This window comes from Sphingobium terrigena (assembly GCF_003591655.1).
Taxonomy (GTDB): domain Bacteria; phylum Pseudomonadota; class Alphaproteobacteria; order Sphingomonadales; family Sphingomonadaceae; genus Sphingobium; species Sphingobium terrigena.
Genome location: NZ_QVRA01000003.1, coordinates 277,950 through 322,988, shown reverse-complemented (window position 1 = coordinate 322,988; position 45,039 = coordinate 277,950). Strand labels below are relative to the sequence as shown.

Genomic DNA, 45,039 nt, shown 5'->3' with positions numbered 1-45,039 from the left:
GGCGACAACCAGGCTCCACCCAAATCCCCCTGACCACTTGAACGATGCATCGACCATCCCTCCCACAATCAAAACAGAATCACATCTGATCGGTTTTGCAAAGGTCTCCTCAAAGGGGGAGGATTTTAAGGTATGAAACGCGCTCTTTTGAGCGGCCATCATTCCCTTGCTTGGCAAAGGCGCGCGGGGTCCGCTATGCGTGGGGGATGCTGCTACAACCCCATAGTCTCGCGCTGATCGGCAATACGCCGATGGTGCGCCTCGCCGGTCCCTCCGATGCGACCGGCTGCGATATTTTCGCCAAGTGCGAATTTGCCAATCCCGGTGCGTCGGTGAAGGACCGCGCCGCTTTGTTCATCGTCAATGATGCCGAGGAAAAAGGGCTGCTCCAGCCCGGCGGCACGATTGTCGAGGGGACGGCGGGCAATACCGGCATTGGCCTGGCGCTGGTCGCCAATGCCAAGGGCTACAAGACGATCATCGTCATGCCCGAAACCCAGAGCCGCGAGAAGATGGACACGCTGCGCGCGCTGGGGGCCGAGCTGGTGACGGTGCCGGCCGCAGCCTATTCCAACCCCGGCCATTTCGTCCATACGTCGCGCCGTCTGGCGGAGGAGACGGAAGGGGCGATCTGGGCCAATCAGTTCGACAATATCGCCAATCGCAAGGCGCATATCGTCGGCACGGCGGAGGAAATCTGGACCCAGATGGAGGGCCGGATCGACGGCTTCACCTGCGCGGCGGGGACTGGTGGGACGATTGCGGGCGTGGGGCTGGGCCTCAAGGCCAAGGATGAGGCGATCACCATTGCGCTGAGTGATCCGCACGGCGCGGCGCTGTACGAATATTATGCCTGTGGCGAGTTGAAGGCAGAGGGCAGTTCGGTCGCCGAAGGGATAGGGCAGGGGCGGATCACCGCCAATCTGGAAGGCGCGCCGATCGACACGCAGTTCCGCATTTCCGACGAGGAAGGGCTGGAGTGGGTCCGCCGGTTGCTGAGCGAAGAAGGGCTGTGCCTGGGTCTCTCATCGGGGATCAATGTCGCGGGCGCGGTCGCACTGGCGCGGCAATTGGGACCGGGCAAGCGGATCGTGACGATATTGTGCGACACGGGGTTCCGCTATCTGTCGACCCTCTACAACCGGCAATGGCTGGAATCTAAGGGCTTGACGGTCTTTCCCTGGCTGGCGCAGACTGCATGATCGCCGACACGGGTCGCGGCGAAGAGCATAAGAGCGCAGGCATGGCTGAAACACCCCGCCGACTGGAAGGGTTGCAGCGCGTCCAGATCGGGCTGACCGGTCTGGCGGGTGTCATATTGCTGGTGGGCCTCGCCAATATCGTCATCGACAAGGCGCGGCAGGATGATGCCGCGCTGCCGCCGCCGGTGGTGCCGACGCTGTCGTCCACCAATGCCGTGTCGCCCAAGGATCCGCTCGCCGAACTGGGCGTGCAGCCCGCGCCGGAACAGGCACCGGTCGTGCCTGATCTCCAGCCCGATCCCAATCTGCGCAAGCCGATGGACCGCGATCCGCAGCAGCGCTGAGTGATGGGCGGATGAGGGTGCCGCGCCGCCTGACGATTTTTCTGGTGTTGCTGCTGCCCGTCCTCGCCGCGCTGATGGCGGGGCTGGCGCGTGCCTGGCGATCGGGCGGGCAGGCCGATCCGTGGAGCTGGGCCTTGCCCGCTGCGCTGATGGTGGCGCTGATGGCGCAATTGCTGGCCAAGGATTTGGGACGGTGGCTGGTGTGGATCGCGATGGGCGCGGCGGGGGCGGCGCTGATATTGTGCGCGATCGCGGCTGCGCGTGCGCCTGACCCTCTCGCGGCTGTTGGGCTGCTACTTGTGACGCTGCTGGCGGGGTTTGGCAGTCGGGGGCTGCGCGTGCCGGGCAAGCGGCTGATCGGGGTCGGGCTGCTGGCGTTGGCGGGGCTGATCTTATGGCGTGGCCCGGCGCAACCGATCGCGCCGGTGGCTGAGCGGCCAGCATTGGCTGTCATCACCGCTTTGCCCTTGTTTTGGGACAAGGCGGGACTGGCTGACGCGCCGATCGTCTCCCTGCTGCGGACACGCTTCACCGTTCAGCCGCTGGACGATCCCCGCGCACTGGCGGCTTCTGGTGCGCGCGCCCTGCTGCTGGCGCAGCCGCGCGTGATGACGCCCGACCAGTTGGTGGCGATCGACGCCTGGGTGCGGGGTGGCGGCACGGCGCTGGTGCTGGCCGATCCGTTGCTGCGCTGGCCGTCCGACTTGCCGCTGAGCGATCGTCGGCGTCCGCCATCGGCCAGCCTGATCGGTCCGCTGTTGACCCATTGGGGCGCGGTGCCGGACGCGCTGGTGGAGGCGGAGACGCGGCAGTTTCTGGACGATGGGCGGCTTGTCACTCTGTCCGGGACGCAATCGTTCAAGGCAGGCAGAGCATGTGCGGCGGAGCAGGGTGGCGCGATCGTCCGCTGCCGGGTGGGGCAGGGGCGCGTCGTGCTGGTGGGCGATGCCGACCTGATCGATGACCGGCTCTGGCTGGCCGATCCGGCGCGTCCGCTCGATCCGCGGGTATGGGCGGCGGATACGCCTGCGCTGGTGGCGCAATGGCTGGGCGGAACGATGGATGATGGGCGGCGCTGGTTGCGAGATGGGCGCGACGTGGTTCTGGGGCTGCGTTGGGCGCTGATTTTTGGGACAATATGGGCACTGGTGGGAACAGGGCTGTTGCGGCGAGTCAGACAGCGAGTTGAACAATGAGATTGATGAGAACAAAGCATGAAAATATGCTGGAAATGCCGATGAAAATCAGTTAGACCCATTTTCTAACGCTCTATCCCAGTTTCTCCCGACTTTTCCCTTTTCACTCGGCCCCATGCTTGATAGGTAATCAGGCAATTGGGGTTAATCAGGTGTTGGCGATTCCTGCGTGCCGGATGTCCATCCAGTGATTCCGGCGACGGGTGGCCTGTGCCCCGCATGAAAGGGGCGAATTTCCAGCGTGTCGGACGTCATTCTCTATTCGGGCAACGCGTTCAGCGTCGCGGACGGCAAGGGCCGTTTCGTGCTGCCCCTGGAGATGCGCAAGCTGGTTCGTCAGGCCAGCGGCGATGAAAATCGCCTGTGCCTGTCCGTCCATATGGCTAATGGCTGCGCCACCGGCTTTGGCCTGTCGCACAAGCGCTTCCTGTTCGATGAAGTCGCTGAACTGGAACGGCTGGCGCGCGAGGCGAACCGGCCCTTCAACGGCGATCTGGAACGCGAAAATCGCCTCGGCACGATCGAGGACGTCAATTTCGATGATGGCGGCCGCTTCTTCCTGCACCCCGATATCAAGGATGAAGCCGGCATCACCGACGTGGCGTTCTTCTATGGCGTGGGCCGCTATTTCCAGATCTGGAAGCCTGAAGCGCTGGTCGAAAGCCCTGATCGCCCGGCGCTGATCCGCAACAAGGTGAAGCGCTGGCTCGACGCGCGCGCAGCGGAGGGCGGCAAGTGAGCCTGCCCGACACTGATGCTGCGCCGCATATTCCGGTTCTGCTCGACGAAGTTCTCCGCGCCCTTGCCATAACCCCTGGCGAGATTCATGTGGATGGCACGTTCGGCGCGGGTGGCTATTCGCGGGCGATGGCGCTGGCGGGCGCGAGCGTCTTTGCGCTGGATCGCGATCCCGATGCGATCCGCGAAGGGCAGGCGTTGGCGCACGCGCATGGCATCACCCTGATCGCGGGCGAATTTTCGCGCATGGCGGAATTGCTGGCGGAGCGCGGCATCAAGAAAGTGTCGGGCATCACGCTCGATATCGGCGTATCCTCGATGCAGCTCGACCGGGCCGACCGGGGCTTTTCCTTCCAGTCCGATGGTCCCCTGCTCATGACCATGAGCCAGGACGGGATGAGCGCGGCCGATTTCCTGAACAATGCGTCGGAAGAGGAGATCGCCAATGTCCTCTACCGTTATGGTGAGGAGCCGCGGTCGCGCCGGGTTGCCCATGCCATTGTCGATGCGCGCCCGCTGGAGCGGACGGGGCAGCTGGCCCATGTCATCCGTCGTGCGCTGGGCCACAAGCCGCACGACAAGAAAGACCCCGCGACCCGCGCCTTCCAGGCGATCCGCATCCATGTGAATCGCGAGCTGGAGGAACTGGAGCGCGCGCTGGAGGCAGCCGAGGCGCTGCTGGAGGAAGGCGGGCGTCTGGCCATCGTCAGCTTCCACAGTCTGGAAGATCGCATCGTCAAGCAATTCCTGCGCAACCGCAGCGGGGGCGAGGGCGGCTGGTCGCGGCACATGCCCGAAAAGCGCGCCGCCGACGCGCCGACCTTTGCCAAGCCCACCAAGGCGGTGCGCGCGGGCGAGGCGGAGCTGGCGCGCAACCCCCGCGCCCGATCCGCCACACTGCGCAGCGCCGTGCGCACATCTGCCCCTGTTTCGTCCTCCGGGAGTCCCCGCGCATGATCGCCGTCAAAAGGTTGCAGAGCCTGATCTGGGTCTTGCTGGTCGCGCTGGGCGCGCTGGGCGCCTATCTGGTGTCCCTGAAGGTCGCGACCGAGCGCAATGAAATGATGCAGGTGCGGATGCAGATTGCGCGGGCGAAGGGCGATATTCGCTATCTGGAGACCGAGTTCAGCGCGCGCGCGTCGATGCGGCAGCTGGAAAGCTGGAACCAGCATGACTTCATGTATGGCACGCCGACCGCTGGCCAATATCTGGCCGGAGAGCGGGCGCTGGCGCAGCTCGATGGGGTGCAGCCCAACGGGCCGGACTATGTCGCGCCGCCGGTGATGGTGGCGATGGTCGAGACCCCCGCCGACCTGCCGTCCGCCCCGCAGGCAGCGCCCGCCAGCCCCGCCGCGACCCAGATCCGCAGCGACATTGCCGTGATCCGCGAGGCGCACGCGGCCGACAATGTCGAGAAGCTGGCCAAGCCCGCGCCGCGCACGCCGGCGGTGCAGGCCAAGGCCGATGCCGACGTGTCGAAGCCCAATCCGGTCGCGCGCAAGGCGGAACGGATGGCGATGCTGGACGCCAAGCTGCTGGACGACAGCACGCTGGGCGAGTTGAGCGCCACGGCGGCGCGCGAGCGCAAGAAGGGAGCACGCTGATATGGCCACGATCATCGTCCAGCCCGGCGGGGCGCGGGCGGGACGGCAACGGGTCAGCCTGACCGCCATCGCCCATAACCGGCTGATGTTGCTGCTGATCCTGTTCATGGCGGTGACGACGGTGCTGATCGGCCGGCTCCTGTGGGTCGGCGTTTTTGCGCATGGCGCGACCGGGGATGATGCCCTGTCGGCCTTCCTGCCTGCGCGCGCCGATATTGTGGATCGCAACGGCGTGCCGCTGGCGCGGACGATGGACGCCTATTCGGTGGCGGTGCGCCCGTCCAAGCTGATCGGCGAACCGGCCGAACTGGCGCGCAAGCTGCACGAGATTTTCCCCGATGAGGCCGAGGCTGTTTTTTACAAGAAGCTGACCGGTCGGGGCTGGGCCTATCTGCGCCGCCGCGCCATGCCGGAGCAGGTTGCGGCGGTGAATGCGCTGGGCGAAATCGGCATCGAATTTCCGCGCGAGAAGGAGCGGCTCTATCCGCAGCGCACGCTTGCCGCCCATGTGCTGGGTTTTGCGCCCAATGCCGATGGCGTTGGCGGCATGGGCGTGGAATCCGCGTTCAACGACCGGCTGACCGATGCGGCGTTGCGCGGCCAGCCCTTTGCCATCTCGATCGACAGCCGGGTGCAGGGCGCGCTGGAAAGCGAGCTTTATGCGCAGATGGTCGCGCAACATGCCAAGGGCGCGGGCGGCATCATATTGGATGCCAATACGGGCGAAGTGATTGCGATGGCCTCCATCCCGGTGTTCGATCCCAACAAGCTGCAAAATTATGCGGGCAAATCGTGCAGCCAGTCGCCCTTGTGCAACCAGATGGTGCAGGCGCGCTACGAACTGGGGTCGACCTTCAAGCCGATTTCGATCGCTGCGGCCATGGACCATGGCGTCGTCACGTCGATGAGCAAGCGTTATGATGCGACCGCGCCGATCCCGATCGGCGGCTTTCGCATCAAGGACGATCATGCGATGGGCCGCTGGATCAACGTGCCGGAAACTTTGGTCCACAGTTCCAACATCGCGACCGCGCGGATCGCCGATGAAATGGGCGCGGCACCGATGCAGCAGATTTTCCGCGCCCTGCATTTCGACGGGCGCGCGCCCATTGAGTTGAAGGAGCAGGCCGGGACGATCTGGCCCAGCAATTGGGGGCGGATCACCACCATGACCGTATCCTATGGCCATGGCATCGCGGTGACGCCGCTGCATCTGGCCAGCGCCTATGCCGCGCTGGTCAATGGCGGCATCTATCGCCCCGCGACGCTGCGTAAGCTGGAGCCGGGTGAGGCACCGCAGGGACAGCGCGTCTATTCCGCCGCCACCAGCGCGCGGATGCGCCAGCTGTTGCGATTGATCGTCGCGGCGGGTACAGGGCGTAGCGCCGACGCCAAGGGTTTCCGGGTGGGCGGCAAGACAGGTTCCGCCGAGAAACCTGAGGATGGTCGCTATAATAAGAGTTCGCTGGTGACGACATTTGCTGCCGCTTTCCCAATGGATAATCCGCGCTATGTCGTGCTGACCATGATGGATGGCGCGACCAGCGCGATCGGCCTGCGCACCGCCGCCTGGACCGCCGCGCCGGTGGTCAAGCGGGTGATCGAGCGGACCGGGCCGATGCTGGGGGTGATGCCGGACGAGCGCCGCGACGTCGATATTTCGGACCTGACGTCCTTGCTGTGGAAGCCCAAGGGGGAAGCTGAATGACGCGCCTGGGCGGTCTGATCGACGGGCTGGATGCGGCGGTGAGCGCCGGCGCGGCGCTGGACGTCAATGTCACCGGCTTTGCCATCGACAATCGCAAGGTTGCGCCCGGCACCATATTCGGCGCGTTTCAGGGGCTGCGCGTCAATGGTGAGGATTATATTGCCGATGCGGTGAAATCGGGGGCGATTGCTGTCGTCGCCCGGCCTGAGGCGAAGGTCGAGGGCGCGATCCATATCGCCCACGCCAATCCGCGCCGCCTGTTCGCGCAACTGGCTGCGCGCTATTTTGCGCCCTTTCCCGATGTGACGGTCGCTGTGACCGGCACCAATGGCAAGACCAGCACGGTCGAACTGACCCGGCAATTGTGGCGGATGATGGGGCATCATGCCGCGTCGATCGGCACGCTGGGCGTCACCACGTCGGTCGATCAGGTGTCGACGGGGCTGACCACGCCGGACATTGTGACGTTTCTATCGAACATGTCGGGCCTGCGCCGCGAAGGCATCACCCATGCCGCGTTCGAGGCGTCGAGCCATGGGCTGGCGCAATATCGCACCGAAGGCCTGCCGGTGCTGGCGGGCGGCTTCACCAACCTGTCGCGCGATCATCTCGACTATCATGGCGACATGGACAGCTATTTCGACGCCAAGATGCGGCTGTTCGATGAAGTCGTGGCACCGGATGGCGCGGCGGTGGTGTGGGCGGATGATGCCTGGTCGGACAAGGTGATGGCGCGGGTTGCCGCGCGGGGTTTGCGCCTGCTGAGCGTCGGCGAGAAGGGTGAGGCGCTGCGGCTCGTCACGCGCACGCCCACGCAATTGGGGCAGACGCTGGGCATCGAAGCGGATGGCAAGCTCTTCAAGGTCAATCTGCCGCTGATCGGTGCCTATCAGGCGGCCAATGCGCTGACGGCGGCGGGGCTGGTGATCGCGACCGGCGGGGACGTGGCCAAGGTGCTGGAACTGCTGGGCCGGGTGCAGCCGGTGCGCGGGCGGCTGGAGCGGGCGGTCATCAGCAAGGCGGGCGCGCCGGTCTATGTCGATTATGCCCATACGCCCGACGGACTGCGCGCCGCGATCGAGGCGTTGCGGCCGCATACCAAGGGCAAGCTGATCGCGCTGTTCGGCGCGGGCGGGGATCGCGATGCGGGCAAGCGGCCGCTGATGGGCAAGGTTGCGGCGGAACTGGCCGATCATGTCATCGTGACCGACGATAATCCGCGGTCGGAGGAGCCGTCTGCGATCCGCGCTGCCGTGATGGCGGGGGCGGCGGGTGCTGAAGAAATTGGCGGGCGTCGTGCGGCGATTGCCGCTGCCATTGCGCTGGCGGGCGCTGACGACATCGTGCTGCTGGCGGGCAAGGGGCATGAACAGGGCCAGATCATCGGCGACCGGGTGCTGCCCTTTGATGACGTGACCGTGGCGCGGGAGTGCGCGGGTTGATGCGGTTCTCAATTCCGTTCGCCCTGAGCGAAGTCGAAGGGCTCGGCCGACCGATAGGGAGGCCACTTCGCTCCGCTCAGTGGAGGGCTTCGACTTCCCCCGGATCAAGTCCGGGGCCGAACGGATGGGGCGAGTGATGGCGGACCTGTGGACCTCCGCCGAGATAGCCAAGGCAACGGGCGGCGCCGCGTCGGCGCCGTTTGCCGTTTCGGGCGTGGCGTTTGACAGCCGCGAAGTGACCGGCGGCGACCTGTTCGTCGCGATGCAGGGCGAGGCGACCGACGGGCATAAGTTTATCGGCAAGGCCTTTGCGCAGGGCGCGGCGGGCGCGCTCGTCAGCGAGCCGGTGGATCATCCGCATATATTGGTGAAGGACAGTGCCGCCGCGCTCGACGCCTTGGGCCGGGCGTCGCGGGCGCGGATGGCTGGCAAGGTGATTGGGGTCACCGGATCGGTCGGCAAGACCGGGACCAAGGAAGCGCTGTTTCAGGCGCTGGACCGCGCCCATCCGGGGCAGGTCCATCGGTCGGTCAAAAGCTATAATAATCATGTCGGCGTACCGCTGAGCCTGGCGCGGATGCCGCGCGATACGGTCTTTGGCGTGTTCGAGATGGGGATGAACCATGCGGGCGAACTGGCCGCGCTGACCCGGCAGGTGCGCCCGCATGTCGCGATCGTCACCGCCATCGCGCCCGCCCATATCGAATATTTCGGCACGGAGGCGAAGATCGCCGAGGCCAAGGCGGAGATTTTCGAGGGGTTGGAGCCGGGCGGCACCGCGATCATCCCCTATGACAGCCCGCATGTGGCGCTGCTCTATAACAAGGCGGAGCGCCATGCTGCCAATATCCTGACCTTTGGCATGAGTGCCGAGGCGGACGTTCATGCGTGCGAGGCCGTGCCTGCGCCCGGTGGCGGGACGCTCGTGACGGCGAAGCTGCCGGACGCGGAACTCTGCTTTACCGTGGCTGCGCCGGGCGATCATTGGGTGTCCAATGCGCTGGCGGTGCTGGCGGCGGTGTCGGCGGTCGGGGGCGATCTGGCGGCGGCGGGGCTGGCGCTGGCGGAAATGCCGGGGCTGCCGGGCCGGGGCGAGCGGCGCGTTCTACCTGTTACGGGTGGCGAGGCGCTGCTGATTGATGAAAGTTACAACGCCAACCCGCTGTCCATGGCCGCGACGCTCAAGCAATTGGGGCGTGAAACGGCCGACCGGCGGGTCGCCGTGCTGGGCGGGATGCGTGAACTGGGTGCGCGCAGCGCGGAGCTTCACGCCGGTCTGGCCGGGCCGCTGGAGGCGGGGCAGGTGGATTATGCCATATTGGTCGGTGCGGAAATGGCGCCGCTGGCCGATGCGCTGGACGGCAGCATTGCCTATGCCCATGTGCCTGATACGGCGAGCGCCATTACCCTTTTGACCACTGACATGCGCGCGGGCGATGCTATTCTCGTCAAAGGCTCCAACGGCATCGGGCTGTCCCGGCTTGTCGCGGCGCTTGGCGAACGCGCCCGCGACGGAGAGACCAACTGATGCTCTACTGGCTGGCCCAGAATATGGACTTTGCGGGCGGGTTGAACCTGATCCGTTATCTGAGTTTCCGCGCGGGCGCGGCGATCTTCACCGCTTTGTTCATCGGCCTGTTGATCGGTCCCAAATTCATTGGCTGGTTGCGGGTGCGGCAGGGCAAGGGGCAGCCGATCCGCAGCGACGGGCCGCAGACCCATCTGGCCAAGCGCGGCACGCCGACCATGGGGGGGCTGATGATCCTCACTTCCATGGTGGCGTCGGTGCTGTTGTGGATGGACCTCAACTCCACCTATGTCTGGGCCTGCCTGTTCGTGACTTTGGGGTTCGGCGCGATCGGTTTTCTGGATGATTATGACAAGGTGACCAAGGCCAGCCACAAGGGGCTGTCGGGCAAGGCGCGGCTGTTGTTTGAATTTCTGATCGCGGGTTTTGCCGCCTGGCTGATCGTGTCGCAGCATGGCAATACCGCGCTCTATGTGCCTTTTTACAATGGCCCGGCGATCGAGCTGGGGCCGTTCTATTTCCTGTTTGCCGCCTTCGTGATCGTGGCGTTCGGCAATGCGGTGAACCTGACCGATGGGCTGGATGGTCTCGCGACGATGCCGGTCATCATCGCCTGTTTGGCGTTCATGCTGATCGTCTATCTGGTGGGGCGCGCGGATTTTGCCGAATATCTGGGGATTCCGCATGTGCCGGGCGCGGGCAACCTGACGATCCTTTGCGGGGCGATCATCGGTGCGGGGCTGGCTTTCCTGTGGTTCAACGCGCCGCCTGCGGCGGTTTTCATGGGCGACACCGGGTCGCTGGCGCTGGGCGGGACGATCGGCGTGATCGCGGTGACCGCGCATCATGAAATCGTGCTGGGCATTATCGGCGGGCTGTTCGTGGTGGAGGCGATGAGCGTCATCATCCAGGTGTTTTTCTACAAGCGCACCGGCAAGCGCGTGTTCAAGATGGCGCCGATCCACCATCATTTCGAGCAATTGGGCTGGGCCGAGCCGACCGTGGTGATCCGTTTCTGGATCATCGCCTTCATCCTGGCGCTGGCCGGCCTTGCGACGTTGAAGCTGCGATGATCGTTTCGGACGCCTTTAAGGGCAAGACCTATGCGGTGCTGGGGCTGGCGCGGTCCGGCCTGGCCACCGTCGATTGCCTGTCGGCCAGCGGCGCGCGGGTTGTGGCGTGGGACGGGCGTGAGGAAGCACGGGCGGCGGTCGCGGGCAAGGCGGAACTGGGCGATCCGATGGAGATCGACCTGACAGGCTTTGACGGCATCGTCGTGTCGCCGGGCGTGCCGCTGAACCGTCACCCGATCACCATGCGCGCCAAGCTGGCGGGCGTGCCGATCATCGGTGACATCGAACTGTTCGCGCTGGCCCGCCCGACGCTGCCGCCGCACAAGGTGGTCGGCATTACCGGCACCAACGGCAAGTCGACCACGACAGCGCTGATCCACCACATCATCGAGCAGGCTGGCTATCCCACGGTCATGGGCGGCAATATCGGCCTGCCGGTGCTGGGCCAGCCGCCGCTGGAGCCGAATCTGCATGGCGTGGGCGTCTATGTGCTGGAACTGTCGAGCTATCAGATCGACCTGACGCATAGTCTGGACTGCGATGTGGCGGTGCTGCTTAATATCACGCCCGATCATCTGGACCGCTATGACGGGTTTGAGGGCTATGTTGCGAGCAAGGCGCGACTGTTTACGATGCAGTCGGCGGGCCATGTCGCGGTGATTGCGGCGGAGGATGAATCGAGCCGGGCAATTGCCGAAACTTTGTGCTCCCGCGCAGGCGGGAGCCCAGAGGCGACGGTTGGGACTGGGCTCCCGCCTGCGCGGGAGCACGGCGTGGTGAGGGTGGCGTCCACTGACATCGATCCCGTCGCCCAGCTGACCTGGCCAGCTTTGCAAGGCCCGCACAATGCGCAAAATGCTGCGGTGGCGATTGCTGTCGCGCAAGCGTTGGGCATTGATGAAGCCACCATCGCCAATGCGCTGACCAGCTACGCCAGCTTGCCCCACCGGATGCAGGCGGTCGGCACACGTAACGGCGTGCTCTACGTCAATGACAGCAAGGCGACCAATGCGGCCTCGACCGCGCCGGCGCTGGCCGCATGGCCTGCGATCGACGGACGCCCACGCATCCACTGGATATTGGGGGGCGTCGCCAAGTCGGACAATCTGGACGAGTGCGTTCCGCATTTCGGCAATGTCGCCCATGCCTATACGATCGGTGAGGCGGGGCATATGTTCGCTGACCTGCTGCGCGGGTCTATGGCGGTGGATGATAGCGAGATGCTAAGCGCCGCCGTGCGCCGCGCCGCGCGGATCGCGCAGCCGGGCGATGTGGTGCTGCTGTCGCCCGCCTGCGCCAGTTTCGACCAGTTTCGCGATTTCGAGGCGCGCGGCGATGCCTTTGTCGCCGCCGTCGCGGCGCTGGAATAGGGTGATGGCGCGGGACCAGCAGGGAAGGGACGGGGCACATGTCTAGGGCAGGCGAACTGGTGAAGGGGTTTCGCACCCGCACCGTGCCGCGCGAACGCACCGCGCTCGCCATCTGGTTCTGGGAGATTGACCGCGTCCTCCTGTCGCTGATCGTCGCGCTGATGGCGATCGGGCTGGTCGCAGTCGCCGCCGCCTCGCCGGTGGCGGCGATCGACCGGTCGACGGCGCAGATCACCGTCAATCCGCTCAACTATTTCTACCGCCAGCTCGTCTTTGTCGGCCTGGGCCTGCCGATCATGCTGGTCATATCGATGCTGCCCCGCCCGCAGGCGCGGCGACTGGCGACATTTCTGTGCGTCTTTTTCTTCGTCATGCTGCTGTTCGTGCCATTGCTGGGCAGCACGGTGAACGGGGCCAAGCGCTGGATCGACCTGCCCGGTTTCCGTTTCCAGCCATCGGAGTTTTTGAAGCCCGTCTATGTGGTGACTTTGGCCTGGCTGCTGTCGCTGCGCGGCAAGGATGCGAGCCTGCCGGTGATCCCGCTGACCGGCGTATTGACGCTGTTGATCGCGGCGATTTTGATGCGGCAGCCCGATTTCGGCCAGACCGTCATTTTCCTCGCCTGCTGGGGGTGCCTGTTGCTGTTGTCGGGCCTGCCGATGCGCTGGATCGCGGCGCTGGGGGGCGTGGGGCTGGCGGGGCTGGTCGCGGTCTATATGTTTTACGAAAATGGTCGTCAGCGGATCAATGATTTTCTGGGGATTGGCGTCAGTCAGGACGCCGGGCCGGACCAGACCGATCTGGCCTTCCGCACCATCACCCATGGCGGCTTTACCGGTGTGGGGCCGGGGGGCGGGCAGCATAAATTCCGCCTGCCCGAAGCGCATACCGACTATATCTTCTCGGTCATCGGCGAAGAGTTCGGGCTGCTGGCCTGCATCGCCATCGCGCTTGTCTATCTGGCCATTGTCGTGCGGGTGCTGCTGCGGCTGCTGGACGAGGAGGATAGTTTCACGATTTTGGCAGCGGCGGGGCTGACGACGCAGTTCGGATTGCAGGCGATCATCAATATGGGCGTCAATGCGCAGATATTTCCGTCCAAGGGGATGACGCTGCCCTTTATCAGCTATGGCGGCTCCTCTATGCTGGCGCTTTGCATCGGCGTCGGCCTGTTGCTCGCCTTCACGCGACGCAACCCCTTCATGGGTCGGCATACGGTCGTCAAATGGAGTGGTCGATGAGCATTTCCCGTCACTTCGTCCTCGCCGCCGGCGGGACGGGTGGTCATATGATTCCGGCTCATGCCGTGGCTGAGGAGCTGATGGCGCGCGGCCATCATGTCGCGCTCGTCACCGATGAGCGGGGGGCGAAGATCCCCGGCATTTTTGACAAGGCGCAGGTCCATGTGCTGCCAGCGGGCCGCATGACCAAGAATCCGAAAAGCTGGCCGGGGGCGCTCAAAGCCATATTGGCGGGACGGGCAATGGCGCGGCGATTGAATGAGACGTTTCGTCCGACCGCCGTGGTCGGCTTTGGCGGTTATCCGGCGATGCCCGCTTTGCTGGCGGCGCTGGCCGATGGCGTGCCGACGGCGGTGCATGAGCAAAATGCGGTGCTGGGCCGGGTCAACCGGCTGCTGGCCGGAAGGGTCGATGCGATCGCGACCGCCTATCCGGGGGTTGAACGGCTGAAGGATAAATATGCTGCCAAGGTCCACCTGATCGGCAATCCGGTGCGGGAGGAAGTGAAGCAATTGCGCGAGGAGGATTTCCCCGCGCTGACCGACGAAAGCGTGTTCCGGGTGCTGGTGATCGGCGGCAGCCAGGGCGCGTCGATCCTGTCGAGCGTGGTGCCTGAAGGCCTGTCGATGCTGCCGGTCGCGCTGCGCCGCCGTTTGCAGGTGACGCAGCAATGCCGGGCCGAGGATATTGAGCGGGTGCGCAAGACCTATGCGGAGATGGAAATTCCCGCGGACCTCGCCACTTACTTCAACGATGTGCCGGAGAAATTGGGCTGGTCGCATCTGGTGATCGCGCGTGCGGGGGCGTCTACGCTGGCGGAACTGACCTGCGCCGGGCGGCCTGCGATATTGGTGCCGCTGCCGAGCGCGATGGACGATCATCAGACCGCCAATGCCCGCGAAATGACCGAGGCGGGCGGTGCGCGGACGATCCCGCAGGCGCGCTTTACCGCGGTGGAACTGGCCAAGCAGATGCAGAAAATGGCGATGGAGCCGGGCGCTCTGCAGAATGCAGCGAAGCGCGCGCGCGGCTGCGGCCGTCCCAATGCGGCGCGGGATATGGCGGATTTGCTGGAAAGCATCGGCCATGCGCCGATCGTCAATGATCCGGTGCGGGTCGGGCCGACGCCCACGACGCTCAATCTGGCGGGGGTTCCGGCTTGATGGCTTCCCTCTTCCGTCATGCCAGCGAACGCTGGCATCCCACTTCTTCTTTCTCCGTCGCTCTTGAAGAAAAGAGAGATCCCAGCCTTCGCTGGGATGACGGTGTTGTTTCGGAGATTATCGCATGAAGGGTGTCGGCACGGACATCGGCACGATCCATTTCATCGGCATTGGCGGCATCGGCATGTCGGGTATTGCCGAGGTGATGCATAATCTGGGCTATGATGTGCAGGGGTCGGACGTCGCCGAAGGCTATGTGGTCGAGGGGCTGCGGGCCAAGGGCATTCGCGTGATGATCGGCCACAGGTCAGAAAATCTGGGCGATGCGGCGGTGGTGGTGACATCCACCGCGATCAAGCGTGGCAACCCGGAGGTTGAGCTGGCGCTGGAAACGCGCGTGCCGGTGATCCGCCGGGCGGAAATGCTGGCCGAGTTGATGCGCCTCAAATCCACCGTCGCGGTGGCGGGAACGCATGGCAAGACGACGACGACGTCGATGGTCGCGGCGTTACTGGACGCGGGCGGGGTGGACCCGACCGTCATCAATGGCGGCATCATCAACAGCTATGGCTCCAACGCGCGGCTGGGCAATAGCGACTGGATGGTGGTGGAGGCCGACGAGAGCGACGGCAGTTTCTTGCGGCTCGACGGCACGATCGCGGTCGTCACCAATATCGATCCCGAACATCTGGACCATTATGGCAGTTTCGACCGGGTGAAGGATGCGTTTGTCGAATTTGTCGGCAATGTGCCTTTCTATGGCGCGGCCCTGCTGTGCCTCGATCATCCCGAAGTGCAGGCGATTTTGCCGCGCGTGCAGGACCGGCGGATCGTGACCTATGGCTTTTCCGCGCAGGCGGACATTCGCGGCGACAATGTGGTGAGCTTCCCCGGCGGCAATCGCTTCGACGTGCAGATCCGTGAGCGGGACGGATCGACCCGCAAGATCGAGGGCATCGAAATGCCGATGCCGGGCCGCCACAATGTGCTGAACGCGATGGCGGCGATCGGCGTGGCGCTGCACATGGGGATTGACGACGCGACGATCCAGACGGGTTTTGCCAAGTTCGGTGGGGTCAAGCGGCGCTTTACCAAGGTTGGCGAGATTGCGGTCGGTGCTGGTTCCGCCACGGTCATCGACGATTATGGCCACCATCCGGTGGAGATCAAAGCCGTGCTGGCGGCGGCGCGTGAGGGCGCGCAGGGGCGGGTGATCGCCGTGGTCCAGCCGCATCGCTTTACCCGGCTGCGCGACCTGATGGACGATTTCCAGCAGGCGTTCAACGACGCCGACATCGTCTATGCAGCGCCCGTTTACACCGCGGGCGAACAGCCGATCGAGGATGTGGACAGTGCGGCGCTGGTCGCGGGATTGAAGCGGCGCGGGCATCGCCATGCCTCAACCATAGCCGATGCCGATGCACTGGCGAGCGCGCTGGCGGCGGATATTCAGGCGGACGATATGGTGATCTGCCTGGGGGCAGGCGACATCACCAAATGGGCGGCGGGGCTGGCGGCTGCTGTCTCCACCAAGGTCAAGGAATCGGTCTGATGTTCGAGCTGTTCGCCGTAGGGCTGGAAATGCAGAAGCGCATGATCGACGTCCAGATGCAGGGCGTGGAGGCTGCACGCGACATGGTGCAGGCGGCGCAGGAAAATGCCAAGGCCGGGATGGCCGCCAATCAGGCGGGCGAGGCGGGGCTGAAGGCGATGAAAAGCTGGATGAGCCTGTGGGGCGTGCGCGGTTGAGCGACAGGATCGCCCTTCCGCCGGTGCGCGGCAGTGTGAAGGCGGATGCGCCGCTGGCCCCGCTCGTCTGGTTCAAGGCGGGCGGGGCGGCGCAATGGCTGTTCGAGCCGAAGGATGCCGACGACCTGTCTGATTTTCTCGCCATGCTCGATCCGCAAGTGCCGGTCATGGCGCTGGGGCTGGGGTCCAACCTGATCGTGCGCGATGGCGGGGTGCCGGGCGTGGTGGTGCGGCTGGGCAAGCCATTCGCCAAGGTTGAGGCCCAGGACGAGGTGACGCTGACCTGCGGCGGCGGGGCGTCGGGGATATTGGTGTCATCGACCGCGCGCGACGCCGGGATTGCAGGACTTGAGTTTCTGCGCTCGATCCCCGGCACGGTCGGGGGTTTCGTGCGGATGAATGGCGGCGCCTATGGCCGCGAGACGCGCGACATATTGGTCGAGTGCGAAGTCGTCTTGCGATCGGGCGAGCAGGTGACGTTGCTCAACCGCGACCTGCATTATACCTATCGCCATTCGAACCTGACCGATGGCGCGATCGTGGTCAGCGCGACATTCCGGGGCTTGCCCGGCGAGCCGGCAGCGATCCAGGCGGAAATGGACCGCATCGCCGCCGCGCGCGAGGAAAGCCAGCCGCTGCGCAGCAAGACCGGCGGATCGACCTTCAAGAACCCGGATGGGCACAAGGCGTGGCAGTTGGTGGATGAGGCGGGCTGTCGCGGGCTGCAACTGGGCGGCGCGCAGGTGAGTGAGAAGCATACCAATTTCCTGCTGAACACCGGGAACGCGACCAGCAGCGACATCGAAGCGCTGGGCGAGGAAGTGCGGCGGCGGGTGAAGGACAGGAGCGGCGTGGAACTGGAATGGGAAATTCAGCGGGTGGGCATGTTTGCCGACGACGCCAAAACGGGAATTGTGGGGTTGGTGAAGTGAACCAGTCCCACTTCCCGTCATGCCAGCGGAGGCTGGCATCCCTCTTTTCTTCTCTCGCTGCGTCAAAAGGCAGTGAGATCCCAGCCTTCGCTGGGATGACGGTGCGTAATATTTCGGAGTGTTATCCATGACCCGTGGTCCCTGGCATGTCGCTGTCCTGATGGGCGGCTGGTCGGCGGAACGTCCGGTTTCGCTTATGAGCGGGGAGGGCGTGGCCAAGGCGCTGGAATCGCGCGGGCATCGGGTTACGCGGATCGATATGGATCGTGATGTCGCGGCGCGGCTGGCGGAAACAAAAGCGGACGTGGTGTTCAACGCGCTGCATGGCGTGCCGGGCGAGGATGGCACGGTGCAGGGGATGATGGACCTGATGGGGCTGACCTACACCCATTCGGGTCTGGCCACTTCTGTCATCGCGATCGACAAGCAACTGACCAAGCAGGCGCTGGTGCCGCACGGCATTCCCATGCCCGGCGGGCATATCGTGCAGAGCGAGAGCCTGTTTGCGGGTGATCCGCTGCCGCGTCCCTATGTGTTGAAACCGGTCAACGAAGGCAGTTCGGTCGGCGTGGCGATCGTCACCGCCGAGGGCAATTATGGCAACCCGATCGCCCGCGACAGTGTGGGGCCATGGCAGGATTTCCCCGAATTGCTGGCCGAACCCTATATTCGCGGGCGTGAACTGACGACCGCTGTGCTGGGCGATGAGGCGCTGCTGGTCACGGAGTTGCGGCCCAAGAGCGGCTTTTATGATTTCGACGCCAAATATACTGACGGCATGACCGAACATGTCTGCCCTGCCGAGATTCCCGACGAGATCACTGCCGCGTGCAAGGCGCTGGCGCTGCGGTCGCACCAGTTGCTGGGATGCAAGGGGGCGTCGCGGTCCGATTTCCGCTGGGATGATGAACAGGGGATCGAGGGGCTGTTCCTGCTGGAGGTCAATACCCAGCCGGGGATGACGCCTTTGAGCCTGGTTCCCGAACAGGCGGCGAAGCTGGGCATTGACTATGCCGAGTTGGTGGAGACTATTGTCGAGGAGGCGCTGCACCGCGCCGGGGGTGAGAAACATGGCTGAGGCACGGATCCGGCGCGGCGGTGCCGCGCGACTGAGCAGCGCGAAGGGTAGGGCGACGAAGGGCGCGCGGGGGCGCACGCTCAAGCGCCAGTCGACGCTCGACCGGCTGATCGAGGCACTGCCGGTCAGCGAAGCGACGCTGCAACGGCTGGCCAGCTGGACGATCGTGGGGATTTTCGGCGCGATCCTGGTCGGCTTTGCGATTTTCTTTGGCCTGCCTGCCATGGCGCAGCAGCAGGCGGCGCTGATCGCCGCGCGCGCGGGTTTCGAGGTCGACAAGGTCGAGGTGCGCGGCGTCGAGCGGATGGACGAGCTGCCGGTCTATAATATCGCGCTGGGGCAGGTGGATCGCTCCATGCTCTCGCTCGACCTGCCCAAGGTTCGCGCCGATATGCTGAAGCTCGGCTGGGTCAAGGATGCGCGCATTTCCCGCCGCCTGCCGGATACGCTGGTGGTCGATATCGTCGAGCGTGATCCGGTCGCGGTGTGGCAGCATGGCGGGCAATTGCATCTGATCGACGTGGCGGGCGTGGTGCTGCAACCGGTGTCGGCGAGCGCCATGCCGGACCTGCCGCTGGTCGTTGGTCCCAACGCCAATCGGCAGACGGCGGGCCTTAACCGGCTGATGGAAAATGCCCCGGCGTTGAAGCCGATGCTGGCGGGCGCGACCTGGGTCGGCAATCGTCGCTGGGATTTGCGCTTCCAGTCGGGCGAGACGCTGTCGCTGCCCGAAGGGGACAAGATTTCCGCCGCCGCTCTGGTCAATTTCGCGCGGATGGACGGGGTCAACCGGCTGCTGGGCCGGGGCATCGTGAAGTTCGACATGCGCGATCCCGATCGCTTCGTGCTGCGCCTGCCGCAGGGCAGGGTCGAGGAGAAGCCGGTGGATGATGCGGCGGATTCCGCCGCCAGCGCCCTTGCGCTGGGCGAGGAAGGCTAAGCCCCATGGCGCAGCCCAAGGTCGAAAAGCTGATCACCGCGATCGATATCGGATCGTGGAAGGTATCCGCGCTGATCGCGGGGCGGACCGACACGGGTGAGCTGGCGATTTTGGGCACCGGCCAGCGCGAAAGCCGGGGCGTGCGGCGCGGCTTCATCGCCGATATGGAACGCACCGAACTCGCCGTGCGCGAAACGATCGAGCAGGCCGAGCGGGTTGCCGGCACCAATATCGAGGATGTCTGGGTCAGCTTTTCGGGCGGCAGCCTGGTCAGCGATGTCGTGACGGTCGAGCGCGACATGGGCGGATACCGCATCGAGCAAGCCGATATTGATGATTTGCTGACGACCGGCCAGCAGGGGATCGACCCCGATGGCCGGGTCGTGCTGCATGCGCAGCCGACCTGCTTCACCATCAATGGCAAGGTGCCGGTCAAAAAACCCGCCGGGATGCACGCCGACCTGCTGGGCGTGGATATTCATGTCGTGCTGGCCGATGGAGCGCCGCTCGCCAATCTGGACCTGTGCGTGCGGGGCGCTTATCTGAACGTCAACTCCATCGTCGCATCGCCGATCGCGACCGGGCTGGCCTGCCTGTCCGAAGAAGAGCGCGATCTGGGCGTGGCGCTGGTGGAACTGGGGGCGGGGGTGACCAATGTGTCGCTCTATGCGGGCGGGATGCTGGTGGGGCTGCATTCGATCCCCATCGGCGCGTCCGACATTACCGACGATATCGCGTCGGCCTTTGGTATTCGCCGTAGTCAGGCGGAGCGGATCAAATGCTTCTATGGCTCCGCGATGCAGAACCGGCGCGATTTTCGCGAGATGATCGAGATTGCAACGCCCCATGGCGATGCGGCGGTGCCGGGGCAGAGCGCCGGTCCCAATGCCGAAGGGGGCAAGATCACTCGCGCTGCGCTGGTGGGCGTCATTTGCGAGCGGCTCAACCAGCTGATGTCCGAAGTGAATGCGGCGCTGGCGGGCATGGGCTTTAATTCGCCGACCGGACGGCAGGTGGTGCTGACCGGGGGCGGCGCGGAAATGAAGGGCATTGCCGATTATGCGCAAGGCGCGCTGGGCCGGGCGGTGCGGATCGGGCGGCCACGGGGCTTGTCGGCCATGCCCGAAGCGCATAGTGGCCCGGCCTTCGCGACTTTGGCGGGACTGGCGCTTTACGGCGCTTCCAACCCGGTTGATCTCCGCACGATGGCGTCCGCGCCGCAAACCGTGCATCGTCTGGGCGCACCCTTGTGGTGGCAACGGATGATGCGGGCGATAAAGACCAACTATTGAACGAAATTAGAGTAAGACGAAAATAGCTGGTGAAATACTCCAGTTTCTGGTGTTAACATTTGGTGTTGGTTGTCGCTTCCTGACGAGGAAGCTGAGGGAGCAGAATATATGAGCATTGAGATCAGCCCTCCGCATGTGGATGAACTGAAGCCGCGCATCGCGGTGATCGGTGTCGGCGGCGCGGGCGGCAATGCCATCGCAAACATGATCGCGGCCCATGTCGAGGGCGTGGACTTCATCGTGGCGAACACGGATGCGCAGGCGCTGAACGCCTCGCCCGCGGAGCGCCGCATCCAGCTTGGCCCGCAAATCACCGAGGGTCTGGGTGCCGGGTCGCGCCCCGAAATCGGCAAGGCAGCGGCGGAAGAAACCATCGCCATGGTCGAAGCGGCGCTGGACGGCGCGCATATGTGCTTCATCGCCGCTGGCATGGGCGGCGGCACTGGCACCGGGGCTGCCCCCGTCATCGCCAAGGCGGCGCGGGAACGCGGCATCCTGACCGTTGGCGTCGTGACCAAGCCCTTCACCTTCGAGGGCAATCGCCGCATGAAATCGGCGGAAGCGGGCATTGACGAGCTGCAAAAGCATGTCGACACGCTGATCGTCATTCCGAACCAGAATCTGTTCCTGATCGCCAACCCGAACACGACCTTCAAGGAAGCGTTCCAGATGGCGGATGAAGTGTTGCAGCAGGGCGTGCGCGGCATCACCGACCTGATGGTCATGCCCGGCCTCATCAACCTCGACTTTGCCGACGTCCGCTCCGTGATGGGCGAAATGGGCAAGGCGATGATGGGCACCGGCGAAGCCGAGGGCGACGGTCGTGCGTTGCAGGCGGCGGAAAAGGCGATCGCCAACCCGCTGCTCGACGGGGTGTCGATGCGCGGCGCGAAGGGCGTGATCGTCTCCATCGTGGGCGGCGAGGATATGCGCCTGATGGAAGTGGACGAAGCCGCCAACCATATCCGCGAACTGGTGGACCCGGACGCGAACATCATCTGGGGCAGCGCGTTCAACGACAATCTGAATGGCAAGATCCGCGTGTCGGTGGTCGCCACCGGGATCGACAATGATATCGGCAATCATGCCGCGCCGTTGACCCAGCCGTTCAGCTTCGCCAGCCGCCCCGCCGTGTCGGTGCCGCAGGCGGCAGCGCCCAAGGCCGCTGCGCCAGCACCCGCGCCACAGGCAGCGCCTGCGCCCGCGCCGGAACCCGAAACGCTGGAACTGGACGTGCCGGAAGCGCCTGCTCCCGCACCGGTGGAAGCCGCAGCGCCCGCACCCTTCGCCCCACCGCGTCCGGCGGCTGTCTTTTCGGATGAAGATCCGGCCGAGGACGAACTGGTGCTGGGCGTCGAAAGCGCTGCCCCGGCTGCGCCTGTGGAACCCGCGCCGCGTGTCGCATCGGGTGGCACCTTGTTCGAGCGGATGGCGGGCCTGACCCGTGGCACGGAAAAGGCACCGGGCGCGGACGAGCCTGCGCCGGGTCTGGACATTCCGCGCTTCCTCAATCGCCAGAACAACCAGTAAGCGATTGTCTCATACGGGCTTTTGCCCAACCAGAAGCGCGCTGTCGGTCCCCTGAGGCAACCGGGCGCGCTTTTTCATGGGGGTCATTTCCTATTCAGGACGGCATGGGCTAATAGCAACGCGATGATTGTGTCCTGTAAGGCTCCTCCCCCTTGAGGGGGAGGTTGGGTGGGGGTGTGCTACCGCCAGCGTCGACGCTCGGCTTCACCTCGCTCCCCCTCCCCCGACCCCTCCCCGCCGGGGAGGGGAGATAACGGCGCGATCATCGCGATATGGTATAAGGCCCAGATGTGAAACGCTCTCTTCCCTGGATATTTGCCGCACTGATGCTTTCGGGCGGGGCGCGGGCGCAGGTCGATCAGTCGCAACTGGTGCGTCCGCCCGATGCGGCTGACCTCAACACATACCTTGCCCGCCTGTCGGCCAATCCGCGCGACGTTGCGGCGCTGATCGGCGCGGGGGAGGCGGCACTGGCGCTGGATGATCCGCGCGCCGCCGCCGGTTTCTTCGCCCGCGCCGATGCGATTGCCAGCGGCAATGGCCGGATCAAGGCCGGGCTTGGCCGGGTGATGCTGAAGCTGCAAAATCCCGGCGAAGCGCTGCGCCTGTTCGATCAGGCAGCGCGGCTGGGCTATCCCGACGCGACCATATTGGCCGATCGCGGGCTGGCGCGCGACATGACCGGGGATCAGGCCGGGGCGCAGCGCGATTATCAGGCGGCGCTGCAACGCACGCCTGACGATGCGGAGCTGATCCGGCGCTATGCGGCGTCTTTGGGGATCGCCGGGCAGGTCGAGGCGGCGGACAAGGTGATGCAGCCGCTCTTCTACAAGAGCGACCGGGCCGCCTGGCGCTATCGCGCCTTCATTCTGGCGATGAACAACCGGCAGGCCGATGCGCAGAAGATTGCCGAGCAGACCATGCCTGCGCAACTCGCCACGGCGATCATCCCCTATATGCGCAAAATGCCCTATCTGACCCCGGCGCAAAAGGCAGCGGCGGTGCATTTCGGCCATTTCCCGACCCAGATCGGCACCAGCATCGCGGCCATCGTGCCGACGCCGCCGGCACCCGGCTATAGCCAGCCGGTTGTCGCCAAAACGCCGCCGGTCGTCGTGGCGGCGGCACCGACCAGCCCCGCGCAGGATCGCCGCGCGCGGCGTGCCGAGCAGCAACGCCAGCGCCGCGAAGCGACCCGGCTGGCGCGGGCCGAGACGGTGCGCCCGGCGGTGGTGCAACCGGCAGCGGCACCCACGCCCACGCCCACACCTATACCCATACCCATACCAGCGCCGCCATCCGTCGCTCAACAACCGGCACCGCAACCGGTGCAGCCGCCACCCGCGCAGGTGCAGATGGTTCAGCCGACGCCCGCCGCGCCAGCGCCGGTCCAGACCGCGCCGCCGCAGCAGGTCGCCGCTGCTTCCCCGCAGGTGCAGGGGCCGCCAGCGCCGGGCTTTGAATCGGTCGATACGGCGCAGACGGCTGCCCCGGCCGCGAGCCAGCCAGCGCCTGCGACCCAGCTCAACGCCATCACGCTGGCGCAGGCGTCGGTTCCTGCGCCGTCGCCATCCATGGGGCCACCGTCGCCCGTCGTGCAGCCCACGCCCATGCCAGCCGTCGCGCCATCACCGCCGCAGCCCGATCCGCAGGCGACCCGGACTTTGGCCGACATCATCCGCGCGATCGACGTGCCGGAAACCGAACGGCAGTCGAGCGTCGCCGCCGTCGATCTGGCCGAGATCGAGAAGATCCAGGCCGCGCGCCGGGCCGAGCGTCTGGCCGCTGCCGACAAGGTGAAGAAGGCCGCCGCTGCCAAGGCCAAGGCGGAGGCTGACGCCAAGGCGAAGAAGGAAGCCGAGGAAAAGAAGCGCCTGGCCGACAATCCCGCGCGCAGCTGGCTCCAGATTGCTACGGGCGCGAGCAAGAGTGCGCTGGGCTTCACCCTCAAGACGATGCGCAAGAAATATGATGCGCTGGCCCCGCAAAGCGCCTGGGTCGCCAGCTGGGGACGGACCAACCGGCTGGTCGTTGGTCCCTTCGCCAGCTTCACCCGCGCCAAAACGCTTGAAACCAAGCTTAAGGGCGAGGGCGCGGACGTTTTTGCCTGGCAAAGCGATGCGGGAGAGGTAGTCGAAAGGCTGGGCGGCGAGTAGAGGGGCGTCTCATGACGATCCTTGCTTCCTATGCCTGCCACCCGGACGCCAGCCGGGGTCGCCTCCACCCCGAAGAAGGGGGCGAGGTGCGCGGTCCGCGTGACATGTTCCAGCGCGACCGTGATCGCATCATCCACTCGATCGCGTTCCGGCGGCTTCGCCACAAGACGCAGGTGTTTGTGTCGCCCGATGGCGATCATTTCCGCGTCCGCCTGACCCATAGTCTGGAAGTCGCGCAGATTGGCCGCACCACCGCGCGGACGCTGGGGCTGAACGAGGATCTGACCGAGGCGTTGTGCCTGGCCCATGATATCGGCCATCCGCCGTTCGGCCATGCGGGGGAGGATGCGCTGGAGGCGGCGATGGAGGCGCATGGCGGCTTTGATCACAACGCCCATACGCTGCGCACGCTGATGCTGCTGGAAAGCCCCTATCCGCGCTTTGCGGGACTGAACCTCAGCTGGGAAATGCTGGAGGGGCTGGCCAAGCATAATGGGCCGATCGCCAATCCCGGCTGGGCGATGCGCGAACTGGACGCGCTGTTGCCGCTGGACCTGACCAGCCATGCCTCGCTGGAGGCGCAGCTGGCGGCGATTTCGGACGACATCGCTTATGACAATCATGACATTGACGATGGGCTGCGCGCCGGGCTGCTGACGCTTGACCAGTTGCTGGAGGTGCCGTTCGTGGCGCGCTGCTGGGAGAGGGTGCGGGCGCGTTATCCCGATGTTGCGCAGGACCGGCTGCTGCGCGAACTTGTGCGCGAACAGATTGGCGTAATGGCCAATGACCTGATCGCATCGACCCGCGCCAATATTGCGGAGTCGGGGGTGGAGACGGTGGAGGATGTCCGCGCGCTGGGCCGCACGCTGGTCGCCTTCTCGCCGGAACTGGCGGCGGAAGAACGCGACCTCAAGCGCTTCATGTATGCCAGCCTCTATCATCATCCCGAACAATTGGCCGCTGCCGACCGGGCGCGAGTGATCGTCACCGACCTGTTCGCTGCCTATCAGGCTGATCCCGCGCTGATGCCGGACGAATGGCGCGACGAGTGCGTCAGGCAAGAACCCGACCGCAGCCGGCATATCGCGGACTTCATCGCCGGGATGACCGACCGCTATGCCGAAAAGCGCCATGCGGAGATATTTGGGTAAGGTAAAATCTACCCTGCGCGCAGGGTTGTGACATATGGGTTCTGTATTTTTATAACGTCATGCTGAACTTGTTTAGCTGCGCTGGCCTGCGGCTCAGCATCCATCGCGCCCCAAGAGCCTCCGCTCGTGACGAGAAATGGACCCTGAAACAAGTTCAGGGTGACGATGAAGGAGAGCATGGTTTTATATGCGATAGCCCTGCCCTTCCAAGGGAGGATGTGCATAGGCAATTGACGCGCCGGTGCGTTTGACGCAATGCACAACATGTCTCCGGCGCTGAGGATTCGGTGCCGGGCACGATGCGGGAGAGCATGGGCGGTCTTTCAGGCCAGGCCCGTCGCCGAAGGAGCAACCGCCCCGGAATCTCTCAGGCCAAAGGACCGCATCGCGCGCAGACACTCTGGAAAGCGGACGGGGGAAACCTGTCCCACCGAAGGGGTAAGCCGTTTCCTGGCTTCAGGACGGTCAAAGCTCTCAGGTTCCCGTGACAGAGGGGGTGACGAACAAGGCGGTCCTTTGCGGGCCGGGCTGATCGTCGCTGTGCCCTCTTACGGAAAGGCCGTCTTATGACCGCCAATGACACTATCGCCACGCTGGAAGACGCCCTGCCGCTGGAGGCCTTGCCGCTCGACGCCTGGCATCGCGCGCGTGGCGCGCGGATGGTCGGTTTTGCCGGTTATCATATGCCGATCCAATATGACGGCATCATGGCCGAACATGGCTGGACCCGCGAACATGCGGGCCTGTTCGACGTCAGCCATATGGGGCAGTTGACCTTCTCCGGCGAGGGCGTGGACGAGGCGCTGGAACTGTTGTTGCCCAGCGACATCAGGGGATTGAAGCCCGGTCGCCAGCGCTATTCGATGCTGCTGGATCGCGATGGCGGCATACTCGACGACCTGATGGTGTCCCGTCCCGCGGACGGCGCGTTCGATGATGCGGCGATCTATATGGTCGTCAACGGCGCGACCAAATATGACGATATTGGCTGGATGATCGAGCATCTGCCCGACGACGTCGTGATGAACCATATGGCCGATCAGGCGCTGCTGGCGTTGCAGGGACCGGAAGCGGGCGAGGCTATGGCCGCGCTGGTGCCTGGGACCGCTGAGTTGATCTTCATGCAGTGCGGTGCGTTCGAGTGGAACGGGGTGCCGCTGTGGATCAGCCGGTCGGGCTATACCGGTGAGGACGGGTTTGAAATCAGCCTGCCAGCGGACGCCGCCGTCGCTTTTGCTGACGCCTTGTGCGCGCTGCCGCAGGTCAAGCCGATCGGCCTTGGCGCGCGCGATTCCTTGCGGCTGGAGGCGGGCTTGCCGCTTTATGGCCATGACCTGACGCCCGCGGTCAGCACGATTGGTGCGGATCTGGGCTTTGCGATCCAGAAGCGCCGTCGCGAGGAAGGCGGCTTTATCGGCCATGGCCGGGTGATGAAGGAACTGGCCGATGGTCCGGGCGCAAAGCGGGTGGGCCTGACGATCGAAGGGCGCCTGCCAGCGCGTGAGGGCGCGCAGATTTATGTCGGCGATGTGCAGGTGGGCGATGTCACCTCCGGCGGGTTCGCGCCCAGTGTTGGTGCGCCGATCGCCATGGGTTGGGTCAGCCTGCCCCATAGCGCCATCGGCACCGCGCTGGAGATTGAGGTGCGCGGCAAGCGTATCGCCGCTGTGGTTGCGCCCATGCCGTTCGTGCCGCACCGTTATCGCCGCAAGGCCTGAGTTTTTCGAGGGGAGTATATCCATGAGCCGTTATTTCACCGACGAACATGAATGGATCGACGTCGAGGGCGAGATCGCCACGGTCGGCATCACCGATTATGCGCAGGAGCAGCTGGGCGACATCGTGTTCGTCGAACTGCCCGCTGAAGGCACGACGTTCGACAAGGGCGACGACGCCGCCGTGGTCGAATCGGTCAAGGCCGCATCCGACGTCTATGCGCCGATTTCGGGTGAAGTGATCGAGGCCAATGGCGCGCTGGAGGATGAACCCGCGCTGGTCAACAGCGATGCCGAGGAAGATGGCTGGTTCTTCAAGCTGCGCATGACCGACCCGTCCGAGCTGGAAGGGTTGATGACCGAAGCGGCCTACAAGAAGTTTGTGGCCGCGCTTTAATCTTTCGTTCCCCTCCCGCTTGCGGGAGGGGTTAGGGGAGGGCGTGTCGCGCCATCCCCGTCACATGCCCTCCCCTAACCCCTCCCGCAAGCGGGAGGGGAGATAATGGGGCGAGGGGGGAGTATTGACATGCGCTACCTACCCCTGACCGACACTGACCGGCAGCAGATGCTGTCCGTCATCGGTGCAGCCTCGATCGACGATCTGTTCGTTGACGTGCCAGCCGAAGCGCGGCTGTCCGCCAAGATCGCCGGGCTTCCCGACCATGCCAGCGAACTGGCGGTCGAGCGCCATATGGGCAAGCTGGCGCGGCAAAATCTGTCGGCGGGGGAAGCGCCCTTCTTTCTGGGCGCGGGGGCGTACAGGCATCATGTCCCGGCCAGCGTCGATCATCTGATCCAGCGCGGCGAGTTTCTGACCGCCTACACCCCCTATCAGCCGGAAATCGCGCAGGGGACATTGCAGGTCTTGTTCGAGTTCCAGACGCAGGTGGCGCGCCTGCTGGGCTGCGACGTGGCGAACGCATCCATGTATGACGGATCGACGGCCTGCTGGGAAGCGATCGGCATGGCGCGGCGGATCACCAAGCGGAGCAAGGCGATATTGTCGTCGGGCCTGCACCCCCATTATGTGTCGGTCGCCAACACCATGGCGAAATTCACCGGCGACCAGTTGCTCCATGACGCGCCGACGCTGAGCGCCGCGACCGATATCGAGGCGCTGATCGCGGGCATCGACAAGGACACAAGCTGCGTCGTCGTCCAATATCCCGACATTTTGGGGCGCATTGCCGACCTGACCCCGTTGGCAGAAGCGGCCCATGCGGCAGGCGCGCTGTTGGTGGCGGTGGTCACCGAGCCGGTGGCGCTGGGCGCGCTGGTGCCGCCGGGCGAGATGGGCGCGGACATTGTGGTGGGCGAAGGCCAGTCGATCGGCGTTGGCCTCCAGTTCGGCGGGCCGTATCTTGGCCTGTTCGCGTGCAAGCAGAAATATGTCCGCCAGATGCCGGGCCGCCTGTGCGGCGAGACGGTGGACGCGGCGGGCAAGCGCGGTTTCGTGCTGACCCTCTCCACCCGCGAACAGCATATCCGCCGCGAAAAGGCGACGTCGAATATCTGCACCAATTCAGGGCTTTGTGCGCTGGCGTTCAGCATCCACATGACCCTGTTGGGGGAAAAGGGGCTGCGCGAACTGGCGGCGCTCAATCATGGGTTGGCGGTGCAGGCTGCCGATCGATTGGCGCAGGTGCCGGGGGTGACGCTGCTGAACGACAGCTTCTTCAACGAGTTCACACTGGTCCTGACCAAGGACGCGCGTGAGGTCGTGCGCAGCCTGGCCGACAAGGGCGTGCTGGCGGGCGTGTCGCTGGGTCGCCTGTTCCCGCAACACATGTCCGTGGGCAACGGTCTGGTCGTCGCGGTGACCGAGACGGTCATAGCGGAGGATATCGAAACGCTGGCCAAGGCGCTGGAGGAGGAACTGGCATGAGCTTCTTTCTTTCTCCGTTCGGGCTGAGCCTGTCGAAGCCCTCGCCTGAGCGTAGCGAAGGCACCTCACTGCGTTCGGCGATGCCCTTCGACTTCGCTCAGGGCGAACGGCTTATTTGTGGGAAGGATTTCTAAGATGACCATGCTCAAGGAAGGCCGCCCCACCGCCCCCGTCCCCGTCAAGGACGCGCATATGGCCCCCGCGACCGTTACCGGCAACCGCGCGCTGATGCTGGAAGAGGCGCTGATCTTCGAGATTGGATCGACCGACACGACCGGCGTCGATTTCGCGCCCGCGCCCAAGGTGGCCAGCCGTCTTGGCGGGCTGGAGCGGCGGGCGATCGGCCTGCCGGGCCTGTCGGAACAGGAAACGGTGCGCCATTATACGCGCCTCAGCCGTCAGAATTACGCCATCGACCTGGGCCTGTTTCCGCTCGGCAGTTGCACGATGAAGCATAATCCGCGCCTCAACGAAAAGGTCGCGCGGATGCCCGGTTTTGCCGATCTCCACCCGCTCAGCCCGCAATCGACGGTGCAGGGCGCGCTGGCGGTGATCCATGAGCTGGCGGAATGGCTGGTGACGCTTACGGGCATGCATTCGGTCGCCATGTCGCCCAAGGCTGGGGCGCATGGGGAATTGTGCGGCCTGCTGGCGATCCGCGCGGCGCTGGAAGCGCGGGGCGACGCGCGCAGCGTCGTGCTGGTGCCCGAAAGCGCGCATGGCACCAATCCCGCCACGGCGGCTTTCTGCGGTTACAAGGTCGAGGATATTCCCGCGACGCCCGAAGGCCGGGTCGATCTGGCGGCGCTGACGGCGCGGCTGGGGCCGGATGTGGCGGCGGTGATGATCACCAATCCCAATACCTGCGGCCTGTTCGAGCGCGACCTCAAGACGATTTCCGACGCGGTTCATGCGGCGGGCGCGTTCGTCTATTGCGATGGGGCGAATTTCAACGCCATTGTCGGCCGGGTCCGCCCCGGCGATCTGGGCGTCGACGCGATGCACATCAACCTGCACAAGACCTTCTCCACCCCCCATGGCGGCGGCGGTCCCGGCTCCGGCCCGGTCGTGTTGTCGGAGGCGCTGGCACCCTATGCGCCGCTACCCTTCGTGGAGAAGCAGGGCGACACATTCGTCCTGATCGAGGAGGAATCGGCGCAGGATCATCATGCCGGGACGTTCGGCCGCATGGTCGCCTTCCATGGCCAGATGGGCATGTTCACCCGTGCTTTGGCCTATATCATGAGCCATGGCGCTGACGGGCTGCGGCAGGTGGCGGAGGATGCGGTCCTCAATGCCAACTATATCTTGCGCAGCCTGGACGATGTGCTGGACGCGCCGTTCGGTGGCAGCGGCCCTTGTATGCATGAGGCTTTGTTCAGCGATAAGGGGCTGGCCGAGGGCTTCACGACGCTCGATATCGCCAAAGGGCTGATCGACGAGGGTTTCCACCCGATGACCATGTATTTCCCCCTGGTCGTCCATGGTGCGATGCTGGTCGAACCGACCGAGACCGAGAGCAAGGCCGCGCTCGACCAGTTCATCATGGCGCTGCGCAGCCTGGCGCAACGGGCCAAGGCAGGGGACGAGGCCTTGAAGGGCGCGCCCTATCATGCGCCGCGCCGTCGCCTGGATGAAACGCTGGCGGCGCGCAAGCCGGTGCTGACCTGGGAAGCGCCGGCGCTGGCGCAGGCGGCGGAATGACGCTCTGGGTTCCGGGCGAAGCGGGCGGCGAGGCGCAGAAACGCCACGCCCCCGCGACGCTGCGGAACCGGGACGCCATTCTTTTGATCCTGCGCGACATTTTGCCGCCTGCTGGCTTGGTGCTGGAAGTGGCGAGTGGTAGCGGCGAACATGCGATCCACTTCGCCGCCGCGCTGCCTGCGCTTGAGTGGCAACCGAGCGATCCCGATCCGGCGGCGCTGGCATCCATTGCGGCGTGGCAGGCGGAGGCGGGGTTGGCGAACCTGCGCGCGCCGATCCAGCTCGACGCGGCGGGTGACTGGCCGGTGGACCGGGTTGATGCGATATTGTGCATCAACATGGTGCATATCAGTCCGTGGGACGCGACACTGGGGTTGATGCAGGGGGCAGGGCGGGCATTGCCGCCCGGCGGTCTGCTCTATCTCTATGGTCCCTATATCCGCGACGATGTGGAGACCGCGTCCAGCAATCTGGCGTTCGACGCCTCGCTCAAGGCGCGCGACCCGCGCTGGGGCGTGCGGCGGCTGGAGGATGTCGTGGCGGCGGCGGAGGCGCAGGGTTTGCGCTTTGACCGGCTGGTCGAAATGGCGGCGAATAATCTGTCGGTGATTTTCCGGCGAGAGACCTGCTGAAATCCGTTCGCGCTGAGCCTGTCGAAGCGCTTTATACCAAATCACGTTGATTGTGACTCCTCTCCCCTCCCCGGCGGGGAGGGTTGATTGGAGTCACGTGCCTCCAATCAAGGGGAGGGGGAGCGAGGCGAAGCCGCGCGTCCACGCTGGCGGCGGTGCACCCCCACCCAACCTCCCCCTCAAGGGGGAGGGGATGGAGTAGGTCACTTTCAACGCATCTTGGTATTACTATCCAGCGAGCAAGAACGGGCCTTCGACAAGTTCAGGCCGAACGGATAAGGGGAGCGCAATGTCCAGCCAACTCCTTCCCCTCGTAACCGCCGAATTGCTCCAGCCCGCCGATCCGCGCGCGGCGGCGATGGCCGGGGCGCTGGCGGCGCGCTATCCGTCGGCGGCGCGGGCGGTGCTATTCTATGGCTCGTGCTTGCGGGAGGCCAATCTCGACGGGTTGATGCTCGATTTCTATCTGATCGTGTCGGACTATCGCGCCGCCTATGGCAAAAGCTGGCTGGCGCGGGCCAATGCGCTGATCCCGCCCAATGTGTTTCCGTTTGAAGATAATGGCTTGATCGCCAAATATGCGGTGTTGTCCGAAGCGGACTTTGCCCGGCTGTGCAGTCCCGCGGCGGACAATGTGTCGGTGTGGGCGCGCTTTGCCCAGCCTTCGCGGCTGTTATGGGTGGCGGATGAGGATGCGCGGGAACGCGCCATTGCCGCCGTGGCACAGGCCGCGCCGACTTTGCTGGCGCTGGCGCGACCGATGGCGGAAGGGCAGGATGCGCTATCCTTGTGGAAGCAAGGCTTCACCCTGACTTACGGCGCCGAGTTGCGGGCCGAGCGCAAGGGGCGGTCGCTCTCGATCGTGGATGCTGACCCGGATCGCTATCGCCGTTTCGGTGAGGCGGCGCTGGCGGACGGCCTGCCGCCGTCGCCCGAACAGGCTGCCCGGCGCTGGCATCAGCTCCAGCGGCGCGGCAAGTGGCTGTCGGTGGTGCGGCTGGCCAAGGCGAGCTTCACCTATGCGGGCGGGATCGACTATCTGGCGTGGAAGATCAACCGCCATGCCGGGACCGCGATCGTCATCAAGCCCTGGCAGCGGCGCTGGCCGCTGCTGGGCGCGCTCACTCTGCTGCCGCGACTGTTCCGCTCTGGGTCGATCCGTTGAGCGCGGTCGACAGCGCATTGGCCAGCGCCATCAGCGTATAGGGTTTGCGCAGCACTTCATGGCCGACAAAATCGGCGCTGGCGGTCGCGTCCCCGGCATAGCCGGTCACGAACAGCACCGGCAGATGGCGATATTGGGCGGGCAGCGCGCGGATCATTTCCGGGCCGGTGAGGTCGGGCATCAGCACGTCGCTCATGATCAGGCCAATGTCGCCGTTGTTGGCCAGCAGCTTGGCGGCCTTCGACGGATGATCGCAGGCGATGGGCAGGTGCCCCAGCTCCGCCAGCGCCGCCATCGTCTGGTTCAGCACGCGCGGATCATCCTCCACCACCAGGATGCGGGTGGGGGGATGCAGTGTCGCGGCGTGCATCGGTGATGCCGCATCGACCGCATCGGTGGCGGCGCTGCCCATGCGGCGGGGCAGGTAGATATGGACGCTGGTGCCTTTGTCGGGTTCGGATTCGATGCGGATTTCGCCCTCGCACTGGCGCACGAAACCGAAGATCTGGCTGAGGCCAAGGCCGGTGCCCTTGCCGACTGGTTTGGTTGTGAAGAAGGGTTCGAACACGCGGGCCAGTACCTCCGCGCTCATGCCGCAGCCATCGTCGGCGACGGTCAGCACGACATAATCGCCCGCGACGCAATCGCCCACTTCGCCTGCCGCCAGCACCGCCTGGCCCGTGCCGATGGTCAGCCGCCCGCGCCCGTCCATCGCGTCGCGCGCATTGACGCACAGGTTCAGGATGGCGTTTTCCATCTGATGCTGGTCGACGAAGATGCGCCAGCCCTGTGCCTTGGGGGCAAGCGCGACGATAATCTGGTCGCCGATGGTGCGGTCGATCAGTTCGGCCATGCCCGACACCAGCGCATCGGGATCGACCGCGCTGGGCAGCAGAGGTTCGGACCGGGCAAAGGCCAGCAGGCGGCGGGTGAGGGCGGAGGCGCGATTGGCCCCCTCCATCGCATTGTCGAGATGGCGGGATGCTTCTGCCGGCTTCAAGCGGATATTGCGCTTGGCCAGTTCCAGCCCGCCGACAACAACGGCCAGCATATTGTTGAAATCATGGGCGATGCCGCCGGTCAACTGACCCACAGCGTCCATCTTGTGCATCTGGCGCAGATTTTCCTCCGCCGCCGCGCGCTCGATCGATTCCTGTTTCAGCCGCTCATAGGCGTCGGTCAGTTCCGCCGTCCGCGTGCGCACCGCCAGATCCAGCCGGTCGGCGCGCTCCGCCTCCGCCTCCGCCAGCCGCCGCGCGTTGCGGCGGTCGCTATAGGCGACATGGGCGAACCAGGCGGCGAACAGGACGCATACCAGCATCGCCAGCCCCAGCAGGCGCGATGTCTGCCCCATCCATTCGGTGCGATCCCCCGCCAGCGTCACCGCCAGGCTGCGTTCGCGCAGGCGCAGATTTTCCGCCTGGATCACCCGGTCGAGCAAAGCGGTGATGCGTTTGAGGTCGCGCGAGGTGCCTGCCTCATGAAAGCGGCCCAGCGCGGCCATCTTCTGGTCATAGGTGGTGCGCAGACCGATTTCGTTCAGCGTCTTGCCGCGCGCCATATAGGCATGGTGCAATGCCTCGACATTGCCGCGCTGCCAGCCGGTGCCGCGCGTCGCATAGCCCAGCGCCTTCAATTGCGCGCCGGCGGTGCGCCACTGATCCTGAAACAGGCGACCCGTGTCCGGGTTCAGGCCAATGACATAGCGGGCCAGCGTCACTTCGGCGCGCGCGGTCTGCGCCTCGAACGCGCGGGCCAGCGCGATAATCTCGAAGCTGCGCTGCTGTTCGGCCAGCGCCTGCGCATGATCGCGCGAGGCATTGCTGGCGCTGTAGAGCAAAGCGCCCAGCGACCCGACCAGCAGGATACCGAGCAGGAACGGCAACAGGCGCCGTATCGCCATGCGCCAGCCCCTTTCCTGATCGTCCATAATATCGCTGTCCGCCATCACTCGTCACACTAGCCGAATAAGGATAGCAGCGAAACGATCGCGATCAATGGCACCGGTCAGGCGATTGCGCCCGTTGCCTTGCCCGCGACCTTGAACATGCCGATAATCTGTTCGACCTGTTCGTCGCTATGGTCCGCGCAAAGCGAACAGCGCAGCAGGAAGGTGCCAGCCGGGGTTGCGGGCGGGCGGGCCATGTTGACGTAGAGGCCGAGTTCCAGCAGCGTCTGCCAGATCGCGACGGCTTGGGCCTGATCGGTCAGGATCACCGCGATGATCGCCGATTGCGGCGTCTTGGTCCCCAGCGTGAAGCCGAGGTCGGTCAGCCCCTTGTGCAGCCGCTTGCTGTTCTTCCACAGATGGGCGCGCTTTTCGCCGGCGTGCATCAGCTTGCGGATGCTGGTCGCGGCGGTCGCGACCACGCTGGGCGGCAGTGACGCGGTGAACACATAGGGGCGGCAGACCAGCCGCATGATTTCGAACTTGGGATGGTTGGAGACGCAGAAGCCGCCGACCGTACCGACCGATTTGGAGAAGGTGCCGACGACGAAATCCACGTCCTTTTCGACACCCTGTTCCTCATAGACGCCGCGGCCATTGGGGCCGAAAAAGCCCATGCCATGGGCTTCATCGACCAGGATCATGCAGTTTTGATGCTTGCGCACCGCTGCCACCATGTCCGGCAGGGGGGCGATGTCGCCCAGCATCGAATAGACGCCTTCCAGCACGACCAGCTTGAGCGCGTCGGCGGGCAGGCGACCGAGGCGCTTGTCCAGATCTTCAACGCTATTGTGGCGGAAGCGGACGATTTCCGCGTCGCCCAGGAAGCAGCCATCATAGATGGACGCATGGCTGTCGGCGTCCAGCACGACATAATCGCCGCGCCCGGCCAGCGTCGAAATCACGCCCAGATTGGCCTGATAACCGGTCGAAAAGACCATGGCCGATGACGTGCCGTAAAATTCCTTGAGGGCATCCTCGACTTCGCGATGGCCCTGATAGGTGCCGTTGAGGACGCGGCTGCCAGTGGTGCCAGCACCAAATTCGTCCAGCGCCTTCTTGCCCGCTGCGACCACATCGGGGTCGAAGGTCATGCCCATATAATTATAGGTGCCAAGCAGGATGGTTTCCTTGCCCTTGATGATCGCGCGGGTTGGCGAGAGCACCTGATCCATCACGATCGAGAAAGGATCGCGCACGCCGGTGTCCAGCAGCGCCTGGCGCTCGGCGATCAGGGGATCGAATTTGGAGAGCAGGTCGCGGGTGTCGGCGGCGATGGCGGTGTCGGTCATAATATCCATGGTCCTAAAGCCGTTCGGGCTGAGCGAAGTCGAAGCCCTGTGCCGAGCGGAGCCGAGGCCTCATGCTTCGCCTTCGCTCAGCAGCGCCCTTCGACTTCGCTCAGGGCGAACGGACGTTGTTCCTATTTACGCGGCCTTCAGCTTTGCGACGGCATCCACCAGCTGGCCGATCGTCTCGATCTCCGCCTGCATGTTCATGGTGATCAGGATATCGAATTCATCCTCGATCGCAGCGACGAAATCCATCACGGTCAGGCTGTCCCATTCCAGATCGCCGGCAAAGGTGGTGGTTTCGGTCAGCGCGACGCCCTTTTTATTGAAAGGGGCGACCTGCGCGGTGACGCTGTCGAAAATTTCGGTGCGATCCGTCATCTTTTGCTTCTGTCTTTCCGTAAAGCACGGCTTTTGCCGCCTCGGCCTGCCCTATGGCAAGGGAATAAGGCGGCAATCGGGCAGCATCGCGCCCGAATTTGCGCGGTGCTTTTGCGCCTTTACCGGAAATTGTCGGCGTAGGCCTGCAATTTCAGCGTCTTGGGCGGGGTCGCGATGACGGTGTAGGCCACGCCCTGCTTTTGCGCATAGGCGATGGCCGCTTCTTGCGACGGGAAGTTGAGTTTGAGCTGCTGCTGCGTGTCGCCAGAGCCAGCCCAGCCGGTCAGCGGATCGGCCTGCTTGGCTTCGGCGGGCGCATATTCCAGCACCCATTTATGGGTCAGCGCCTTGCCCGATTGCAGGGCGTTCTTCTGGATCTGGTAAATGCGCGCGCTCATCGCGAAAGACTCCGGTAAATCGTGATGCTGCGTTGCACCAGCGTCCGGCGTGAAGTCAAGAGCGGCTGCGGGCATCGGCGCGCTTGGTGCGCAATGTGGGCGGCGCGGCGGTCGGATCGTCGGGCCAGGGATGGCGGGGATAGCGACCGCGCATTTCCTTGGCGACGTCGCGCCAGTTGCCCGCCCAAAAGCCGGGCAGGTCGCGGGTCGTCTGGATCGGGCGGCCAGCGGGCGAGGTGAGTGACAGGACGAGCGGGATGCGCGCGCTGCCAACGGTCGGATGCTCGGCCAGGCCGTAGAGCGCCTGCACCCGCAATTCGACGCGCGGGCCGCCATCGGCCATATAGTCGATCGCGTGGCTACTGCCTGCCGGGGATCGAAAATCGGGCGGGGCGAGCCGATCCACCTGCTGCTTGCCATCCCAGCCGATCAGCCCGTCCAGTACGCCCGACAATTGCGACCGGTCGATGTCCGACAGGCGGCGCTTGCCAGCTAGCAGGGGTGGCAGCCATTCGTCGAGGCTGGCGATCAGCGCCGCGTCCGACAGTGCCTCGACCCCGGCGAAATCGGCGCGCATTCGCAGCGATTGCGCGGCCTCCGACCAGGGGAGGAGATCAAGGCCGCCCTGCCGCACGCCGTCCAGCAATGCTGCAACCACTGCCGCCGGATCGGGCCGGTCGTCGGAGCCGGACGACAGGCGCACCGCGCCCAGCCGCCGTTCCCGCAGCGCCTCTATCCCGCCATTGGCCGGGCGGAAGCGGACGGTGCGGCTGGTCATGATCCGGTCGGGGAATAGCGCCAGCACATCCGCCTCGCTGATCGGCGCGGCGGAGAGGATGCGCGCGCCCGCGGCGCTGCCCTGCACCTCGCCCACCGCCAGCCATTCCTCACGGGCTAATGGGGAGAGGGGATCGAGGCGGAAGCCGCGCCCGCCCACACTCGCCCAGTCCGCGCCATCGGCGGAGCGGCGTTTGGATACGCGGTCGGGGAAGGCGAGGGCGAGGCAGAGGCCGGTCGCTTCCGTCGCGCTGACTGTCCCCCTCCCGCTTGCGGGAGGGGCTAGGGGAGGGCGTGTCGCTAGATTAGCTGTTACAGACCCTCCCCCGACCCCTCCCGCAAGCGGGAGGGGAGCAAGATGGTTGGGCGTCGCCACCAGTCTCGCCCACCGTTTCGCCAGCGCGCGGCCTGCGTCGGCGCGCTTGCCGCTTTCGCGGCGCCAGCGTTGCAGGCGCAGGGTGAGGTCGGTGTCCTGGCCGCCAATGCCGCGCTCGCCAAGCAGCACGGCGATCTCGGCGGCGGTCTGCGCCAGACCCATCTCGCCCGCGCGCACCAGCATATGGGCGATGCGCGGGCTGAGCGGCAGTTTCGCCAGCGCCTTGCCATGCGGGGTGATCCGTCCGTCGCTGTCGAGTGCTTCCAATGCGGTCAGCCGCGTCCGCGCTTCGGCGATGGCTGCAGCGGGCGGCGGGTCGAGCCAGCGCAGCGTCGCCGGATCGCTAACCCCCCACAAAGCGCAGTCAAGCAGCAGGCTGGAGAGGTCGCTTTCCAACATCTCCGGTGGATCGAAGGGCGGCATTCCCGCGCTGGCGGCGGCTTCCCACAGGCGATAGGCGACGCCGGGGCGCTGGCGCGCGGCGCGGCCCGCGCGCTGGGTCGCCGACGCCTGACTGGCGCGTTCGGTGACCAGCCGCGTGACGCCTGCCGCCCGGTCATAACGGGGTCGCCGCGCCAGTCCGCTATCGACGACGATGCGAACGCCGTCGATGGTCAGGCTGGTTTCGGCGATGCTGGTCGCCAATATGACCTTGCGCGCGCCCGACCGGGATGGCCGGATCGCGGCGCGCTGGGCTGCCGGATCGAGCGATCCGTGGAGCAGATGGACATCATAGGGACCGCCCTCGATCCGTTCTGCCGTCCGCTCGATTTCGCGCACGCCGGGCAGGAAGGCCAGCAGGTCGCCTTGCGTTTCCTCGCTGATGGCGCGGCGGATGGCGGCGGCCATTTCATCCTCGATTCTGCGTTCGGCATTGCGGCCGATATGGCGCAGGTCGAGCGGCTGGATGCGGCCTTCGCTTTCGATCACCGGGGCGTCGCCAAGCAACGCAGCGAAGCGTGCGCCGTCCAGCGTCGCCGACATCGGTATGATGCGCAGGTCCGGGCGCAGTGCCTCCTGCGCGTCGAGCGCGAGGGCGAGGCCAAAATCGCTGTCCAGGCTGCGCTCATGCACTTCGTCGAACAGCACCGCCGATACGCCTGCCAGTTCCGGGTCGTCCTGAATCCGCCGCACGAATATGCCCTCGGTCAGGACCAGAAGCCGGGTGCGCGCGGACGACTTGCTGTCCATCCGCGTGGCATAGCCGACCGTGCCGCCGGGCTGTTCGCCCAGCATTTCGGCGATCCGCTCGGCAGCGGCGCGGGCGGCGAGGCGGCGGGGGGAGAGCAGCAGGACCTGACCGCTGCACCATGGTTCGTCCAGCAGGGCGGGCGCGACCGCCGTTGTCTTGCCCGCCCCCGGCGGCGCGACCAGCACGGCGTTGCTGCCGGTGCGCAGCGCGGCGAGCAGGTCGGGCAGGACGGCATGGATGGGCAGGGCGGTCATCGCCGTTCCATCGGGCCAATTCGCGCTGCGGGCAAGATCAACCGAAGAGATATTGGTGGATCGGATTTTTGGGATCGATCAGCATCTTGGCGGTCAGCGCCAGCGACATGATGATCAGCAGCGGCTTGATCAAGCGTGAGCCGAACCGCATCGCGAGGTGCGAGCCGACCTGTCCGCCGATGACGCTGCCGATGGCCATGGTGAGACCTGCGATCCACAGCACATGGCCGCCCGCGACCATGGTGAGCAGGCCCGCGACATTGCTGGCGAAATTGGCGGCCTTGGTCTGGGCGGTGGCGCGCAGGATGGACAGGCCGCCGAGCGCCAGGAAGATGGTGGTGTAGAAAGCGCCAGCGCCGGGACCGAAAAAGCCGTCGTAGAAGCCGATGACGCCGATCAGGCCGCTCAGTGCGCCGATGCCGACGCGGGCGTGCCGGTCAGCCTCGCCCAGCTTGGGCGAGAAGGTGAAATAGGCGGCAATGGTGATGAGCAGGGCAGGCATCAGTCCGGCCAGGATCGACGGATCGACCCGCTGGAGCAGCCAGGCGCCACCGACCGACCCGATGAAGGCAGCGATCACTGGGGCTTTGTAAGTCTTAAGGTCCATATGGCCGCGCCGGGCATAGGCGAGGCAGGCGCCGAATGTGCCGAAGCAGCTTTGCAACTTGTTGGTCGCAACCGCCTGCACCGGCGGAATGCCTGCGGCCATCAGCGCGGGCAGGGTGATCAGGCCGCCACCGCCCGCCATCGCGTCGATGCACCCGGCCATGAGGGCGGCGGCCAGCAGGAAAGCGAGGGTTTCGGGGGTCAGGATCATGGATAATTATCCGTTCAGCCCCAGACGTGATCCGGGGGAAGTCGATGCGCTTTACCGAGCGAAGTGAGGTGCCTCGCTCCGCTCGGCATGGCCCTTCGACTTCGCTCAGGGCGAACGGGATTAGAAACGAACGAGAATTGGCTGATCCTCAATAAGCGCGGATCGTTGCAAATTCGACCGCTTCGGTCAGCGCGGCCTTGGCCTTGCCATTGTCGAACATGCCGAGCGCGTCGATCGCGCGCTGGCCGTAGTGGCGGGCGCGGGCCAGCGTGTCGGCGATGGCCCCGGTGCGGCGCAGCAGGGCGGTGGCGTGGGCCAGATCATCGTCGCCAATCTTGTGGCCGGCAATCGCCGCCTTCCAGAAGGCGCGATCCTCGTCGCTGCCACGGGCGTAGGCGAGGATGACGGGCAGCGTCACCTTGCCATCGCGGAAATCGTCGCCCGCATCCTTGCCCATGGTCGCGCCGTCCGATTCATAATCGATCGCGTCGTCGATCAGCTGGAAGGCGATGCCGAGGTTGCGGCCATAGACGTCGAGCGCCTGTTCCTCCCGCTCGTCGCGGTCGGCGACCACGGCGGAGATGCGGCAGGCGGCGGCGAAGAGTGCAGCGGTCTTGGCCCCGATAATGTCGAGATACTGGTCCTCGCTGGTGTCGATCTTGCGCTGGGCAGTCAGCTGGTTGACCTCGCCCTCCGCAATCACGGCAGAGGCATTGGCCAGGATTTTGAGGACTTTGAGCGACTCAGCCTCGACCATCAGCTCGAACGAGCGGGAGAAGAGGAAATCGCCGACCAGCACGCTGGCACTGTTGCCCCAGATGATGTTGGCGGTCTTGCGGCCCCGGCGCAGGCCCGATCCGTCCACGACATCGTCATGCAGCAGCGTGGCGGTGTGGATGAATTCGACCGCGGCGGCCAGCTTGTAATGGCGCGATCCGGCATAGCCGACCAGATCGGCGCAGGCCAAAGTCAGCATCGGCCGCAGCCTCTTGCCGCCGCCCGCGATCAGATGGCCGGCCAGTTCGGGGATCAGCGGAATGCGCGACTGCATCCGGTCCAGAATCACGGCATTGACCTGGTTCATGCCGTCGGCGACCAGGTTCATGATGGGGGCCAGCGACGGCGCGCTTTTGGCGCGGCCGATGGGATGGACGTTACCGGGGGCGGGTGCTGTCATGACCTGCGTCCCTTGGCGGGGCAAAATGCAGATGGCAAGCGGGAATAGCTTGCCTGAAAGGCCATATGGCGCAAAAAGCGCGCCGACTGAGCGGAGGACGGACGTGACCGACACATTGCAGCGCTATCGCGAGAGCATCGACAATATCGACGCGGCGCTGGTGTTCATGCTGGCCGAACGGTTCAAGGTGACGCAGGCGGTGGGCGAATATAAGGCGACCCATGCGCTGCCCCCCGCCGATCCGGGGCGGGAGGAGCGGCAGGTCGCCCGGTTGCGCCAGCTGGCGCTGGACGCCAATCTGGACCCGGATTTCACCGAGAAATTCCTGCGCTTCATCATCGACGAAGTGATCCGCCACCATGAAAGGCTGCGGGAGGGCTGATCACGCCGGTTCGGTCAGGTCCGCTTTTTTCGCGGGGGCCGATCGACCGAGCAATACGCCGCCCAGCGCCAGCGCGAAGCCGATCAGCTGCACCGGGCCGAGCCGTTCGCCAAAGAGCAGCCAGGCCTCGATCGCGGCGAGTGGGGGGACGAGCAGCAGCAGCATCGACATGGCGGTTGGTCCCTGATGCCTCACCAGCCAAACCAGCAGGCTGAGGCCCGCGGCTGACAGGCCAAGGACCGACCAGCCGAGCGCCGCCCAGAGCAGAGGATCATTGTCCCAGCGCCATTCGCCGACGATCAGCGTGGCGATGATGGCGACCAGTGCGCCGCCGATATTCTGGACGCCGCCGGATACCAGGATCGGATCGTCCGCCAGTCCGCCGCGCTGGATCAGCGTGCCGCCGGTCATGGCGATGATCGCGACGATGCCCGCTATGGCCAGCCCAACGGTGATGGAGCCGGTGCCGGTGCGGGCGATGGCGGGCTGCAGGACGCAGGCGACGCCGATGATCGCGATGGCCAGCCCCGCCCAGGTGCGGCGCGGCAGCCGGTCGCCGAGCAGGGCGACGCTGGCGACCGCGACCATCAACGGCTGGAGCGATCCGAGCAGCGACATGACGCCTGCGGGCATCCCCCGGCTGACCGCCCACCAGCTGACCGTCAGATAGACGCCATGCAGCATCGCGCCTGCGGCCAGATGCAGGCCGAGGCGGCGACCAGTGGGGAAGGACTGCCGCGCGTACAGCGCCGCACCGCAGAGCAGCAGCGCGACCAGCGTCATGCGGATCGCCAGCACCAGTTCCGGCGCGCCATGCGGCACCACCGCGCGGGCGACGATGAAGCCGGTGGACCAGATCAGGACGAACAGGGCGGAGGCGGCAAAAGCAAGCATGGTCGCGGCTTTGGCGCAGGCGCAACGCGATGTCGAGTGGCGGAAGGGATAGGGAGGGGCCTCGGCAAAGGGCAATTCTCTTTATCCGTTCGGGCTGAGCCTGTCGAAGCCCCGTCTTTCCTTGCGAGAAGAAGTACGGCCCTTCGACAGGCTCAGGGCGAACGGTGTTGGGGGTTTCAGTGGAAGCGTGTCACTCCCGCCCCGCCCGTATCGCAGCCCCGCCAGCGAAGGGCGTGATCGCGACCAGCAGGAGCGAGGCGGCGGCGAGGAATTTGAGGGCGGCGCCGCTGCCATCGCCCAGCGTGCCAGCGCCAAAGATCAGCAGCGGCACCGCCAGCGGCAGGGCCAGCAGCCCCGCCAGCGCGCCGCTCGATCGCAGGCCCGCGGTCAGCGTCGCGACCAGCAGGCCGAGTGCGGCCAGCGCCGGGGTTCCCACCAGCAGGCCCGCCTCCAGCATCGCTATCGTGCCGCCATCCAGCTTGAGCAAGGCGGCGGCGGGCAAAGTGGCGAGCATGAGTGGCGGGCCAAAGCCCAGCCAATGGGCAATCAGCCGGGCCAGCACGACCATTTCATCGCTTATGCCGCGCAGCGCGATCTGGTCCAGCACGCCCGCGTCCCGATCCGGCGCGATCAGCCGGTCGACCGGCAACAGGCTGGCGAGCAGCGCGGCGATCCACAGCATCCCGCCACCGGTGCGGCGCAGTAGCGTCAGGTCCGGCCCGACCGCAAAGGGATAGAGGCTGGCGACCAGCAGCAGGAAGGCGACCGGCAACCACAGGCCCGACGACCGCCAGGCAGCCGCCAGATCGCGTGAGGCGAGCAGCCAGAGCATCCTCATGCGTCCCACTCCCCCGGATAGAGAAGATGGGGCGGGTCGGGCAGATGGTCGGTCAGCGAGAGGATGACCGGCGCGCCGAGCGGGAGCGGCTGGTGCGAGGCGGTGACGACGATGCCGCCGCCTGCCAGATGCTTTGCAACCGCCGTGCCGAGCAAGTCGAGCGAGGCGGTGTCGAGGCCGTTGCCCGGCTCGTCCAACAGCCAGACCGGCGCGCCGCTGGCGATCACCCGCGCCAGCATCGCCCGTTTGCGCTGCCCGGTCGAGAGTATCCGCACCGGCACATCGGCCAGCGGAGCGAGCGCCATGGCGTCCAGCGCTGCGGCGACCGCGCCGTTCGCACTGTCGTCCAGCCGCGCCCAGAAATCGAGTGCGCGCGCCAGCGGCAATTCGCTGTCGAGCGCCAGCCGCTCATCGGCGAGCGCGACCGCGCCGTGGCGCATGACCGTGCCGGAAAAGGCGGGGAGCAGTCCGGCGCATAGCCGCAGCAGGCTGGACTTGCCGACGCCATTGGGGCCGGTCAAGAGGGCGCTGGCACCCGCATTCAGTGACAGGCTGACGCCGCGAAACAGCATCCGGCCGCCGCGCAGGCAGGCGACATCGGACAGATGCAGCCCCGCCCCGTTCATGGCGCGACCATATCCTCCAGCACATGCATGTCGAGGTCGGACAGGCCGAAATGATGGCCGATTTCATGGACGACGACATGGGTGATCAGTGCGTCCAGCGGCACTCCGGTTTCGACCCATTCGTCAAGCAGCGGGCGGCGGAACAGGTGGACGGTGGGCGGCGCATCCCCGGTCTGCGCCTCCTGCCCGACGGGGCGACCGGTGTAGAGGCCAGTCAGGCCGAACGGGTCGTCAATCTCCATCTCTTTCAGGACTTGCGCGTCGGCAAATTCCTCCACGAACAGGACGACATTGTGGAGATGGTCGGTGAAAGGGGCGGGCAGGCGGCTGAGCGCTTCGAGCGCCAGCGCCTCAATATCCTGCGCGGTGGGAGCTAAGCGGGGCGGTTGACCGTTGTGCGACATGGCTGCCACATAGGCGAAACTATTTTCAGAGGATAGGGACATGATCGAGAAGCTGAGCGATGAGGCGCGCGCGCTGGCGCTGGCTAACCTGCCCGAATGGACGGTCGTGGCCGACCCGGACGGCATATCGCGCCGCTTCACCTTCCCCGATTTCGTCGCGGCGTTCGGCTTCATGACGCGGGTGGCGATAGTGGCGGAGAAAGCGGACCATCATCCCGAATGGAGCAATGTCTATAACCGGGTGGACATGGTTCTGACCACCCATGATGCGGGCGGCCTGTCGCAGCGCGACATTGATCTGGCGCATCAGGTGGAGGGGTTGTTGTAATAGCTGCACCGTTCGGGCTGAGCGAAGTCGAAGCCTTCCGCTGAGCGAAGCGAAGCTGCTTCGCCTGCGGCTCAGCAGAGCCCTTCGACTTCGCTCAGGGCGAACGGGTGAGGGGAGTCCCTACTCCTCCGCCCGCCCCTCGATCCGGTCCTCATAGCTGTGCAGCGCGGCGGTGACGGCGGGGTCGGTGGCGTAGCGGCGGCGGAGCATGGCCAGGGTCGCGTCGGAGCCGTGGCACAGTTCGGCGACATTTTCCTCGATATAGGCGCGGCGTTCCGCGTCATAGGGTTCTTCGCCCCGGAAATGGTCGCAACTGTCGCGCGCGACCATGAACTGGGTCACTTCGCGCGGGAAAGGGTCTGCGCTGGCGGCGACGTCGGACGGGGGCAGGTCGAGCGAGTTCCAGGGCGCGGG

The 45,039-nt window shown here is 65.5% G+C and carries 43 protein-coding genes and 1 riboswitch (1 of these 44 cut by a window edge); of the genes, 31 read left to right on the top strand and 12 right to left on the bottom strand.

Going from position 1 to position 45,039, the window contains the following annotated elements; all coding sequences use genetic code 11:
* Positions 1–206: 206 nt before the first annotated feature.
* The 29 genes from D0Z70_RS05510 (at position 207) to D0Z70_RS05370 (ending at position 32,541) form a co-directional block, all read left to right on the top strand.
* On the top strand, positions 207–1,202 hold the full coding sequence (locus D0Z70_RS05510; protein WP_119744457.1) for a cysteine synthase A: 996 nt from the start codon (positions 207–209) through the stop codon (positions 1,200–1,202).
* Between the two features lie 41 nt (positions 1,203–1,243).
* On the top strand, positions 1,244–1,546 hold the full coding sequence (locus tag D0Z70_RS05505; RefSeq protein WP_119744456.1) for a hypothetical protein: 303 nt from the start codon (positions 1,244–1,246) through the stop codon (positions 1,544–1,546).
* A gap of 11 nt (positions 1,547–1,557) precedes the next feature.
* Positions 1,558–2,742 carry a GldG family protein gene (locus D0Z70_RS05500; RefSeq protein ID WP_239018818.1) on the top strand — a complete coding sequence of 395 codons (1,185 nt, stop codon included), beginning with the start codon at positions 1,558–1,560 and terminating at the stop codon, positions 2,740–2,742.
* Between the two features lie 241 nt (positions 2,743–2,983).
* Positions 2,984–3,481, top strand: coding sequence for a division/cell wall cluster transcriptional repressor MraZ (locus D0Z70_RS05495; protein ID WP_119744417.1), 498 nt, complete (start codon positions 2,984–2,986; stop codon positions 3,479–3,481).
* The gene (gene rsmH / locus D0Z70_RS05490) at positions 3,478–4,437 is read left to right on the top strand and encodes a 16S rRNA (cytosine(1402)-N(4))-methyltransferase RsmH (protein ID WP_119744416.1); all 960 of its coding nucleotides are present in this window, start codon (positions 3,478–3,480) and stop codon (positions 4,435–4,437) included. Before D0Z70_RS05495 ends, rsmH begins: the two co-directional genes overlap by 4 nt.
* On the top strand, positions 4,434–5,084 hold the full coding sequence (locus tag D0Z70_RS05485) for a LapA family protein (protein WP_119744415.1): 651 nt from the start codon (positions 4,434–4,436) through the stop codon (positions 5,082–5,084). Before rsmH ends, D0Z70_RS05485 begins: the two co-directional genes overlap by 4 nt.
* A 1-nt stretch (position 5,085) precedes the next feature.
* Positions 5,086–6,792 (top strand): peptidoglycan D,D-transpeptidase FtsI family protein, encoded by a 1,707-nt coding sequence (locus tag D0Z70_RS05480; RefSeq protein ID WP_119744414.1) that lies wholly within the window; start codon positions 5,086–5,088, stop codon positions 6,790–6,792.
* Positions 6,789–8,234 carry a UDP-N-acetylmuramoyl-L-alanyl-D-glutamate--2,6-diaminopimelate ligase gene (locus tag D0Z70_RS05475; protein WP_119744413.1) on the top strand — a complete coding sequence of 482 codons (1,446 nt, stop codon included), beginning with the start codon at positions 6,789–6,791 and terminating at the stop codon, positions 8,232–8,234. Before D0Z70_RS05480 ends, D0Z70_RS05475 begins: the two co-directional genes overlap by 4 nt.
* 136 nt (positions 8,235–8,370) lie before the next feature.
* Positions 8,371–9,762, top strand: a complete 1,392-nt coding sequence (locus D0Z70_RS05470) for a UDP-N-acetylmuramoyl-tripeptide--D-alanyl-D-alanine ligase (protein ID WP_119744412.1) — start codon at positions 8,371–8,373, stop codon at positions 9,760–9,762.
* Positions 9,762–10,835: a phospho-N-acetylmuramoyl-pentapeptide-transferase gene (mraY, locus tag D0Z70_RS05465; RefSeq protein WP_119744411.1), complete on the top strand. Its 1,074-nt coding sequence runs from the start codon at positions 9,762–9,764 to the stop codon at positions 10,833–10,835. The genes D0Z70_RS05470 and mraY overlap by 1 nt, the downstream gene beginning before the upstream one ends.
* Positions 10,832–12,205 carry a UDP-N-acetylmuramoyl-L-alanine--D-glutamate ligase gene (murD, locus tag D0Z70_RS05460; protein ID WP_119744410.1) on the top strand — a complete coding sequence of 458 codons (1,374 nt, stop codon included), beginning with the start codon at positions 10,832–10,834 and terminating at the stop codon, positions 12,203–12,205. The genes mraY and murD overlap by 4 nt, the downstream gene beginning before the upstream one ends.
* A gap of 38 nt (positions 12,206–12,243) precedes the next feature.
* Complete coding sequence (ftsW, locus tag D0Z70_RS05455) at positions 12,244–13,446, top strand: putative lipid II flippase FtsW (protein WP_119744409.1); 1,203 nt, start codon at positions 12,244–12,246, stop codon at positions 13,444–13,446.
* Positions 13,443–14,609, top strand: coding sequence for an undecaprenyldiphospho-muramoylpentapeptide beta-N-acetylglucosaminyltransferase (gene murG / locus D0Z70_RS05450; RefSeq protein ID WP_119744408.1), 1,167 nt, complete (start codon positions 13,443–13,445; stop codon positions 14,607–14,609). Before ftsW ends, murG begins: the two co-directional genes overlap by 4 nt.
* Positions 14,610–14,733: 124 nt before the next feature.
* Entirely contained in the window at positions 14,734–16,161 is a 1,428-nt protein-coding gene (murC, locus tag D0Z70_RS05445) for a UDP-N-acetylmuramate--L-alanine ligase (RefSeq protein WP_119744407.1), read from the top strand.
* Positions 16,161–16,358 carry a hypothetical protein gene (locus tag D0Z70_RS05440; protein WP_119744406.1) on the top strand — a complete coding sequence of 66 codons (198 nt, stop codon included), beginning with the start codon at positions 16,161–16,163 and terminating at the stop codon, positions 16,356–16,358. The genes murC and D0Z70_RS05440 overlap by 1 nt, the downstream gene beginning before the upstream one ends.
* Positions 16,340–17,290 carry a UDP-N-acetylmuramate dehydrogenase gene (gene murB, locus D0Z70_RS05435; protein WP_119744405.1) on the top strand — a complete coding sequence of 317 codons (951 nt, stop codon included), beginning with the start codon at positions 16,340–16,342 and terminating at the stop codon, positions 17,288–17,290. The genes D0Z70_RS05440 and murB overlap by 19 nt, the downstream gene beginning before the upstream one ends.
* Before the next feature lie 127 nt (positions 17,291–17,417).
* Positions 17,418–18,368, top strand: coding sequence for a D-alanine--D-alanine ligase (locus tag D0Z70_RS05430; RefSeq protein WP_119744404.1), 951 nt, complete (start codon positions 17,418–17,420; stop codon positions 18,366–18,368).
* Positions 18,361–19,308: a cell division protein FtsQ/DivIB gene (locus D0Z70_RS05425; protein WP_119744403.1), complete on the top strand. Its 948-nt coding sequence runs from the start codon at positions 18,361–18,363 to the stop codon at positions 19,306–19,308. Before D0Z70_RS05430 ends, D0Z70_RS05425 begins: the two co-directional genes overlap by 8 nt.
* Before the next feature lie 5 nt (positions 19,309–19,313).
* On the top strand, positions 19,314–20,600 hold the full coding sequence (gene ftsA / locus D0Z70_RS05420) for a cell division protein FtsA (RefSeq protein WP_119744402.1): 1,287 nt from the start codon (positions 19,314–19,316) through the stop codon (positions 20,598–20,600).
* A gap of 108 nt (positions 20,601–20,708) precedes the next feature.
* Positions 20,709–22,130, top strand: a complete 1,422-nt coding sequence (gene ftsZ / locus D0Z70_RS05415; protein WP_119744401.1) for a cell division protein FtsZ — start codon at positions 20,709–20,711, stop codon at positions 22,128–22,130.
* A gap of 326 nt (positions 22,131–22,456) precedes the next feature.
* Entirely contained in the window at positions 22,457–24,286 is a 1,830-nt protein-coding gene (locus tag D0Z70_RS05410; protein ID WP_119744400.1) for a tetratricopeptide repeat protein, read from the top strand.
* Between the two features lie 11 nt (positions 24,287–24,297).
* Complete coding sequence (locus tag D0Z70_RS05405; protein WP_119744399.1) at positions 24,298–25,440, top strand: deoxyguanosinetriphosphate triphosphohydrolase; 1,143 nt, start codon at positions 24,298–24,300, stop codon at positions 25,438–25,440.
* A 292-nt stretch (positions 25,441–25,732) separates the two neighbouring features.
* A riboswitch (glycine riboswitch) is annotated at positions 25,733–25,833 on the top strand.
* Positions 25,834–26,006: 173 nt separating this feature from the next.
* Positions 26,007–27,158, top strand: coding sequence for a glycine cleavage system aminomethyltransferase GcvT (gene gcvT / locus D0Z70_RS05395; RefSeq protein WP_119744397.1), 1,152 nt, complete (start codon positions 26,007–26,009; stop codon positions 27,156–27,158).
* A 22-nt stretch (positions 27,159–27,180) separates the two neighbouring features.
* On the top strand, positions 27,181–27,552 hold the full coding sequence (gcvH, locus tag D0Z70_RS05390; protein ID WP_119744396.1) for a glycine cleavage system protein GcvH: 372 nt from the start codon (positions 27,181–27,183) through the stop codon (positions 27,550–27,552).
* Between the two features lie 129 nt (positions 27,553–27,681).
* A complete protein-coding gene (gene gcvPA, locus D0Z70_RS05385) occupies positions 27,682–29,040 on the top strand; it encodes an aminomethyl-transferring glycine dehydrogenase subunit GcvPA (protein WP_119744395.1) in 1,359 nt (452 codons plus the stop codon).
* Positions 29,037–29,174 (top strand): hypothetical protein, encoded by a 138-nt coding sequence (locus D0Z70_RS24840; protein WP_182913844.1) that lies wholly within the window; start codon positions 29,037–29,039, stop codon positions 29,172–29,174. Before gcvPA ends, D0Z70_RS24840 begins: the two co-directional genes overlap by 4 nt.
* A 1-nt stretch (position 29,175) precedes the next feature.
* The gene (gene gcvPB / locus D0Z70_RS05380) at positions 29,176–30,744 is read left to right on the top strand and encodes an aminomethyl-transferring glycine dehydrogenase subunit GcvPB (protein ID WP_119744394.1); all 1,569 of its coding nucleotides are present in this window, start codon (positions 29,176–29,178) and stop codon (positions 30,742–30,744) included.
* Positions 30,741–31,376 carry a DUF938 domain-containing protein gene (locus D0Z70_RS05375; protein WP_119744393.1) on the top strand — a complete coding sequence of 212 codons (636 nt, stop codon included), beginning with the start codon at positions 30,741–30,743 and terminating at the stop codon, positions 31,374–31,376. Before gcvPB ends, D0Z70_RS05375 begins: the two co-directional genes overlap by 4 nt.
* Positions 31,377–31,665: 289 nt before the next feature.
* Entirely contained in the window at positions 31,666–32,541 is an 876-nt protein-coding gene (locus D0Z70_RS05370) for a hypothetical protein (RefSeq protein WP_119744392.1), read from the top strand.
* On the opposite strand, the gene D0Z70_RS05365 is transcribed toward D0Z70_RS05370, so the two are convergent.
* From D0Z70_RS05365 to D0Z70_RS05335, 7 genes are all read right to left on the bottom strand, one after another.
* Positions 32,498–34,489, bottom strand: coding sequence for an ATP-binding protein (locus tag D0Z70_RS05365; RefSeq protein ID WP_119744391.1), 1,992 nt, complete (start codon positions 34,487–34,489; stop codon positions 32,498–32,500). The two genes, D0Z70_RS05370 and D0Z70_RS05365, sit on opposite strands and share 44 nt — an antisense overlap.
* Before the next feature lie 59 nt (positions 34,490–34,548).
* Positions 34,549–35,781: a serine palmitoyltransferase gene (gene spt, locus D0Z70_RS05360; RefSeq protein WP_119744455.1), complete on the bottom strand. Its 1,233-nt coding sequence runs from the start codon at positions 35,779–35,781 to the stop codon at positions 34,549–34,551.
* Positions 35,782–35,916: 135 nt separating this feature from the next.
* Positions 35,917–36,162: an acyl carrier protein gene (locus tag D0Z70_RS05355; protein ID WP_119744390.1), complete on the bottom strand. Its 246-nt coding sequence runs from the start codon at positions 36,160–36,162 to the stop codon at positions 35,917–35,919.
* A gap of 119 nt (positions 36,163–36,281) precedes the next feature.
* Entirely contained in the window at positions 36,282–36,560 is a 279-nt protein-coding gene (locus tag D0Z70_RS05350; RefSeq protein ID WP_119744389.1) for an ETC complex I subunit, read from the bottom strand.
* Between the two features lie 55 nt (positions 36,561–36,615).
* Positions 36,616–39,159, bottom strand: a complete 2,544-nt coding sequence (gene hrpB, locus D0Z70_RS05345; protein ID WP_119744388.1) for an ATP-dependent helicase HrpB — start codon at positions 39,157–39,159, stop codon at positions 36,616–36,618.
* A gap of 37 nt (positions 39,160–39,196) precedes the next feature.
* Positions 39,197–39,976 (bottom strand): TSUP family transporter, encoded by a 780-nt coding sequence (locus D0Z70_RS05340; protein ID WP_119744387.1) that lies wholly within the window; start codon positions 39,974–39,976, stop codon positions 39,197–39,199.
* A gap of 148 nt (positions 39,977–40,124) precedes the next feature.
* Positions 40,125–41,153 (bottom strand): polyprenyl synthetase family protein, encoded by a 1,029-nt coding sequence (locus D0Z70_RS05335; RefSeq protein ID WP_119744386.1) that lies wholly within the window; start codon positions 41,151–41,153, stop codon positions 40,125–40,127.
* Between the two features lie 103 nt (positions 41,154–41,256).
* Here D0Z70_RS05335 and D0Z70_RS05330 point away from each other — a divergent pair, with 103 nt between their 5' ends.
* Positions 41,257–41,535, top strand: coding sequence for a chorismate mutase (locus D0Z70_RS05330; protein WP_119744454.1), 279 nt, complete (start codon positions 41,257–41,259; stop codon positions 41,533–41,535).
* Here the strand turns inward: D0Z70_RS05330 and D0Z70_RS05325 are convergent, their stop codons facing one another.
* The 4 genes from D0Z70_RS05325 to D0Z70_RS05310 all read right to left on the bottom strand — a co-directional run bounded on the left by D0Z70_RS05325 (position 41,536) and on the right by D0Z70_RS05310 (position 44,339).
* Positions 41,536–42,429, bottom strand: coding sequence for a DMT family transporter (locus D0Z70_RS05325; RefSeq protein WP_119744385.1), 894 nt, complete (start codon positions 42,427–42,429; stop codon positions 41,536–41,538).
* 190 nt (positions 42,430–42,619) lie between these two features.
* A complete protein-coding gene (locus D0Z70_RS05320) occupies positions 42,620–43,267 on the bottom strand; it encodes a heme exporter protein CcmB (RefSeq protein ID WP_119744384.1) in 648 nt (215 codons plus the stop codon).
* Positions 43,264–43,893: a heme ABC exporter ATP-binding protein CcmA gene (gene ccmA, locus D0Z70_RS05315; protein ID WP_119744383.1), complete on the bottom strand. Its 630-nt coding sequence runs from the start codon at positions 43,891–43,893 to the stop codon at positions 43,264–43,266. The genes D0Z70_RS05320 and ccmA overlap by 4 nt, the downstream gene beginning before the upstream one ends.
* Positions 43,890–44,339, bottom strand: a complete 450-nt coding sequence (locus D0Z70_RS05310; protein WP_119744382.1) for a metallopeptidase family protein — start codon at positions 44,337–44,339, stop codon at positions 43,890–43,892. Before D0Z70_RS05310 ends, ccmA begins: the two co-directional genes overlap by 4 nt.
* Between D0Z70_RS05310 and D0Z70_RS05305 the strand changes: the two genes are divergently transcribed.
* Complete coding sequence (locus D0Z70_RS05305; protein WP_119744381.1) at positions 44,338–44,625, top strand: 4a-hydroxytetrahydrobiopterin dehydratase; 288 nt, start codon at positions 44,338–44,340, stop codon at positions 44,623–44,625. The two genes, D0Z70_RS05310 and D0Z70_RS05305, sit on opposite strands and share 2 nt — an antisense overlap.
* A gap of 120 nt (positions 44,626–44,745) precedes the next feature.
* On the opposite strand, the gene D0Z70_RS05300 is transcribed toward D0Z70_RS05305, so the two are convergent.
* Positions 44,746–45,039, bottom strand: partial view of a hypothetical protein gene (locus D0Z70_RS05300; protein WP_119744380.1) — the 3' portion only. Its footprint extends 180 nt past the window's final position; the window shows 294 of its 474 coding nt (coding positions 181–474); its start codon lies beyond the right edge, outside the window; it ends in the stop codon at positions 44,746–44,748.

Excerpts from the sequence above, each read along its gene's own strand:
- D0Z70_RS05410 (WP_119744400.1), top strand. The coding sequence starts at position 22,457 with ATGCTTTCGGGCGGGGCGCGGGCGCAGGTCGATCAGTCGCAACTGGTG.
- D0Z70_RS05310 (WP_119744382.1), bottom strand. The coding sequence starts at position 44,339 with ATGTCCCTATCCTCTGAAAATAGTTTCGCCTATGTGGCAGCCATGTCG.
- ftsA (WP_119744402.1), top strand. The coding sequence starts at position 19,314 with ATGGCGCAGCCCAAGGTCGAAAAGCTGATCACCGCGATCGATATCGGA.
- D0Z70_RS05505 (WP_119744456.1), top strand. The coding sequence starts at position 1,244 with ATGGCTGAAACACCCCGCCGACTGGAAGGGTTGCAGCGCGTCCAGATC.
- D0Z70_RS05375 (WP_119744393.1), top strand. The coding sequence starts at position 30,741 with ATGACGCTCTGGGTTCCGGGCGAAGCGGGCGGCGAGGCGCAGAAACGC.
- D0Z70_RS05440 (WP_119744406.1), top strand. The coding sequence starts at position 16,161 with ATGTTCGAGCTGTTCGCCGTAGGGCTGGAAATGCAGAAGCGCATGATC.
- gcvPA (WP_119744395.1), top strand. The coding sequence starts at position 27,682 with ATGCGCTACCTACCCCTGACCGACACTGACCGGCAGCAGATGCTGTCC.
- gcvPB (WP_119744394.1), top strand. The coding sequence starts at position 29,176 with ATGACCATGCTCAAGGAAGGCCGCCCCACCGCCCCCGTCCCCGTCAAG.
- D0Z70_RS05325 (WP_119744385.1), bottom strand. The coding sequence starts at position 42,429 with ATGCTTGCTTTTGCCGCCTCCGCCCTGTTCGTCCTGATCTGGTCCACC.
- D0Z70_RS05335 (WP_119744386.1), bottom strand. The coding sequence starts at position 41,153 with ATGACAGCACCCGCCCCCGGTAACGTCCATCCCATCGGCCGCGCCAAA.
- D0Z70_RS05500 (WP_239018818.1), top strand. The coding sequence starts at position 1,558 with ATGAGGGTGCCGCGCCGCCTGACGATTTTTCTGGTGTTGCTGCTGCCC.
- D0Z70_RS05485 (WP_119744415.1), top strand. The coding sequence starts at position 4,434 with ATGATCGCCGTCAAAAGGTTGCAGAGCCTGATCTGGGTCTTGCTGGTC.
- D0Z70_RS05340 (WP_119744387.1), bottom strand. The coding sequence starts at position 39,976 with ATGATCCTGACCCCCGAAACCCTCGCTTTCCTGCTGGCCGCCGCCCTC.
- gcvH (WP_119744396.1), top strand. The coding sequence starts at position 27,181 with ATGAGCCGTTATTTCACCGACGAACATGAATGGATCGACGTCGAGGGC.
- D0Z70_RS05480 (WP_119744414.1), top strand. The coding sequence starts at position 5,086 with ATGGCCACGATCATCGTCCAGCCCGGCGGGGCGCGGGCGGGACGGCAA.
- D0Z70_RS05355 (WP_119744390.1), bottom strand. The coding sequence starts at position 36,162 with ATGACGGATCGCACCGAAATTTTCGACAGCGTCACCGCGCAGGTCGCC.
- D0Z70_RS05470 (WP_119744412.1), top strand. The coding sequence starts at position 8,371 with ATGGCGGACCTGTGGACCTCCGCCGAGATAGCCAAGGCAACGGGCGGC.
- D0Z70_RS05320 (WP_119744384.1), bottom strand. The coding sequence starts at position 43,267 with ATGAGGATGCTCTGGCTGCTCGCCTCACGCGATCTGGCGGCTGCCTGG.
- gcvT (WP_119744397.1), top strand. The coding sequence starts at position 26,007 with ATGACCGCCAATGACACTATCGCCACGCTGGAAGACGCCCTGCCGCTG.
- spt (WP_119744455.1), bottom strand. The coding sequence starts at position 35,781 with ATGACCGACACCGCCATCGCCGCCGACACCCGCGACCTGCTCTCCAAA.
- D0Z70_RS05365 (WP_119744391.1), bottom strand. The coding sequence starts at position 34,489 with ATGGCGGACAGCGATATTATGGACGATCAGGAAAGGGGCTGGCGCATG.
- mraY (WP_119744411.1), top strand. The coding sequence starts at position 9,762 with ATGCTCTACTGGCTGGCCCAGAATATGGACTTTGCGGGCGGGTTGAAC.
- murC (WP_119744407.1), top strand. The coding sequence starts at position 14,734 with ATGAAGGGTGTCGGCACGGACATCGGCACGATCCATTTCATCGGCATT.
- D0Z70_RS05350 (WP_119744389.1), bottom strand. The coding sequence starts at position 36,560 with ATGAGCGCGCGCATTTACCAGATCCAGAAGAACGCCCTGCAATCGGGC.
- hrpB (WP_119744388.1), bottom strand. The coding sequence starts at position 39,159 with ATGACCGCCCTGCCCATCCATGCCGTCCTGCCCGACCTGCTCGCCGCG.
- D0Z70_RS05475 (WP_119744413.1), top strand. The coding sequence starts at position 6,789 with ATGACGCGCCTGGGCGGTCTGATCGACGGGCTGGATGCGGCGGTGAGC.
- D0Z70_RS05370 (WP_119744392.1), top strand. The coding sequence starts at position 31,666 with ATGTCCAGCCAACTCCTTCCCCTCGTAACCGCCGAATTGCTCCAGCCC.
- D0Z70_RS05425 (WP_119744403.1), top strand. The coding sequence starts at position 18,361 with ATGGCTGAGGCACGGATCCGGCGCGGCGGTGCCGCGCGACTGAGCAGC.
- D0Z70_RS05510 (WP_119744457.1), top strand. The coding sequence starts at position 207 with ATGCTGCTACAACCCCATAGTCTCGCGCTGATCGGCAATACGCCGATG.
- ftsW (WP_119744409.1), top strand. The coding sequence starts at position 12,244 with ATGTCTAGGGCAGGCGAACTGGTGAAGGGGTTTCGCACCCGCACCGTG.
- D0Z70_RS05305 (WP_119744381.1), top strand. The coding sequence starts at position 44,338 with ATGATCGAGAAGCTGAGCGATGAGGCGCGCGCGCTGGCGCTGGCTAAC.
- D0Z70_RS05405 (WP_119744399.1), top strand. The coding sequence starts at position 24,298 with ATGACGATCCTTGCTTCCTATGCCTGCCACCCGGACGCCAGCCGGGGT.
- murD (WP_119744410.1), top strand. The coding sequence starts at position 10,832 with ATGATCGTTTCGGACGCCTTTAAGGGCAAGACCTATGCGGTGCTGGGG.
- D0Z70_RS24840 (WP_182913844.1), top strand. The coding sequence starts at position 29,037 with ATGAGCTTCTTTCTTTCTCCGTTCGGGCTGAGCCTGTCGAAGCCCTCG.
- ftsZ (WP_119744401.1), top strand. The coding sequence starts at position 20,709 with ATGAGCATTGAGATCAGCCCTCCGCATGTGGATGAACTGAAGCCGCGC.
- ccmA (WP_119744383.1), bottom strand. The coding sequence starts at position 43,893 with ATGAACGGGGCGGGGCTGCATCTGTCCGATGTCGCCTGCCTGCGCGGC.
- D0Z70_RS05430 (WP_119744404.1), top strand. The coding sequence starts at position 17,418 with ATGACCCGTGGTCCCTGGCATGTCGCTGTCCTGATGGGCGGCTGGTCG.
- murG (WP_119744408.1), top strand. The coding sequence starts at position 13,443 with ATGAGCATTTCCCGTCACTTCGTCCTCGCCGCCGGCGGGACGGGTGGT.